Origin of the sequence: Streptomyces flaveus (genome assembly GCF_014647675.1) — a bacterium.
Lineage (GTDB): Bacteria > Actinomycetota > Actinomycetes > Streptomycetales > Streptomycetaceae > Streptomyces > Streptomyces flaveus.
Window position 1 is genome coordinate 139,484 of the sequence record NZ_BMPQ01000014.1, and the last position, 56,724, is coordinate 196,207.

Annotated in this window: 54 protein-coding genes and 2 pseudogenes; 30 read left to right on the forward strand and 26 right to left on the reverse strand. The window is 68.8% G+C overall.

Features of this window, described 5'->3' with window-relative positions:
• Positions 1–120 precede the first annotated feature (120 nt).
• The 10 genes from IEZ21_RS26095 (at position 121) to IEZ21_RS26140 (ending at position 9,933) form a co-directional block, all read left to right on the forward strand.
• Entirely contained in the window at positions 121–1,185 is a 1,065-nt protein-coding gene (locus IEZ21_RS26095) for a quinone oxidoreductase family protein (protein ID WP_189324315.1), read from the forward strand.
• 285 nt (positions 1,186–1,470) lie between these two features.
• Complete coding sequence (locus IEZ21_RS26100; RefSeq protein WP_189324316.1) at positions 1,471–2,175, forward strand: response regulator transcription factor; 705 nt, start codon at positions 1,471–1,473, stop codon at positions 2,173–2,175.
• A 22-nt stretch (positions 2,176–2,197) separates the two neighbouring features.
• Entirely contained in the window at positions 2,198–3,328 is a 1,131-nt protein-coding gene (locus tag IEZ21_RS26105; protein WP_246568159.1) for a sensor histidine kinase, read from the forward strand.
• A 291-nt stretch (positions 3,329–3,619) separates the two neighbouring features.
• On the forward strand, positions 3,620–4,558 hold the full coding sequence (locus tag IEZ21_RS26110; RefSeq protein ID WP_033318211.1) for an ATP-binding cassette domain-containing protein: 939 nt from the start codon (positions 3,620–3,622) through the stop codon (positions 4,556–4,558).
• A complete protein-coding gene (locus IEZ21_RS26115) occupies positions 4,555–5,391 on the forward strand; it encodes an ABC transporter permease (protein WP_033318210.1) in 837 nt (278 codons plus the stop codon). Before IEZ21_RS26110 ends, IEZ21_RS26115 begins: the two co-directional genes overlap by 4 nt.
• A 121-nt stretch (positions 5,392–5,512) precedes the next feature.
• A complete protein-coding gene (locus IEZ21_RS26120) occupies positions 5,513–6,769 on the forward strand; it encodes a sensor histidine kinase (protein WP_246568161.1) in 1,257 nt (418 codons plus the stop codon).
• Complete coding sequence (locus IEZ21_RS26125) at positions 6,766–7,440, forward strand: response regulator (protein WP_189324317.1); 675 nt, start codon at positions 6,766–6,768, stop codon at positions 7,438–7,440. Before IEZ21_RS26120 ends, IEZ21_RS26125 begins: the two co-directional genes overlap by 4 nt.
• 90 nt (positions 7,441–7,530) lie before the next feature.
• Positions 7,531–7,971, forward strand: coding sequence for a MarR family winged helix-turn-helix transcriptional regulator (locus IEZ21_RS26130; RefSeq protein WP_189324318.1), 441 nt, complete (start codon positions 7,531–7,533; stop codon positions 7,969–7,971).
• Between the two features lie 42 nt (positions 7,972–8,013).
• Entirely contained in the window at positions 8,014–8,805 is a 792-nt protein-coding gene (locus IEZ21_RS26135) for a methyltransferase domain-containing protein (protein WP_189324319.1), read from the forward strand.
• 180 nt (positions 8,806–8,985) lie between these two features.
• On the forward strand, positions 8,986–9,933 hold the full coding sequence (locus tag IEZ21_RS26140; RefSeq protein ID WP_189324320.1) for a nuclear transport factor 2 family protein: 948 nt from the start codon (positions 8,986–8,988) through the stop codon (positions 9,931–9,933).
• Position 9,934: 1 nt separating this feature from the next.
• Here IEZ21_RS26140 and IEZ21_RS26145 read toward each other — a convergent pair whose 3' ends face one another.
• The 12 genes and pseudogenes from IEZ21_RS26145 to IEZ21_RS26200 form a co-directional block, all read right to left on the reverse strand.
• Complete coding sequence (locus IEZ21_RS26145) at positions 9,935–11,086, reverse strand: XdhC family protein (protein WP_189324321.1); 1,152 nt, start codon at positions 11,084–11,086, stop codon at positions 9,935–9,937.
• Positions 11,087–11,245: 159 nt separating this feature from the next.
• Positions 11,246–13,432, reverse strand: coding sequence for a xanthine dehydrogenase family protein molybdopterin-binding subunit (locus IEZ21_RS26150; protein ID WP_189324322.1), 2,187 nt, complete (start codon positions 13,430–13,432; stop codon positions 11,246–11,248).
• Positions 13,429–14,409 carry an FAD binding domain-containing protein gene (locus IEZ21_RS26155; protein ID WP_189324323.1) on the reverse strand — a complete coding sequence of 327 codons (981 nt, stop codon included), beginning with the start codon at positions 14,407–14,409 and terminating at the stop codon, positions 13,429–13,431. Before IEZ21_RS26155 ends, IEZ21_RS26150 begins: the two co-directional genes overlap by 4 nt.
• A 12-nt stretch (positions 14,410–14,421) precedes the next feature.
• Positions 14,422–15,063: a (2Fe-2S)-binding protein gene (locus tag IEZ21_RS26160; protein ID WP_189324324.1), complete on the reverse strand. Its 642-nt coding sequence runs from the start codon at positions 15,061–15,063 to the stop codon at positions 14,422–14,424.
• 221 nt (positions 15,064–15,284) lie between these two features.
• Positions 15,285–15,658: pseudogene (locus IEZ21_RS26165) on the reverse strand (MmyB family transcriptional regulator); the annotation flags it as partial.
• Between the two features lie 108 nt (positions 15,659–15,766).
• On the reverse strand, positions 15,767–16,654 hold the full coding sequence (locus IEZ21_RS26170) for an SDR family oxidoreductase (RefSeq protein WP_189324325.1): 888 nt from the start codon (positions 16,652–16,654) through the stop codon (positions 15,767–15,769).
• Positions 16,655–16,699: 45 nt separating this feature from the next.
• Complete coding sequence (locus IEZ21_RS26175) at positions 16,700–17,800, reverse strand: zinc-dependent alcohol dehydrogenase (RefSeq protein ID WP_189324326.1); 1,101 nt, start codon at positions 17,798–17,800, stop codon at positions 16,700–16,702.
• Positions 17,797–18,792, reverse strand: a complete 996-nt coding sequence (locus IEZ21_RS26180; RefSeq protein WP_189324327.1) for a hypothetical protein — start codon at positions 18,790–18,792, stop codon at positions 17,797–17,799. The genes IEZ21_RS26175 and IEZ21_RS26180 overlap by 4 nt, the downstream gene beginning before the upstream one ends.
• 226 nt (positions 18,793–19,018) lie before the next feature.
• Entirely contained in the window at positions 19,019–19,762 is a 744-nt protein-coding gene (locus tag IEZ21_RS26185) for a methyltransferase domain-containing protein (protein ID WP_213089354.1), read from the reverse strand.
• Between the two features lie 108 nt (positions 19,763–19,870).
• Positions 19,871–20,710: a fumarylacetoacetate hydrolase family protein gene (locus IEZ21_RS26190; protein ID WP_189324329.1), complete on the reverse strand. Its 840-nt coding sequence runs from the start codon at positions 20,708–20,710 to the stop codon at positions 19,871–19,873.
• Positions 20,707–21,354, reverse strand: a complete 648-nt coding sequence (locus IEZ21_RS26195; RefSeq protein ID WP_189324330.1) for a VOC family protein — start codon at positions 21,352–21,354, stop codon at positions 20,707–20,709. Before IEZ21_RS26195 ends, IEZ21_RS26190 begins: the two co-directional genes overlap by 4 nt.
• Before the next feature lie 20 nt (positions 21,355–21,374).
• Entirely contained in the window at positions 21,375–21,773 is a 399-nt protein-coding gene (locus IEZ21_RS26200; protein WP_189324331.1) for a nuclear transport factor 2 family protein, read from the reverse strand.
• A gap of 202 nt (positions 21,774–21,975) precedes the next feature.
• Here IEZ21_RS26200 and IEZ21_RS26205 point away from each other — a divergent pair, with 202 nt between their 5' ends.
• On the forward strand, positions 21,976–23,676 hold the full coding sequence (locus tag IEZ21_RS26205) for an FAD-dependent monooxygenase (protein WP_281399509.1): 1,701 nt from the start codon (positions 21,976–21,978) through the stop codon (positions 23,674–23,676).
• A gap of 71 nt (positions 23,677–23,747) precedes the next feature.
• On the opposite strand, the gene IEZ21_RS26210 is transcribed toward IEZ21_RS26205, so the two are convergent.
• Positions 23,748–24,326: a TetR/AcrR family transcriptional regulator gene (locus IEZ21_RS26210; RefSeq protein ID WP_189324332.1), complete on the reverse strand. Its 579-nt coding sequence runs from the start codon at positions 24,324–24,326 to the stop codon at positions 23,748–23,750.
• Positions 24,327–24,610: 284 nt separating this feature from the next.
• On the opposite strand from IEZ21_RS26210, the gene IEZ21_RS26215 reads away from it, so the two are divergent.
• From IEZ21_RS26215 to IEZ21_RS26235, 5 genes are all read left to right on the forward strand, one after another.
• Positions 24,611–25,594, forward strand: coding sequence for an alpha/beta hydrolase (locus IEZ21_RS26215; protein WP_281399514.1), 984 nt, complete (start codon positions 24,611–24,613; stop codon positions 25,592–25,594).
• A 212-nt stretch (positions 25,595–25,806) separates the two neighbouring features.
• Positions 25,807–26,406: a flavodoxin family protein gene (locus tag IEZ21_RS26220; RefSeq protein WP_189324334.1), complete on the forward strand. Its 600-nt coding sequence runs from the start codon at positions 25,807–25,809 to the stop codon at positions 26,404–26,406.
• Positions 26,407–26,459: 53 nt separating this feature from the next.
• Positions 26,460–26,852, forward strand: a complete 393-nt coding sequence (locus tag IEZ21_RS26225; protein WP_189324335.1) for a nuclear transport factor 2 family protein — start codon at positions 26,460–26,462, stop codon at positions 26,850–26,852.
• A 25-nt stretch (positions 26,853–26,877) separates the two neighbouring features.
• A complete protein-coding gene (locus tag IEZ21_RS26230) occupies positions 26,878–27,576 on the forward strand; it encodes a type 1 glutamine amidotransferase domain-containing protein (protein ID WP_189324336.1) in 699 nt (232 codons plus the stop codon).
• Positions 27,577–27,656: 80 nt separating this feature from the next.
• Positions 27,657–28,526 carry a helix-turn-helix domain-containing protein gene (locus tag IEZ21_RS26235; protein WP_189324337.1) on the forward strand — a complete coding sequence of 290 codons (870 nt, stop codon included), beginning with the start codon at positions 27,657–27,659 and terminating at the stop codon, positions 28,524–28,526.
• 146 nt (positions 28,527–28,672) lie between these two features.
• Here the strand turns inward: IEZ21_RS26235 and IEZ21_RS26240 are convergent, their stop codons facing one another.
• The 5 genes from IEZ21_RS26240 to IEZ21_RS26260 form a co-directional block, all read right to left on the reverse strand.
• Positions 28,673–29,569, reverse strand: coding sequence for an aldolase/citrate lyase family protein (locus IEZ21_RS26240; protein WP_246568163.1), 897 nt, complete (start codon positions 29,567–29,569; stop codon positions 28,673–28,675).
• The gene (locus tag IEZ21_RS26245) at positions 29,566–30,348 is read right to left on the reverse strand and encodes a fumarylacetoacetate hydrolase family protein (RefSeq protein WP_033318190.1); all 783 of its coding nucleotides are present in this window, start codon (positions 30,346–30,348) and stop codon (positions 29,566–29,568) included. Before IEZ21_RS26245 ends, IEZ21_RS26240 begins: the two co-directional genes overlap by 4 nt.
• Positions 30,345–31,280 (reverse strand): dioxygenase family protein, encoded by a 936-nt coding sequence (locus IEZ21_RS26250; RefSeq protein ID WP_189324338.1) that lies wholly within the window; start codon positions 31,278–31,280, stop codon positions 30,345–30,347. Before IEZ21_RS26250 ends, IEZ21_RS26245 begins: the two co-directional genes overlap by 4 nt.
• 119 nt (positions 31,281–31,399) lie before the next feature.
• The gene (locus tag IEZ21_RS26255) at positions 31,400–32,179 is read right to left on the reverse strand and encodes an IclR family transcriptional regulator (RefSeq protein WP_189324339.1); all 780 of its coding nucleotides are present in this window, start codon (positions 32,177–32,179) and stop codon (positions 31,400–31,402) included.
• A gap of 176 nt (positions 32,180–32,355) precedes the next feature.
• Positions 32,356–33,225, reverse strand: coding sequence for a helix-turn-helix transcriptional regulator (locus IEZ21_RS26260; protein ID WP_189324340.1), 870 nt, complete (start codon positions 33,223–33,225; stop codon positions 32,356–32,358).
• 400 nt (positions 33,226–33,625) lie between these two features.
• Here IEZ21_RS26260 and IEZ21_RS26265 point away from each other — a divergent pair, with 400 nt between their 5' ends.
• The 5 genes from IEZ21_RS26265 to IEZ21_RS26285 all read left to right on the forward strand — a co-directional run bounded on the left by IEZ21_RS26265 (position 33,626) and on the right by IEZ21_RS26285 (position 38,837).
• A complete protein-coding gene (locus tag IEZ21_RS26265; protein WP_189324341.1) occupies positions 33,626–34,642 on the forward strand; it encodes a zinc-dependent alcohol dehydrogenase family protein in 1,017 nt (338 codons plus the stop codon).
• 110 nt (positions 34,643–34,752) lie between these two features.
• Positions 34,753–35,178, forward strand: coding sequence for a nuclear transport factor 2 family protein (locus IEZ21_RS26270; RefSeq protein WP_189324342.1), 426 nt, complete (start codon positions 34,753–34,755; stop codon positions 35,176–35,178).
• 64 nt (positions 35,179–35,242) lie between these two features.
• A complete protein-coding gene (locus tag IEZ21_RS26275) occupies positions 35,243–36,829 on the forward strand; it encodes a Na+/H+ antiporter (RefSeq protein WP_189324343.1) in 1,587 nt (528 codons plus the stop codon).
• A gap of 51 nt (positions 36,830–36,880) precedes the next feature.
• Positions 36,881–37,840, forward strand: a complete 960-nt coding sequence (locus tag IEZ21_RS26280) for an amidohydrolase family protein (protein ID WP_189324344.1) — start codon at positions 36,881–36,883, stop codon at positions 37,838–37,840.
• A 10-nt stretch (positions 37,841–37,850) separates the two neighbouring features.
• A complete protein-coding gene (locus tag IEZ21_RS26285) occupies positions 37,851–38,837 on the forward strand; it encodes an aldo/keto reductase (protein WP_189324345.1) in 987 nt (328 codons plus the stop codon).
• Positions 38,838–39,055: 218 nt separating this feature from the next.
• Here the strand turns inward: IEZ21_RS26285 and IEZ21_RS26290 are convergent, their stop codons facing one another.
• The gene (locus IEZ21_RS26290; RefSeq protein WP_189324346.1) at positions 39,056–39,325 is read right to left on the reverse strand and encodes a PNPOx family protein; all 270 of its coding nucleotides are present in this window, start codon (positions 39,323–39,325) and stop codon (positions 39,056–39,058) included.
• Positions 39,326–39,723: 398 nt separating this feature from the next.
• Between IEZ21_RS26290 and IEZ21_RS26295 the strand changes: the two genes are divergently transcribed.
• Both IEZ21_RS26295 and IEZ21_RS26300 read left to right on the forward strand, forming a co-directional pair.
• Positions 39,724–41,163 carry a DUF1996 domain-containing protein gene (locus tag IEZ21_RS26295; protein WP_189324347.1) on the forward strand — a complete coding sequence of 480 codons (1,440 nt, stop codon included), beginning with the start codon at positions 39,724–39,726 and terminating at the stop codon, positions 41,161–41,163.
• Positions 41,164–41,734: 571 nt separating this feature from the next.
• On the forward strand, positions 41,735–41,911 hold the full coding sequence (locus tag IEZ21_RS26300) for a hypothetical protein (RefSeq protein WP_189324348.1): 177 nt from the start codon (positions 41,735–41,737) through the stop codon (positions 41,909–41,911).
• Between the two features lie 41 nt (positions 41,912–41,952).
• Here IEZ21_RS26300 and IEZ21_RS26305 read toward each other — a convergent pair whose 3' ends face one another.
• Complete coding sequence (locus IEZ21_RS26305) at positions 41,953–42,495, reverse strand: hypothetical protein (protein WP_189324349.1); 543 nt, start codon at positions 42,493–42,495, stop codon at positions 41,953–41,955.
• 625 nt (positions 42,496–43,120) lie between these two features.
• On the opposite strand from IEZ21_RS26305, the gene IEZ21_RS26310 reads away from it, so the two are divergent.
• The 4 genes from IEZ21_RS26310 (at position 43,121) to IEZ21_RS26325 (ending at position 47,596) form a co-directional block, all read left to right on the forward strand.
• Positions 43,121–44,212, forward strand: a complete 1,092-nt coding sequence (locus IEZ21_RS26310; protein ID WP_189324350.1) for a sugar ABC transporter substrate-binding protein — start codon at positions 43,121–43,123, stop codon at positions 44,210–44,212.
• A gap of 111 nt (positions 44,213–44,323) precedes the next feature.
• The gene (locus tag IEZ21_RS26315) at positions 44,324–45,100 is read left to right on the forward strand and encodes an ATP-binding cassette domain-containing protein (protein ID WP_189324351.1); all 777 of its coding nucleotides are present in this window, start codon (positions 44,324–44,326) and stop codon (positions 45,098–45,100) included.
• Positions 45,097–46,377, forward strand: a complete 1,281-nt coding sequence (locus IEZ21_RS26320) for a sugar ABC transporter permease (RefSeq protein ID WP_189324352.1) — start codon at positions 45,097–45,099, stop codon at positions 46,375–46,377. Before IEZ21_RS26315 ends, IEZ21_RS26320 begins: the two co-directional genes overlap by 4 nt.
• A 13-nt stretch (positions 46,378–46,390) precedes the next feature.
• The gene (locus IEZ21_RS26325) at positions 46,391–47,596 is read left to right on the forward strand and encodes an ROK family protein (RefSeq protein ID WP_189324353.1); all 1,206 of its coding nucleotides are present in this window, start codon (positions 46,391–46,393) and stop codon (positions 47,594–47,596) included.
• A 154-nt stretch (positions 47,597–47,750) separates the two neighbouring features.
• On the opposite strand, the pseudogene IEZ21_RS26330 reads toward IEZ21_RS26325, so the two are convergent.
• Positions 47,751–47,906, reverse strand: a pseudogene (locus tag IEZ21_RS26330) (IS5 family transposase); the annotation flags it as partial.
• 761 nt (positions 47,907–48,667) lie between these two features.
• Here IEZ21_RS26330 and IEZ21_RS26335 point away from each other — a divergent pair.
• Positions 48,668–48,820 carry a hypothetical protein gene (locus tag IEZ21_RS26335; RefSeq protein ID WP_189324354.1) on the forward strand — a complete coding sequence of 51 codons (153 nt, stop codon included), beginning with the start codon at positions 48,668–48,670 and terminating at the stop codon, positions 48,818–48,820.
• 246 nt (positions 48,821–49,066) lie between these two features.
• Complete coding sequence (locus IEZ21_RS26340) at positions 49,067–50,554, forward strand: UDP-N-acetylmuramoyl-L-alanyl-D-glutamate--2,6-diaminopimelate ligase (RefSeq protein ID WP_189324355.1); 1,488 nt, start codon at positions 49,067–49,069, stop codon at positions 50,552–50,554.
• 213 nt (positions 50,555–50,767) lie between these two features.
• On the opposite strand, the gene IEZ21_RS47840 is transcribed toward IEZ21_RS26340, so the two are convergent.
• Complete coding sequence (locus IEZ21_RS47840; RefSeq protein ID WP_373302303.1) at positions 50,768–51,193, reverse strand: transposase domain-containing protein; 426 nt, start codon at positions 51,191–51,193, stop codon at positions 50,768–50,770.
• A 287-nt stretch (positions 51,194–51,480) separates the two neighbouring features.
• On the opposite strand from IEZ21_RS47840, the gene IEZ21_RS26350 reads away from it, so the two are divergent.
• Positions 51,481–52,698 carry a metallophosphoesterase gene (locus IEZ21_RS26350; protein WP_189324357.1) on the forward strand — a complete coding sequence of 406 codons (1,218 nt, stop codon included), beginning with the start codon at positions 51,481–51,483 and terminating at the stop codon, positions 52,696–52,698.
• 201 nt (positions 52,699–52,899) lie between these two features.
• On the opposite strand, the gene IEZ21_RS26355 is transcribed toward IEZ21_RS26350, so the two are convergent.
• From IEZ21_RS26355 to IEZ21_RS26370, 4 genes are all read right to left on the reverse strand, one after another.
• Positions 52,900–53,859, reverse strand: coding sequence for a helix-turn-helix domain-containing protein (locus tag IEZ21_RS26355; protein ID WP_189324358.1), 960 nt, complete (start codon positions 53,857–53,859; stop codon positions 52,900–52,902).
• A gap of 307 nt (positions 53,860–54,166) precedes the next feature.
• On the reverse strand, positions 54,167–54,901 hold the full coding sequence (locus IEZ21_RS26360) for an SDR family NAD(P)-dependent oxidoreductase (RefSeq protein WP_189324359.1): 735 nt from the start codon (positions 54,899–54,901) through the stop codon (positions 54,167–54,169).
• Positions 54,898–56,007 carry a 2,3-butanediol dehydrogenase gene (locus IEZ21_RS26365; RefSeq protein WP_189324360.1) on the reverse strand — a complete coding sequence of 370 codons (1,110 nt, stop codon included), beginning with the start codon at positions 56,005–56,007 and terminating at the stop codon, positions 54,898–54,900. The genes IEZ21_RS26360 and IEZ21_RS26365 overlap by 4 nt, the downstream gene beginning before the upstream one ends.
• Positions 56,008–56,047: 40 nt before the next feature.
• Complete coding sequence (locus IEZ21_RS26370; protein WP_189324361.1) at positions 56,048–56,581, reverse strand: 2,4'-dihydroxyacetophenone dioxygenase family protein; 534 nt, start codon at positions 56,579–56,581, stop codon at positions 56,048–56,050.
• Between the last annotated feature and the right edge of the window lie 143 nt (positions 56,582–56,724).

Below are 56,724 nucleotides of genomic sequence, written 5' to 3' on the forward strand. Positions count from 1 at the left end.
GGCGCTTGGCAAGCCGCTTGGTCGAGGTCCGCTCGCACACGGTCTCACCGGGGCGGGCGAGGCGCAGGCGGCTCCATGGAGCCCCCGATGAACCGCGTAACGATCTGAAGGAACGTGACAGTGAAACAGACCATGATGGCGGTCCGCCTGTTCGAACATGGCGGGCCCGAGGTGCTCAAGTACACAGAGGCGCCGATTCCCGAGGTCGGCCCCGACGACATCCTGATGCGCGTGCACGCCACGGCCGTCAACAGTTGGGATCTGCGGTACCGCGCGGGCAACTTGCCGCAGCCTCTCCCGGGACGGCCGCCGTGGCCTCTGCCGTTCCAGCTCGGCCGGGACGCGGCCGGTGAAATCGTCGCCACCGGCGAGAACGTCACCAGGTGGCGCCCCGGCGACAGGGCGGTGCAGCTTCCGCATCCGCCGTGCCGTAACTGCGCCCTGTGCGTACGCGGGCTCGAAAACCTGTGCGTCGACACCGCCTACCCCGGACACCAGGTCTTCGGCGGATACGCCGAGTACGTCGTGCGTCGCCAGGACGCGATCCTGCCCATCCCCGACGGCGTCGACTTCGGGACAGCCGCAGCCACCATGTGGACCTACACCACCCCGCTCAACTGTGCGCGGCAGGCACCCGTCGGTCCCGGCGACACGGTGGTCATCACCGGCGCCAGCGGCGGGATGGCGATCGCCTGCGCACAACTGGCGAAGCTGAGCGGAGCCACCGCCATCGGCACCACCACCAAGCCGGACCGCGACGAAGCACTCAGGAAGCTCGGCTACGACCACATCCTGCACTCCACCGATCCCCGACTGCCGGCACAGGTCAGGGAGCTGACGCACGGTCTGGGCGCCGACGCCGTCTGGGACTGTGTCGGCGGCAACGACTTCTTCCAGCTCTCCCTTTCCTGCATACGGCTCGGCGGCACGGTCATCGTCCTGGGCACACCGAGCGGCCAGGGATCCCGGCTCGAGCTGGACGCACTCGCGCTCATCGGCCAGCAGGTGAGGATCGCCAGTGTGCGCGGCGCGACCTGGCGGGACCAGCAGCTGTGCCTGGAGCTGCTGGCGGCCGGAAGGATCAACCCGATCATCGACCGGGCCTACCCCCTGGCAGAGGCGGCGGAGGCCCACTCGTACCTGGAAAGCCAACGGCAGATCGGCAAAGTGCTCCTCCTGCCCTGACACCCGGATCGATTGCTGACGCCCGCGGAAGGCGCGGTCAGCGCGCCACCGTCACGGCTGCCGGAAAGAGCAGCCCGCTCTGTGCCGGCCACCTCATCGAACTGCTCGACGACCCGGCGACCCGGCGCCGGATGGGCGAGGCCGGCCGGGAGATCGTCGCCGGCCACGGCGTCCGCCGTACGCTGGCCGCGTTCGAGGCCCTCTACCTCCACACCGCCGGTCACCCCGCGGCCACGACGGCCCTCCCCCTTCCCCTCCCCACCTCGGCGATGGAAAGCGAGCACGATGAGTACGCAGCGCGTTCTGGTCGTCGATGACGAACCCAAGATCCGCATGACCGTGCGCGGCTACCTGGAGGCGGACGGGTTCCACGTCATCGAAGCCGCGGACGGACCGTCCGCTCTGCAGGCGGTCACCCGTGACCGGCCGGACCTGGTGGTGCTCGATGTGATGCTCCCGGGGCTGGACGGATTCCAGGTCCTGCGCCGTGTCCGGGAGGCGAGCCAGATCCCGGTGATCATGCTCACCGCCCGGGACGAGGAGGTCGACCGGCTGATCGGCTTCACCACCGGCAGCGACGACTACGTCACCAAGCCGTTCAGCCCTCGAGAACTGGCACTGCGCGTGCGCGCGATCCTGCGGCGCGCCGACAACCGGCCCGAGGCGGCCCACGAGGACGAGGTGCTGCGCTTCGACGGCCTGAGTGTCGATCCCCAGACGCGGACCGTCCTCGTCGACGCCGACCGGACCGTGGAGCTGTCCGCCCTCGACTTCGATCTGCTGTTCGCGCTGGCCCGGGTCCCCGGGCGGGTCTTCACCCGGCGCGGCCTGCTGGCCCAGGTGTGGGGCGAGGACTTCTTCGGCGACGAGCGCGTCGTGGACGTACACATCCGTACCCTGCGGCGCGCGCTGGGCGACGACGCGAGCGCACCGCGGTTCGTGGGCACCGTCCGCACCATCGGCTACCGGTTCATCGGGCGCCCCGGCTAACGGCCAGGAAGGACACCCGCCCATGCCGCCCTCCCGCTTCCCGGCCTACCGCAAAAGTCGTGCGCGGCTGCGCCGACTCCAGGAGCGTCTGTCGCTGCGCAACCGGCTGGTGCTCTCGCACGTCATGGTGCTCCTCCTGGCACTGCTGGCCATGGCGGCGATCAGCGCGCTGATCGAAGTGTGGCTCGGGTTTGACGACATCGAAGGCGACGTGGTCCTGCAGGTCGGTCTTTTGTTCGGAGTGGCCGCGGCTTTCCCGGCGTCCATCGCCCTGTCCCGGTTTCTGCTGCGTCCGCTCGACAGGGTCCGCGCCGCCACGCACCGGCTCGCCGAGGGGCACTACGACGACATCCTCGAAATCCCCAGCGAGCCGGGCCTGGCGGCGCTGGTCGAGGACGTGAACAGGCTGGCGGCAACCCTTGCCGACACCGAACGCCGCCGCGCCCGGCTGATCTCCGAGGTCGCCCACGAGATGCGGACCCCCATCACCATCCTGCGCGGCCAGATCGAGGGCATGGCCGACGGCATCTTCGTCCCCGACGACGCGATGTTCGCCTCGCTCGCCGACGACCTGGACCGGCTGCAGCGCCTGGCGGGCGACCTCTCCAGCCTGTCCCGGTCGGAGGAGGGCGCCTTCGCTCTTCACCGCAAGCCCACCGACGTGGCCACGCTGGCACGGGCCACAGCCGAACGGCTGCGCCCCCAGTACGACGACCAGATGGTGACCCTCAGCATGGACGCGGACACACCCGCCGTCGCCCTCTGCGACCCGGACCGGATCACCCAGGTCCTGGTGAACCTGCTCGGCAACGCACTGACCGCATGCGACCCCCACGGGCATGTGGCGCTGTCCGTGCACAGCGACCCGTATCCCGGGCACCACGTGATCGTCCGCATCGTGGACGACGGCATCGGCATCTCCGCACACGACCTGGAGCGCATCTTCCACCGCTTCGAACGCCTTGAGCATCCCGGCCGGCCCGCTGCCGCCGGCGGCAGCGGCATCGGCCTGACCATCGCCCGGGGCATCGCCCGAGCCCACGGCGGAGACATCGCCGCCGAATCGCCGGGACCGGGCAAGGGGGCGATGTTCACCCTGCGCCTACCGCAGGAACCCGCCCCAGGGACCGACACGGCTGAGGTCTCCCACTGACACCCACGTGTCCGCCGACACGGAGCGACGTCCCGGTGGGCGCCCGCAGCCGGATGTACTTGTACCGCGACGCGGAGGTGGGCGGCTCGACGGATCCGCAGCTCACGGCCCTCTCGAGCCAGTGGTCAACCTCGCTCGAGCATGGCGAGCGACGACGAGCGTCACCCCACGGTCGTTGCCGTCGGCAGCGGCGTACCGCGGTCGTGGTACACGCAGTGACCGCCGTAGGGCGACGCGAAAGGCGACCGTCTTGCAAGAACCTTGAGGCCTAAAACAACCCGGAGGTGGATTGTGATCGAGGTGAACGGCCTCAGTAAGAGGTACGGGGACAAGCTCGCGGTCGACGCGCTGAGCTTCACCGTGCGTCCTGGAGTGGTGACGGGCTTCCTCGGGCCCAACGGCGCGGGCAAGTCGACCACGATGCGGATGATCATGGGCCTTGACCGGCCGTCGTCCGGCACGACGCGCATCAACGGCCGCCCGTACGAGCAGCACAAGGCCCCGCTGCAGGAGATCGGGGCCTTGCTGGAAGCGAAGTCGATCCACCCCGGTCGTTCGGCCTATCACCACCTGCTGGCTCTGGCGGCGAGCAACGGCATCGGCAAACGGCGGGTGCTGGAGGTGATCGACATGGTCGGGCTTACGGAGGTGACCCGCAAGCGTGCGGGCGGCTTCTCGCTGGGCATGGGGCAGCGGCTGGGCATCGCCTCGGCGCTGCTCGGTGATCCGCAGGTCGTCATGCTGGACGAACCGGTCAACGGCCTTGATCCCGAAGGGGTGTTGTGGATCCGCAACCTGTTGAAGGATCTCGCGGACCGGGGCCGGACGGTCTTCGTTTCCTCTCACCTGATGACCGAGATGGCGTTGATCGCCGAGGACCTGATCGTGATCGGACGGGGGCGGCTGCTGTCCGCCGGTCCGCTCGCCGAATTCATCGCCGGGTCCTCCAGCCGCAGCGTACGGGTGCGCTCACCGCAGGCCGCGGACCTGCGTGCCCTGCTGCTGGGCGACGACGTCACGGTTTCGACCAGCGAGCCCGGTGTACTGGACGTCACCGGACTGGAGGCGGCCGAGATCGGTGAACGCGCCGCGGCCGCCGGCGTGGTCCTGCATGAGCTGTTCCGTCAGGAGGCCTCGCTGGAAGAGGCGTTCATGGAGCTGACCCACGACTCCGTCGAATACCACGCCACCACCGCGGAGCCCGTCACGACGGGAAGGACGAACCGATGAGCACCACAGACCTCGCCCCGCAGGACACGAACAGGACAGAACGCCGGTCGGCGGACCGTCAGCGGGTCACCTTTCCGCGGGTCGTCCACATGGAATGGATCAAACTGCGGTCGCTGCGCTCGACGACCCTCACGCTGGCGATCACGGTCGCCCTCCTCATCGGCTTCGGCCTGCTGTTCAGCAGCGTGGTCGGCTCGGGAGAGGGCCCCGACCAGGAGGACTTCAGCGACCCGACCTCGATCACCCTGGGCGGCGTGATGCTCGCCGCGCTGGCCACCGCGGTGCTCGGAGTCCTGATGAGCGCCGGTGAGTACGCCACCGGAACCATCCGCGCCACGCTCGCCGCAGTCCCCTCACGCCTGCCGGTGCTGTGGGGCAAGGTGGTCGTCTTCGCCGCGGTGAGCTTCGTACTCATGTTCATCGCGGCCCTGGGTGCCTTCCTGCTCGGCCAGTCGGTCCTGTCCTCCCGCGACATGGACACCGCCGCGCTGTCGGATCCGGGGGTGTTCCGCGCGGTCATCGGCGCGGCGGTCTACCTGACCGGAGCCGGCCTGATCGGTCTGGCGGTCGGCGCCCTGCTGCGCAACACCGCCGGGGCGATCACCCTCGTGGTGGGCGCGCTGTTCGTGGTGCCCGGCCTGATCCAGCTGTTGCCCAGCAGCTGGAACGACGCCATCGGCCCGTACCTGCCGTCGAACGCGGCGAACGCGTTCATGGCGGTGCAGACGGAGAGCGGCTCACTGTCATCCGGGTCCGGACTGGCGGTGTTCGCCGTGTACATCGTGGTACTCCTGGCCGGCGCGGCCGTCCTGCTCAAGCGACGCGATGCCTGAGTCCGATGCCTGAGTACATCGCCGCCGGCACTCCGCCCACCCGCTCGTACCCCTCTGGCATACGGGCGGGTGGTCCCGTCCGCCGGTACAAGGGGACTCGGTACGAGGGGACGGTGCAGCCGTGACCGGCCCGGCGGCGTGGCGACGGGTGACCGGCGTCGAGCCACGCCTGCTGGACGCCGCCCTCGCCGCCGTCGTGGGCGTCGGCGGCCTGCTCTACCTGCTGATCGGACGAGGGCCCGACGGCGAAGCACCGTCAGGTGCCGACGCCGTTGCCGCCGGGGCCGCGGTCCTCCTCCTGCTGGCCCGCCGACGGGCACCGCTTCCCGTCCTGGCGCTGACGGTGCTCGGCGAGACCTCCTTCACCGTCCTCGCCTCCCGTCCATCACCCGTGCTCGCCGTCACCGCGTTCATCGCGGTCTACACCGTGGCCCGTACGGTCCGGCGTCGGACCGCGGTGATCGCCGCCGCCCTCACGGCCACCGCGCTGTACGTCGTCGTCGCCTATCCGATGGACTCGGCCTCCGACCCGGAGGGCGGCGCCGTGTTCGCCTGGGTCGGCACGTTCGCCGCTGTCGGGGGCACCGTGCGCACCTGGCGCGACTACACGGCCGCGATGGAGGAGCGGGCGCAACGTGCGGAGGCGAGCAAGGAAGTGGAGGCCCGCCGCCGGGTCGCCGAGGAGCGGCTGCGCATCGCCAGGGAACTCCACGATGTGGTCGCCCACCACATCGCCCTGATCACCATTCAGGCGGGCGTCGCCGGACACTTCCTGCGTGACCGGCCGGACCGGGCAGAGGTGGCACTCGGCCACATCCGCGAAGGCGGCCGCACGGTGCTGGACGAACTGGGCTCGCTGCTACACGTACTACGACAGTCCGGCGACGAGACGGACGAGGCGCAGCCGACGGAACCCGTGCCCGGTCTGTCCCGCCTCGGACGGCTCATCGAATCGCTGGCCGCCGCCGGGCTGAGCGTCCGCCACCGGCAGGCCGGCCGACCGCGCCCCCTGCCGACCGCCGTCGATCTGGCCGCCTACCGCGTCATCCAGGAGGCGTTGACCAACGCCCACAAGCACGGCGCCGACGCCGTGGCTGACCTGCTCGTCGACTACCGGACCGACGCGCTGCACATCGAGATCTCCAACCCGGTACGCACCGGCCCGGTCCCGGACGCCCAGGGCACCGGCCACGGGCTGACGGGCATGCGTGAGCGCGCCCACGCGGTCGGCGGCAGCTTCCACGCCGGAACGGGCGCCGACGGTCGTTTCCGCCTCGACGTGCGTCTGCCGCTGCCGGAGACCGAAACACCGGCGGATGCTCCGAGCGGATCTGCCGCAGAGACGGCTGCAACGACCGTGCAGGAGAGACCCGCATGACCATCCGTGTCCTGCTCGCCGACGACCAGGCCCTCGTCCGTGTCAGCTTCCGCATGATCATCGAGTCGGAACCGGACCTGGAGGTCGTCGGTGAGGCGGCGACGGGCGAGGAAGCGGTCAGGCTGGCCCGCAGCACTCTCGCCGACGTCGTGCTGATGGACATCCGGATGCCCGACATGGACGGCCTCGCCGCCACCGGCGCCATCACAGCCGACGACGACCTCGCAGGCGTACGGGTGCTGATCCTGACGACCTTCGAAGCGGACGAATACGTCTTCCAGGCGCTGCGTGCCGGGGCCAGCGGCTTCCTCGGCAAGGGCGTGGAGCCCACCGGCCTCCTCGACGCCATCCGTCTGGTCGCCCGGGGCGAGGCACTGCTGTCACCGAAGGCGACCAGGGCGCTCATCGCCCGCTACCTCTCCGTACCGGATCCCAAAGGCCCTTCGGTGCCGGAACTGACGAGCCTGACCGAACGCGAGCGTGAAGTGTTCGTCCTCGTGGCCGCCGGTCTCTCCAACGACGCCATCGCCGAACGTCTCCACGTCTCGCCCTGGACCGCCAAGACCCACGTGAACCGCATCATGGCCAAGCTCGGTGCCCGGGACCGCGCCCAACTCGTCGTGATCGCCTACCAGACCGGCTTCGCACGGGGCCAAGGGCCGGTACTCTGACTAAAATAGTCAGTCTCTCTGACTCTTAGAGGTTCAAACTCAGTCAGAGCACCTGACGATTCCCGAGAAAATTGAAGGAGTCGTGGCCGCATGACCGACCAGCTCGACATCGGGTCCCTGCTCTTCATCGCCTACCGGGCGATGGGCGACCGGGTCTTCGCCGCCATCACCGAGGCCGGGTACGACGACGTCACCATGGCGCAGTTCAAGCTCCTGCAGCGCATCAACGCCGACGGCACCCGCCTCAGCGAACTCGCCGAGGCCACACAGGTGACGAAACAGACCGCCGGCTACCTGGTCGACCAGTTGGAGGCCGGCGGATACGTGGAGCGCGGCCCGGATCCCACGGATGCCCGCGCCCGGCTGATCCGCCAGACTGGCAAGGCACAGGCCATACACCCCATCGCCGTTGCGGCGATCGCCGAGATCGAGGCCGAGTGGACCGCCCACCTCGGCAAACGTCGCATGGACCAGCTGCGCGACGGCCTCGCAAGGCTCCGCGAGATCACGGACCCGTACCTCGGCCGGTGAGGCCGTCCATCGCGACCGAAGCAGACGACGGGAGAGGCCGAGATGCCCGAGTACTCGTTGGCCCTCAGTGACGCGGAGATCGAGCGGTACCAGCTCATGGCCGAAGCCGCCGAGCGGAGGGAACGTGACCTGTGGGTCGCCGCAGGAGCGGCCCCCGGTGCGCGGATCGCGGATGTGGGATGCGGACCCGGCGCGATCGCGGTGCGGCTGGCGAAGACGGCCGGCCCGGACGGCGCTGTGTGGGCGGTCGACCGGGACGGCGACGCGCTGTCCGTTGCCTCCGTCCTTGCCGAGAAGGCCGGGGTGCGGGTGCACACGGCGACCGGGTCCGCCGACGCCACCGGGCTGCCCGCCGGAACCTTCGACCTGGTGATGCTCCGGCATGTCCTGGCCCACAACGGTGGCCGTGAGCAGGCGATCGTCGACCACCTCGCCACACTGGCCAGGCCGGGCGGCGGTGCCGTGTACCTCGACGACATCGACGCCGACTCCTTCCGGCTGCGCGGAGCCCCAGCGGCGTACGAGGAGATGGACGAGCGGTACCGCGAACTGCACCGCCGCCGAGGCAACGACCTCACCATCGGCACCCGGCTCGACGAACTGCTCACCTCGGCCGGCCTGGAGCTCGTCGCCTTCGAGGGGCACATCGATGTGATCACGCCGCCGGGTATGCGCGGCCCGGCCTGGGCCGCCCGCGACGCCATGATCGTCGAAGGCCTGGTCACGCCGGAGGACATCGCCCGCTGGGACGAGGCCTTCTGCAGGGCCGAACACGACGGGCGCGAGGTCAGGTTCTTCGGCGCCAACTTCGTCGCCTTCGCCCGGCGCCCCTGAGGGTCGGGATGAGGCGCTGCTCCCTGGGCGTCTGACAGCTCGGCGTCCGGTCACAGCTCCTGCGAGCTCCTTGACGATAGTCAGCCTCTCTGACTAATCTGACCGCAGATAAGTCAGAGGAGCTGACTATTTTAGTCAGCGCGTCGTACTTAATTTGCCATGACCGCCAAGGAGAGCGCCATGAACACCACTCCCGCACACGCCCGCAGGACCACCACTGCCGCACTCATGACCGCGGCTCTCGCAGTCGGCGTCGCCGTGGTGCCCGCCGCCGCGGCCACCCCCTCGATCGCCGCCCACGACGCCGGTTCCGGCTTCGGCCGCGGTGAGAAGGCTCGGCTCAGCCACCAGGAGTCCGTCGCCGTCCGTGTCACCAAGGGCGTGTTCGAGCGCGGGGACACCAAGGTCGTCGACCGGTTCGTACGGCCGGACTACATCGCGCACAACCCGAACTCCGCCAACGGTGCCGAGGCCCTGAAGAACCTCGGAGTGTTCCTTCACCAGCAGTTCCCGAACGCCAGATACAACGTCAAGCGGGTCTTCTCCGAGGGGAACCTGGTGGTGATGCACTCCAACGTCGTCATGACGCCGGGTACCCGTGGCGACGCGGTCGTCGACATCTTCCGCTTCGAGGGCGGGAAGATCGCCGAGCACTGGGACGCGTCGCAGGAGGTGCCGGAGACCACCGCCAGCGGCAACGACATGTTCTCCACGCTCAGCCGACCGCAGACCCAGGAGCCGGGATCGCGGGGGCTCACCGCGCGCAACAAGAAGCTGGTGACCGCCTACTACGACCAGGTTCTCGTCCGTAAGGACCTGTCCGGCATCGACACCTACGTGGCCGCCGATTACTACCAGCACAATCCCGATGTCGAGAACGGGCCCGAGGGAGCGAAGGCCGGGCTGGGGTGGTTCTTCCAGCAGTTCCCGCAACTGACGTACACGCCGAAGCGGGTCATCGCCGAGGGAGACCTGGTGGCCGTCCACAGCCACTTCGTCCCGGCGCCGGGCGAGCGTGGCAGCGCGGTCGTGGACATCTTCCGCGTGCGGAACGGGAAGATCGTCGAGCACTGGGACGTCATCCAGGCGGTGCCGGAGACATCGGCGAACGACAACACCATGTTCTGAGCTATGCCCCGGTCCGCGCGACCTGATCGGCCGCGCGAGCCGGCCAAGGATCGCGGTGGACGGGGCCGGTGCCGTGCGACAGGGGCCGGCCCGTGCCACGGTTGGCGTGGGCGATGATCTCCGACGTGATGGAGATCGCTGTCTCCTCGGGAGTACGAGCACCGAGGTCCAGGCCGATCGGCGAGTGCAGACGGGCCAGTTGGTCCTGGGGGACGCCGGCTTCCCGGAGCAGGTCGATGCGGTGCTCGTGGGTGCGTCGGGAGCCCATCGCGCCGATGTAGCCGACGGGGAGGGTCAGTGCCAGACGCAGCAGGGGGATGTCGAACTTGGCATCGTGGGTGAGGACGCAGACGGCGGTGCGGGCATCGGTCTCGGTGGCCGCGAGGTAGCGGTGGGGCCAGTCGGTGACGACCTCGTCGGCGTGCGGGAAGCGGGCGGTGGTGGTGAAGACCGGGCGGGCGTCGCAGACGGTGACGTGGTAGCCGAGGAAGTGTCCGGCCTGGCTGAGGGCGGCGGCGAAGTCGACGGCGCCGAAAATCAGCATGCGCGGGCGGGATGCGTGGGTGTGGACGAGGACGGTCAGCTTCCGGGGACAGGTGTCGGCGTCGCTACCGACCTCGATGCAGGCGGTGCGGCCCACGCACAGGAGCGCGCGGGCGTGCGCCACGACCTGCCGGTCGTCACTCCCGGAGCCGAGCGTGCCGTCGTGGGGCCCCTCGCCAGGGACGTGGAGCGTGCGGCCGACGAGCTCGTCGGGGCCGTCGACGACGTGGGCCACGGCCGTGGGGCGCCCCGCGAGCACGGCTTCGAGGGCGGCGGCGAGGTGGGGCTCGGCGGCGGGTTCCACGCGCTGTACCAGGACCTCGATCTCGCCGCCGCAGGTCAGGCCGACGGCGAAGGCGTCGTCGTCGGAGTAGCCGAAGCCGGCGCGGGCGGGCAGCCCGCCGTGTGCGAGGACGTGTTGGCACAGTTCGTAGACCGCCGCTTCGACACAGCCGCCGGAGATGCTGCCGACCGCGGTGCCGTCCGTGTCCACGGCCATTGCCGTGCCGACGGGCAGGGGTGCACTGCCACTGACATGGACGACGGTGGCGAGGGCGAAGGGGTGGGCCTCGCGGCACCACTGGTGCAATGCGTCCGCGATGTTCAGCATGGCGGGCTTTCCGTGAGGTGAGTGACTTGGCGGGCCGCCGCCGCGCCCTGGGAGAGGAAACCGCGGCGGCGGCCCTGGTGCCCGGCGGTGTGGCGTCATGAGCCGCCGGACGCTTGGGAGCCCGGGTGGCCGGGTGGGGCACTCCGGCCACCCGGGGGTTCAGAGGAGGGCCTCAGGCTTGATCGGCAGCTCGCGGACCCGGCGGCCGGTGGCGTTGAACACCGCGTTGGCGATGGCGGGCGCCACTCCGACGATGACGATCTCACCGAGTCCCTTGACGCCGATCGGGTCGGCTTCGTAGTCCTCCCCCTCGATGTAGATCGCCTTCATTTCGGGCATGTCGGCGTGGGTCGGCACGAGGTAGTCGGCGAGGTTGGCGTTGACGATCCGGCCGTCGCGGTGGTCGGTGACCGTGTGCTCGAGGAGGGCATGACCGATACCGCCGGTCATGGCCCCGATGGCCTGGCTGTCGGCGAGCCTCGGGTTGATGATCCGGGCGGCGTCGTACACGCCGACCATGCGCCGCACCCGTACGAGGCCGAGGTGGGCGTCGACGGCGACTTCGGCGAACGTCGCGGCGTAGGCGTAGAAGGAGAACTTCTCCGCTTCCGACGCCCCGGCGTACGAGCCCATCGCTTCGAGGTGGCTGCGGTTGTTGCGGGCCAGGAGGCGCTGGTACGTCTCCCCGCGCGTGGGGTTGTTCTTCACATACAGCCGACCGCCTCGTACGACGATGTCGGCGGCGTCGGCTCCGTACAGCGGCGAGTCCTCGTCCCCGACCGCGAGCGTGATGGCCTGCTTGCGCAGCTTGTCGCAGCCGTCCTGGACGGCGGAGCCGACGCTGGCCATGGTCTGTGAGCCGGCGTGGACGGGGGCCGGGGGCATCAGGGAGTCGCCGAGCCGGAAGGTCACCTGGCGCATGGTCAGGCCGAGGGCGTCGGCGGCGACCTGGGTCATGGAGGTGGCCGTGCCGGGACCCATGTCGCTGGTCGCGGACTGCACCAGGGCGATGCCGTCGGCATCCAGCCGGACCGAGGCCTGGGCCTCGCTGCGCTGGGTGTCGTAGACACCGGCGGCCATCCCCATGCCGATGAGCCAGTCGCCGTCACGCGTCGAGCGGGGCTTGGGGTTGCGCCGGTGCCAGCCGAACTCGCGGGCGCCCGCGCGGTAGCAGTCACGCAGGCGGCGGGTGGAGAACGGCAGATTGGTGGACTCGTCATCGGCGGGTTCGTTGCGCAGCCGCAGCTCGATCGGGTCCAGGCCCAGTTCGTGGGCGAGTTCGTCCATCGCCGTCTCGACGGGGAAGGCGCCGCTGGCGTAGCCGGGGCCGCGCATGAACCACGGGGTGCTCACGTCCAGCGGGACGTGACGGTAGGCCTGACGGACGTTGGGCGTGCTGTAGAGCATCCGGCCGGGTTCCAGAACGTGTTCGCTGTGCCTCTCGTAGCGGGAGCTCTCGGTGCGGATATCGTGCGCCGACGCGGTCAGGCGGCCCTGCCGGTTGCCGCCGAGGCGCAGTTCGTACTCGTATGCGGGCCGGAATCCCACGCCGAAGTACAGCTGCCTGCGCGTGAGAACGAGTTTGACGGGACGTTTCACTTCACGGGCGGCCAGGGCAGCGATGACGGATTGCACCCAGGTACGGGCGGCGCTGCCGAAGGCGCCGCCGACGAACGGCGAGATGACGCGGATGCTGTCCGGCGGGATCCCGAACTCGGCGGACAAGGTGAACACGGTGCCCTGCACATACTGGGTCTTCTCCCAGACGGTCAGCCGGTCACCGTCCCAGCGGGCGACGGTGCCGGCCGGTTCTATCGGGTTGTGGTGGTTGCGGGCCATCCGGTACGTCAGGTCCAGCCGGACAGGGGCGGATTCCAGGGCACCGTCGGCGTCGCCTCGCGCATAGGTCTCCGGGTCGTCGGCGGGTTCGGCGGCGCTGATGTCGGTCGAGACAGGCTCGGCGTCGTAGGAGACCTCCACCAGGCTCGCGGCGTGCTGGGCGGTCTCCAGCGTGGTCGCCACCACGACCGCGACGGGCTGGCCGAAGAACCGGATGCGGTCGTCCTGCAAGGGGCGCAGCGGCTCACCCGGCGGGAACTGCCCTTCACGGGGCGGCAGTTCGGGGGCGTTGAGGTGGCTGATCACCTTCAGGACGCCGGTCTGGGCTTCGGCGGCGCGGGCGTCGATGCCGGTGACACGGCCCCGGCCGACGCTGCTCTCGACGAGGACCGCGTGCACGACCCCGTCGGGGCTGTTGTCGGCGGCGTACTTCGCTTTCCCTGTCACTCTCAGCCGTGCGTCGACCCGGGGCGCCGCCGCACCGACCGCTGCCTGTGGCTGGCTCATTTGCTGCCTCCTACGGTGCGCAGCTGGCGTTCGACGGTGCGTTTGAGCAGCTCGGCCTTGAACCGGTTGTGCGTGAGGGGGCGGGCCCCGTCGGCCGCGTGCTCGGCGGCCTCGGTCCACAGCCGGTCGGAGGGGCGCTCGCCGACCAGGGCTTCTTCGACGGCAGGGAGCTTCCAGGGCACGGTGCCCACGCCTCCGGCGGCGACCTGCGCCTCGCGGATCACGCCGCCGCGTACATGCAGCGCGACCGCGGCCGAGGTGAGCGCGAACTCGTAGGACTGCCGGTCGCGCACTTTCAGGTAGCCGGACTTCAGTGGACGAGGATGGGCCGGGATCTCCACGGCGGTGATCAACTCGCCTGGACGGGCGGCTTGTTCGCGGTTCGGAGTGCTGCCGGGCTTCAGCAGGAAGTCCGCGAAGGGCAGGGTGCGTTCGCCGTCCGGGCCCCGCAGGTGGACGGTGGCCTCCAGGGCGGCGAGGGCGACCGCGAGATCGGAGGGGTGTGTGGCGACGCAGCTGTCGGAGGTGCCGAGGATCGCGTGGCTGCGGTTGAAGCCCTCCTGGGCGGCGCAACCGGAGCCGGGTTCGCGCTTGTTGCAGTCGGCGGTCACATCACGGAAGTACGTACAGCGAGTGCGCTGCATGATGTTGCCACCGATGGTCGCCATGTTCCGCAACTGAGCCGACGCGCTCAGCTCCAGCGCCTCGGAGATCACCGGATACAGAGCACGCACCCCCCGGTGGGCGGCGGCTTCGGTCATGCTGACCAGCGCACCGATGCGCAGGCCACCGCTCTTGGTGACGGTGATCTCGCGCAGCGGCAGCGCGCTGATGTCGACCAGCGTCTCGGGACGTTCGACGGTCTCCCGCATCAGGTCGACGAGAGTGGTGCCGCCGGCGATGTAACGCCCGCCGCCGCGACCGGCGTTGAGGGCCTCACGCGTGTCCGCGGCCTTGGTGTAGGTGAAGGGATACATGGGGATCGGTCCTCACTTCCGGCCGGCGGCCTGCTCGACCGCGCGCTCGATCTTCACGTAGCAGCCGCAGCGGCAGAGGTTGCCGCTCATCCACTCCCGGATCTCTTCCGGGGAGCCGGTGTGCCCCTCCTTGATGCAACCGACGCCGGACACGATCTGGCCCGGCGTACAGAAGCCGCACTGGAAGGCGTCCTGGTCGATGAACGCCTGCTGCAGCGGGTGGAGCCGGTCACCCTTCGCCAGGCCCTCGATCGTGGTGACCTCGGCGCCGTCCAGACGCACCGCCAGCGTCAGGCAGGAGTTGATCCGGCGTCCGTCGACCAGGACCGTACAGGCGCCACAGGCACCGGCGTTGCAGCCCTTCTTCGAACCGGTCAGATCGAGATGCTCGCGCAACAGATCCAGCAGCGAGGTGCGGTTGTCGACCGTGACGGTGCGCCGGACGCCGTTGACCGTCAAGGAGACACGGCTGCCGGGCGGCGCCTCAGCGGCCACCGCTTCCTCCGCGACGGGCGTGAGCGGACCCGCGACCAGGCCGCCGGCCACAGCGACTCCTCCGACAACGGTGGTCGTGGCGATGAAGGTGCGCCGGGTGGGCGTGGAGGGGGGCTCGACGGAGGGCGTCTCGGCTTGGACGGGATGTTCGGTGGACATGTCCACTCTCCCTCGATGGGGTGCGGGTGGTTGTCAGGACGTACCGATGCCATGCCGCTTCGCGAAGGTACGCCTTGCCCGTTGCGGCATTGCTGACCGAGGACCCGTCGATGATCAGGACCGGGTTTCGGAACGCCAGCCCAGCATTAACCTCCTGATGCTCATCAGGCAACCGTCATTGCATCAAGCACCTTTACAACATTTCCGGCGCCACCGGCCACCCGTAGTTCCGCCATCAGCGCGGCCGGTCCCGGGCCGTCGGGGCGGGCGGCCGTCACCGCGCGCAGGTTGGCCACGTGCGCACGGGCGTGCTCCGGCAGGTCTTCCGGGGGGAAAACAGGCCGTGCGCGGCCGGATCGAGGAAGAAGCGGCGGGCCAGGTTGCGGTAGCGCGGCGGGTGAGTGAGGGCGTCTCCCGCCGGCGCCCGTGCCCTCGCGTTCTGCGCCAGGACGTCGCCGCAGTCGGTCAGCACCTGGGCCGGGGTGTCGTGCAGTCGGTCGAGGACCAGCAGCAGGCCGGGGCTTACGTGCGCGCACGTCGTCCCGCGGCGCGCCGGCTCCTCGCCCGCCAGGTGGAACAGGTGGTCGCGTTCGTCGTACCCGACGGTGTGGACGGCCATGGACGGGCCATGGACGCGGGAGCCCTGTGAGCCGGACGTGGTCCGGGCCGGCAGCACGCCGCTGAGGCCGGCCTCCGCTTCGGTTCAGCCTCGGGCGGCGAACGCAGCGGCCGCTTCCTCGAAGGACGCGGGTTCACGGCCGAGCAGCATCCGCAGGACGTTGCTGTTGCCGCGCAGGCCGTGCCGGTCATAGTCCTGCCACATGGCACGCATGTCGGGGCCCCTGGACGGATCGTCGGCCACTCCTGGCGGGAGCGGCGCTTCCCCCCAGTCGACTGTCCTCGCCTCGAGCTCCACTCCTCGTGCACGCCCCGCGATACGCACGGCCTCGGCAAGCGTGACGGCGGGTCCCGCCAGCTCGTAGGTCGCCGAGTCGTGCCCCTGCTCGGCCAGAACCTTGACGCCGACTTCAGCGAGCTCGCGCAAGTCGATCATCGAGAATTCGTGGTGGACGTCGAACGGCACGTTCACCGGTCCACCCGGAGCCCTCCCCCACGTCGACAGGACGATCTGGGCGAACATCGAGGGCTGGAGGATCGTCCAGGCCAGACCCGAAGCCCGCACGGCGGCCTCGGCGTTCGCCTTGCGCAGGTGGTGACGCAGCCCGGGGGTGTGCGGGTGGAGGACGGACAGGTACACGAACCGGCACGCACCCGCGTGCTCGGCCGCCTCGATCGCCCTGATCGCGAAGACGTCCTCCTCCGGGTGGAACGCCGGAGGGATCATGAACACGAAGTCTGCGTTCTTCAGCGCCTGACGGACGGAGTCGGGCCCCGCGAGATCGGCCTCGACGATCTCGTCGGCGCCCAGGGCGGCCACCCGTTCACGGCCTGCCGGCCCGTGCACCACGGCGCGGACCCTGAACGGAGCGCGCCGCGCCGCCTCCAACAGATACGTACCGCAGAGCCCGGCCGCCCCGACCACCGCGAGCAAGGGCGGCTCTTCGCTGCGTACGGCTTCCGTTTCGGACACTTTCCGGTTCCCTCTTTCCTCAGTTTTCCTCAGTTGGATATGCGGTCAGGGATTGATCACGGGCATCCACATGGGTTCGTCGCGGCGTTGGATGGCGCTGATGGCCTCCACCGCGTCGCTGAGCGGGAATCGATGGGTGATGAGCTCGTCAGCGGTGAGGGCGCCGGTCTCCAGCAGGCGCAGTACTTCCAGCGCGTCGTTGCGGGTACAGGCGCGGGTACCGACGAAGCGCCACATGTTCATCATGAGTGCGATCGGTGACTGCGGCAGCGGCGTGTGATTGCCTCCCATGTGCACCAGCGCGCCGCCGGCCGCAAGCCCGGCCATGGCCTGGCCGGTGACCGGCCCGTCGGGGACGTAGTCGAGGACGGCATGCGCTCCGCCGGGTGCCAGTTCGCGCAGCCGGCCGACGAGTGCGCCGCTCACGGCCCAGTCGTCGGGGAGTTCGTCAAGGGCGACGATGCCCGCCGGGATGCCACCGGACAGCCCCGCGACGGCCTTGAGCCGGTCACTGTGGCGGCCGACGAGGACCAGGTCGGCGATACCGAAGTGCTTCGCGAGCTTGACCGTCGCGGTGCCCATGGCACCGGTCGCGGCGGTGACGACGACGGTGGATCCCATCGGCAGTTCGGCCCACTTGAGCGCGCGTACGGCGTTGGCGAGGGTGTGGACCTTGGCCGCGACATCGAAGCTGACGGATTCCGGCAGCGGGTCGACCAGCCAGTGCGGGAGGCGCACGTATTCCGCGAGCACGCCGTTGTGGTACTCGTCGTAGAGCGGCATCGCGGCGTCGCTGAAGGCGGCGTAGCCCATGATGGATTGCTGTGGGCACATCATGTCGCGGTCGGTGCGGCAGTAGATGCAGGTACGGCAGTTCAGGAAGGTGTGCGCCCGGACCCGGTCGCCGATGTGGACGCCGGTGACGTCGCTGCCGACGGCGGCGACGGTGCCGGCGGCCTCGAAGCCGAGGGTGGTGGGCAGATGCTTGAACGCGCCCATTTCGAGCAGGCGCATGATGCCCGGGGCCAGGCCGGCGGAGGCGACCCGCACGATGACGTCGACCGGGCCGGGCTCGGGGACGGGGATGTCCTCCAGAGCAAGGGTTGTGGCATCGCGGTGGGCGCGCAGGGCGAGCATCGTGGTCATGAGTGGACCTCCGCTTTGAGGGCCGCGAGCCGTTCGGGTGAGTAGCGGTCGGCGGCACGGGAGGTATCGGCGACCTGGGGAAGTTCGCCGCGCGAGAGCAGGCTGACGTAGGCGCCGGGCTCGGTCGTGCCGTCGGCGTGGGAGATGCCGAGCGGGATGCGTACGAAGTCGCCGGGCTCGAGGTCGACGATGCCGTGCTGGGTGATCAGGGTGCGGTGGCCGTCGGCCTGGTACTGGATCTCGTCGGCATCGAGGGTACGGCGATAGCGGCGTTCATCGCTGGGCACGGTGGTGACGAGTCCGAGGCGCACGCGGTCGGTGCCGTACAGCCAGGTGGTGTCCCGGTCAGGATCGGCGCGCAGGACCTGTATTCGGCGGTCGTCGCTGTGCACATGGTCGAGCAGCTGCTGTTCGTCGACCGGGAAGAGGACGATGTCGCGGCCGGGTGTGCCCATGTTCCAGGTGACGGCCTCGTTGGCCTCACCGGGCTGCCAGCCGGGAAACGGCGGGAACATTGCCCGGGACTCGCGGTGGGCCGATACCAGTTCGGTGACCGGCGCGGGGATGTAGAACAGCAGGTGGCTTTCGGCGCGGCTGTAGTTGTCGTGCGCCACGCCTTGGGGGATGCGGGAGAATTCGCCGGGCCAGTTGTGCTCGACCGAGCCGAGTTCGGTCATCAGGGTGCGCTTGCCGGCGATCTGATAGGAGATCTCGTCCACGTCGCAGTTGCGGTGGTAGAACGGCTGTCGGCCGTCCAGTTTCTGCCACTCGACGCGGATCTCGTCATTCTCGTAGACACCGCGCGGCGGGGCGTACGCCTCTTCCTGGAACTCCTGCGGGTAGTGCACCACGGTCAGTGCCGGCTGCTCGCCCGCAAGCTTGATGGGTACCTTGGGCGGATGCGGCGGCGACAGCAGCAGGTGTTCGTCTCGGACGGCGCTCTGCAGCGGCTGGTCCGATCCCATGACCATGAGGTCCTCGTTGACTCTCATGGCAACCTCCTTGTTCGGGGTGGCGTCGCGTAATGCGGCTCAGGTTGTCAGCCGATCCCAGTGCCGGGAGTTCGGCAGGATCGGGGGTGTCACCTGTCGTCGGCACTTCCGGCAGACAGAGAGGTGATGGGGGCTGCGCTCGAAGGGAGGGGTCGATAGCGGGCTTCGGTGCCGTGCGCGGCCTGTCCGGCATGATGGGGCTGCCGGCGCTGTATTTCTTCCGTCGTTATTTCTTTCGTCCCCAGAACATCTCGATGCCGCGCCATTCCAGCAGCTGTGGGCTGTCGACCGTGTCCCCGAATGCTTCGCGGACCTCCTCGCCGGACCAGTAGGGAATGTCTGCCACGGGGACCTGCTGAAACAGCTTGTCGAACCATTGCCGGAGATGGACGTCGGAGTTGATGCGCGCGGTGAACGTCGGCCCTTTCAGGACCGACTCGGCCAGCACGATGCGGCGGCCCGGCTTCATCACTCGCAGCAGGTCCCTGGCCGCCTCCTCCCAGTCGTCGCAGTGCTGGGTCGCCTGGAGCACTGCGACGCAGTCGTACTCCTCGTCGGCCTTCGAGTCGGCGTAATCCCAGCGCCAGCAGCCGGTCTGGCCGTTCCGTCCGGGGAGCCGGCCCAGGACGGCCTTGCGCCCGTCGTGGATGATCTCCACCTCGTCCACGGTGCCGTCCGGTCCCACGATCTTCCGCATGTCTTCCACCCACCCCGCGGGGGCAATGCCCTCGCCGATGAGCAGGACCTTGTCTCCGGCGCGGAGTTCGAGGAGGCCATAGACGATTTCGGAGATCGGCCGGGCCAGCTCCCTCCAGATGTAGGGCAGCCCGCCGGCGATCGACACGGCGGTCCCCCACTTGTGTTGCAGGGTGCTGTCGTGGACTTCCTTCCCAAAAATCTCCTCGTCCCACGGCTGGACGTGGTCCCACGGGTTTCCGCCGCCGAAACTGCTCTTGGGGTCGCTGCTCACCTGATTGACTCCTACGACTGGGCCGTCGCACATGCGATGGCCGCCAGAATTGACTTTCCTGACTTCGAGGCGCCACGGCTCCGGCATCCTCTGGATGACCTCTGCGCGTCAGGCGCAGGTGTTCACGAGGGTGCCGATGCCCTCGATCTCGATCCGGACCTCGTCACCGGTCCGCAGGAACAGGCCTTGTTTGTGCCCGACCCCGGCCGGGGTTCCGGTGGCGATCACGTCGCCTGGTTCGAGGGTCGTCTGCCGCGACAGGTAGGAGACCAGCGCGGGAACCGGGTGAATGAGCTGGGAGGTACGCGCGTCCTGGCGAAGCTCGCCGGTGACCCAGGTGCGCAGACGCAGGTCGTCGGGGTCGGCGAACTCGTCGAGCGTGGCCAGGGCGGGGCCCATGGGGGTGAAGGTGTCGAAGCTCTTGGCCGCGGTGACATTGGCGGCCCGGCCGGGAACGCGTCCCTTCTGGACGTCGCGTGCGCTGACGTCGTTGCAGATCGTGAAGCCGGCGACGAACGAGTACGCGTCCGCCTCCGGCACGTCGGTGGCGCGCCTGCCGATGACGACCGCGAGTTCGCCTTCGTAGTCGACCTCGTCCGGGGCCGCCTTCGGGAAGCGGATCCGTTCCCCCGTGCCGATCACCGAGGACGGAGCCTTCAGGAAGATGACCGGGTCCTCCGCCGTGCCGGTGTACCCCACCTCGGTGCGGTGGCCGGCGTAGGCGTAACCCACCGCCCAGATCTTGGAGGGTCTGGGGACTGGGGCGATGAGCTGTGCCTGCGCCGCGGGTACACGGTCGCGGACCGCGGCCGTGGCGATGGACGCGATGTCGAGGCCTGCTTGGAGGGCGGCACCGAGGTCCGCCGTGTAGAGGTCGAGGAGGGCGACGGTTTCGCCGTCGTCCTCGAGTCTGCCGATCCCTTTGGCCGTGCTGACGAGCCTGGTCACAGGGCCACCGCCTGGTTGTCGAGGCGCAGCAGCTCGTCCTCGGGGTCACCGGCGCGGAAGCGGGCGACGAAGCGCTCGGGGTTGAGCTCCAGGCCGGAGGGGTTCGCCGCGAAGACGGGGCCGGACATGAAGGCCACCTCCTCCTCGGTGGTGGCGAAGTTGGCGCAGGAGAACTCGACGATGTTCCTGTCCGGGTCGCGGTAGTAGAAGCTGGTGGCCTGGCCGTGGTTGGCGGCACGGTGCGGGCGCGCGCCCATGGACGCCATGTGCTCGTACTGGGCGACGAGTTCGCCCAGCGAGCCGACACCGAACTGGAAGTGATGCAGGCCCGGCCCGGAGGCATCGGTCCCGATCAGGCTGTCGATGCCGAACAGCGCGAGAACCTGGCTGCCGTGCGGGGCGTCATGGACACGGAAGAAGCCCAGTCGGACATCGACCGCTCGCTCGGGCATCCCCGCGGGACGCGGCGGGGCGTCGGGATCTGGAGTCCGCTCGTAGAACGGGCCGTGTCCCAGTACGTGCGTGTAGAAGGCGGCCATGTCGTCGTAGCGGCCGGTCTTGAGCACGAGTTCGGCTATCTGCAGCGCGACGGCTTGCGTCTCGGTGGCCGCGGGGGCGGCCGTGCTCTGGGGGGTCGTCGTCATCGTGGGGGCCTCCTTGCCCGTCAGACGGTGGGGTGCAACGGCCTCGAGATACGGTGCGTGATCCGCCACTCCCCGCCGGAGTGGCGGAACCGGTGGACGGTGCTGAGGACGCGGTCCAAGACGTAGGCACCGTCAGGCCGCCGGACATGCAGCAGAACCATCGCCTGCAACTCGACCCGCTCGTCGTCGCCTCCGGCGTCCTGACCGGTGACGACCTCGTTGGCGAGCACATGGACGGTCTGCCGTCCGGTGTTGGCCTCCCGCGCCTCGAGGAAGCCGAATATCTCGTCCCGCCCGCGGAAGACCCGGCCGTGTGCCTCGAACTCGGCGTCGTCGGCGAACGCGCCGATCCCGGCGGTGGCCCGGCCGCTGTCGATGTCGCGGTGGTAGCTGACAACCAGGGTCCGACAGTGGCCCACAGCATCGCTTCGATCGGACGGAGACACCAAGATGTTCCCCTATCTCTTGAACTCGGGTCAAGCGTAGCACTGCACCCGTCTTGTCGATAGGCGCCTGTTTCTCAGGCTCTTCCACAGATCAACCCAGGCATGCGATTCTGACTCGGGTTCAAGAGATTGGGTCGCGACTGATCCAAGCCATGCTCTGGAAGGCAGGTCCCCTGTGTCTGACCGCAACGAAAGAGCCGGATCTCGGCGTGTCCTGGTCGTTGGAGCGGGGCCCGTGGGTCTCTCGCTCGCGATCGAGCTGGGGTGGCGCGGCGTGCCGGTGACGGTGATCGATCAAGGCGACGGCCGCGTGCCCTTCCCGGCGGGCGAGGCGATCTTCTCCCGCACCATGGAACACCTTCGGCGCTGGGGCTGTGCGGAAGAGGCGCGCGCGGAGTCGGCACCGCCCACGGACTATCCGCACCGCACGGTGTTCGCCACGTCAGTGACGGGACACGTACTCGCCGAATTCGATTACGGGGTCACGAACCGGTCTCCCGGCGCGTACGGCTCGCTCACACCGGAGGGCCCCGCGTTCCTCTCCAAGTTCTCGTTCCTGCCGTTGCTCGAACGGACGGCGCGAGGCCTGCCCTCGGTCGACATCAGGTTCGCTACGCGCCTGGAGACGTTCGAGCAGGACTCCGACGGTGTCCTCGCCGTCGTACGTGACCTGGAGAACGGCGCCTCCGAGACACTGGCCGGCGCGTACCTCGTCGCCTGTGACGGTGGCCGCAGCAGCGTCCGGCGCGCACTGGGCGTCGAGTTCGAGGGCATGTTCGCGCAGGGCCAGAACTTCGCGGTGCACTTCCGTGCGCCGCAACTGCTGGACCTGCTCCGGGAGCGGTTGGGCGGCCCTGCGGTGCAGATCCACACGCTGTCGTCGGCGCGCAGGCCGTACATCACGGTGGTCAACGGCGTGGACGAGTGGAGGCTCTCGGTCTACCTGGAGGAAGAGCCCGAGCCCAAGGACGCGGTCGCCTGGGTGCATGAAGCCGTCGGGGCGCCGATCGATGTGGAGATACTCGCCGCCCAGCCCTGGAGCGGGCATTGCGTCGTGGCCCGCAGCTACCGTGCGGGACGGGTGTTCCTCGCGGGTGATGCGGCGCATCTGTTGTGGCCCAAGGGAGGCTTCGGCGCCAACACCGGGATCGGCGACGCCGTGGACCTGGGCTGGAAGCTCGCGGCGGTCCTTCAGGGCTGGGGAGGCACGGCGCTGCTCGACAGCTACGAGCTGGAGCGGCGGCCGATCGCCGTCCGCAACGTCACGGAGGCATCGAGCAACTGGAGGTCCGACTCCCAGCTCGCACCCGACGCCGCCCTCGGCCGCGCGGACGCGGAGGGCGACCGGGCCCGCGGTGAGATGGGCGAGATGATCCGCCGGTCGAGGGGCAAGGAGTTCCGCTGCACGGGCGTCCAACTCGGATACCGCTACAGCGGCTCCCCGATCTGCGTGCCGGACGGCACCCCGGAGCCGCCCGACGAGCCGGACGACTATGTCCCGTCGACCTGGCCCGGTTGCCGGGCACCGCACGTCCGGCTGCCCGACGGCAGCTCGGTGCTCGACCACTTCGGCCGCGGCTTCGTGCTCGTGGTCTCGGGGTCGGCAGACCCGTCCCCGCTGGTGAAGGCCGCGCATCATCGTGGCGTGCCGTTGACGGTGCTGCGCCTTGCCGATCCGGCCGCGGCAAGGCTCTACGAGCGGCCGCTGGTGCTGGTCCGCCCCGACGGGCACGTCGGGTGGCGGGGCGAGCAGGCTCCTGCCGACCCCGTCGCGGTGCTCGACCGGCTGCGCGGGGCGGAGGCCGGGGATCCGGCCGCGGGTTCGGTCATGGAGACACGGCCGGTGTCGGCGGGAGTCGCCACTCGCCAACTCTGACCACCCGCCAACTCTGGCCGTCGCGACTCCGACCGCCGCAACTCCGGCCCGCCGCGATCAGCGGTCAGCTGTCACGCCCTCTTGACCGGTGAACGCCCCGCCAGGACGGACTCCATCAGGAGGCGGATCATCTCGTGTGCCGGTCTGTTCCGGTCGTTGGGCACGTTCGCGCCTTCGAACACGGCGACCACGCTATCGCGGAGGAGCGCGGCATCGATGTCGGGGTCGCCGTCGAGGCCGCGCTCGGCCATGACCTCGTCGACCAGTCCGACGATCCAGTCCAGGAAGGTGTTGTGGGCGACCCGAACCGCCTCGGAATGCGGAAGCCGGTCGTGCATGGCCTGGTGCAGCGGCCGGGAATAGCGCATGTCGGACAGCCCCCGCACCAGCCGGCTCAGCGGGTCGGCGCCCGCCTGCTCCGCACTGAGGGTACGGATCTCGCGGCTGAGCATCCGGTCCATCACCGCGGCGAAGATGTCGTCCTTGGAGTCGAAGTACCAGTAGACGTTGCCCCTGGCCACACCGGCGGCGGCGCTGATGTCCGCCATCGTGGTCTTGGCGTAGCCCTTGGAGAGAAAAAGCTCGGTGGCCGCGGCCAGCAGATCACCCGCCCGCTCTTCACGGGGGATCTGTTGGCGGTTCCGCGGCATCCCGGGCTCCTCTGATGGGTTCAGCTCGTCTCAACTGAGTGTAGACAGCGGGCTCCAGTGGCCTGACGGCAGTGGACATGGCTGTCCCTGACTGTGGCAGGGACAGCCATGTCGGACTACTGGTCCATCGCCTTCTGCGCACCGAGCCCATACCCGCCACATCGGACCGACCGCGAGAACGACGGAGCCCTGGGGAGGCCCGCGCTCCCCTTTCACGGGAGAATCACTTACCCCGAGAGCGGTATACAGGGGAAAGTTTCTTCCCCCCATCATGAGTAGACATAATCTCGGCTTCGGCGAACCATGGCGTCAGGGCCGCCCGGTGGCGGACCAAGGCCGAGAAAGAGGCAGGAACCATGGTCAAAACTGTTTCCTTCAGGAACAAGGAAGTAGAAATTTCGGGACACCTTCATCTGCCGGACGACTTCAGTGAAGACAAAACGTATCCGGCTCTCGTTGGCATTCATCCGGCTGGCGGAGTAAAGGAACAGACCATCGGCCTCTACGCCAAGAGGCTCGCTGCGCATGGATTCGTCACCGTGGTATATGACTCCTCCTACCAGGGAGAGAGCGGCGGCGAACCTCGCCTCTTGGAAGACCCGACGGCCAGGGTGGAAGACGCCCGCTGCGCAGCCGACTTCCTTAGCACTCTTCCGTTCGTCGACCCCAAACGAATGGGAGTTTTTGGCATCTGCGCCGGGGGTGGCTACGCGATCAGCGTGGCACAGACCGAACGTCGCTTCAGGGCAGTGGCTACCGTCAGCGCAGCTCCCATGGGCGAAGGTTCCAGGGGCTTCCTGGGGCACATGTCCCCGGTGGCCGAGCAGATCGGAACGCTGGAAATGGTGGCCGAGCAGCGGACGGCGGAAGCGAGAGGAGAAAAGCCTCTCTACGCCCCGTTCGTCCCAGAAAAACTGGAGGAGATCGACGAAAACACACCGGATCTCCTGCGTGAGGGATACGACTACTACAGGACTCCCCGAGGCCAACACCCCAATTCCAAGGGCCGTTTCCTGCTGACCAGCATGGACAAGATGTTCGCCTTCTCGGCGTTCGACCAGATTCCAGAACTGCTGACCCAACCGATGCTCCTCATCGCCGGGAGCAAGGCGGACACAAAGGTGTTCAGCGACCAGGCCTACGAGCTTTCCAAAGGGCCGAAAGAGTTGTTCGTCGTCGAAGGTGCGACTCATATCGCCATGTACGACGTGCCTGAGTACGTAGATCAAGCGGTCACCAAGATGGTGGAGTTCTTCGCTGTCCTTTAGGACCTGGGACCACGACCACACAGTCGGGCACTGCTCTGGCGCCGTTCGACGCTGCCGAAGCAGTGCCGATGGTGGGGACCAACCCCGAAGGGGAGAATCGCTCGCCCGGAGAACGGTAGGCAGGGAAAATTTTCTTACCCCTCACAGCGCGCCCTTCCGATGCAAAGCTTGGTCACTCACTGAAACGAAAACATTCGAGGAGCCCGATCACCATGTCCCATTCCGGCCGCCCCACAATCGCCATTGCCTTCCATTCGGGCTACGGCCACACTGCCGTCGTCGCCGAAGCAGTGGCGCGTGGCGCAGCGGGAGCCGGCGCCGAGGTGGTCTCGATCTCCGTCGACACCATCACCGACGAGCAGTGGGCGCAGCTGGACGCCGCTGACGCGATCATCTTCGGTGCCGCCACGTACATGGGTACCGCCTCCGCGGCCTTCCACGCGTTCGCCGAGGCCAGCAGCAGGCGCTGGTTCTCCCATGTCTGGGTGGACAAGCTCGCCGCGGGCTTCACCAACTCCGGTGCCAAGAGCGGCGACAAGTCGTCCACCCTGGGCTATTTCGCCACCTTGGCCGCCCAGCACGGCATGCACTGGATCAGCCTGGGTCTGCTGCCTGGCTGGGATTCCACCACGGGCAGCGAGGACGACATCAACCGGCTGGGTTTCTTCATGGGTGCCGGCGCCCAGAGCCCCACCGATGTCGGTCCGGAAGCGGTCCACAAGTCGGACATCGCCACCGCGGAGTACCTGGGTGCGCGCGTCGCACGCCAGGCCGCGGTCTTCCAGGCCGGGCGGGCCACCCTCGCCGCCTGATCACAAGGCCTTCTTTCCCATAGTCCAAATCCACCCCCCGCAAGGAGCGAACCATGTCCGACTCCCCGAACCTCGCCCTCATCCGCCGGGTCTACGAATCCCGAATGGCGCCCGAGGTCACCAAGGAGGTCATGGCCCCGGACCTCGCCTGGGACATCACCCCGGGCTTCCCGAACAGCGGCGTGTACCACGGCTGGGACAGCGTGGCGAAGGACTTCTTCGGCACACCGATGCCGAACATCGAGTCCCTCGGCGCGGTGCCCGAGGAGTTCTACGCGGACGACGAAGGCCACGTCTTCGTGTTCGGGCACTACCACGCCGAGACCAAGACCGGCGACAAGGCCGACGTCCGGTTCATCCACCTGTGGACTCTCCGCGACGGCAAGGCCGTCAGCATGCGGCAGGCCGCCGACAGCCACATCATCCGAGAAGCCATCAAGGGCTGACACCGTCACCAGGAGACCAATAACCATGGCGAAGATCCTCTTCGTGATCACCGCGTCCGACCACTGGACGCTGGCAGACGGAACCCGGCAGCCGGCCGGCTTCTGGGCTGAGGAAGCCCTCGGCCCGTACCAGGTCTTCAAGGAGGCCGGATACGAGATCACGGCGGCAACACCCGGCGGTGTGCCACCCACGGCGGACGCGCTCAGCCTCAGCCCGGAGTTCAACGGCGGCGAGGAAGGCGCGCAGCGCATGCGGACCGCACTGCGCGAGGCCACCGAGCTGGCGCACCCGATGCGTATCGAGGACGTACGCATCGACGAGTACGAGGCCGTCTTCTACCCCGGCGGCTGGGGCCCGATGGAGGATCTGCCCGACGACGCCGAGTCCGGCAGGCTGCTCACCGAGTGGCTCGCCTCGGGCAAGCTGGTGTCCCTGGTGTGCCATGGCCCCGCGGCACTGCTGGCCACCATCGGTCCCGACGGGACGTCCCCATTCTCCGGCTACCGACTGACCGGCCTCTCCAACGCCGAGGAGAAGCAGAACGGTCTCGCGGACCGCGCGAAGTGGCTGCTGCAGAACCGCCTCGTCGACGAACTCGGGGCGGACTACCGCGAGGCCGATCCGTTCACCCCGCACGTCGAGATCGACCGAACTCTGTACACCGGCCAGAACCCGGGCTCGGCGGTTCCGCTGGCCCAGGCGGTGCTCAAGGCACTGGGCTGAGCCGGCCGGGCTGATCGCTCGACCAGGGGAAGGATTTCTCCCCCCTCACAACGCCGGACGTTTGTGCCACGCTGCACAGCATGAACCGCAACCCCCATCTGAACGAGCTGGGTGAGTTCCTCAAGGCCCGCCGTGCCGAGCTCAGTCCCTCCGAGGTCGGGCTCCGCGGCGGGCAACGGCGGCGTGTGCGTGGTCTGCGCCGCGAGGAAGTGGCTCTTCTCGCGGCGATCAGCACCGAGTACTACGCCCGGATCGAGCAGGGCCGTCTCCAGGCGTCGACTCCCCTTCTGAACGAGATCGCCCAGGTACTCCGTCTGAACGAGGACCAGCGCACCTACCTCTTCGAGCTCGCGGCGAAAGACAGGGTGCGCCCGGCCAGGTCAGGCGACCGCCAGCAGGTGGATACGCAGCTCCAGCGCATGCTGGACGATCTCACCGCCACTCCGGCCTTCGTCATCGGCCGACGGACCGACATCCTCGGCTGGAACCAGCTCGCCGCCGCGCTGTGGACCGATTTCGCACGTTTCCCGAAGCAGGAACGCGTGTTCGTCCGGCTGCTGTTCACCGAACCCTGGATGCGCGAGCTGTACGTGGACTGGGAAGAGGTCACCCGCCTTGCCATCGCGCAGTTGCGCATGGAGACCGCGCGCTACCCCGGCGACCAGCGTCTCGCCGCTCTGGTCGAGGAGCTCTCCGCCCGCGACGCACAGTTCCGGCAGTGGTGGACCGAACACGACGTCGCGATGCGAGGCAAGGGCACCAAGAAGCTTCGTCACCCGGCGGTGGGAGAGCTGACCCTCGACTGGGACACGCTCACATGCGGCACGGACCCCGAGCAGCACATCATCGTGTGGACCGCCGCACCCGGTTCCCCTTCCTACGACGGACTGCGTCTCCTGGCCTCCTGGGGCGCGGACCAGAAGCGGACGGCGTCCGACACCGTCGCGTAAACCTCCCCCCATTGATATAGAGGGAAAGCACATTCCCCCATACCCGCATCCCAGCCAAGAGCCTTCCCTTTTCCCGGCGCGCGAGGCGCGAATGTCGGACACCTCGACGAATGCGGCCCTCGGCGGGCGGCGCTACGGCTTCGGCGTCATCGGACCTCCAGGGACTGGCTCGCGGCGGCAGGCGCAGCCGTCGCCGCGGCGGCCTGTTGTGTGAAGGTCCGGGCGAGGGCGTCGGCGCCGCGTGCCAGCAGGCCCACGTCGACGCCGACGGCGGTGAACGTGGTCCCGAGTTCGATGCACCGCCGCGCGAACGCGGGGTTGGTCGTCAGCACGCCGGCCGGTTTGCCCGCCGCGCGCACGCGGCCGATCGCGTGCTCGACCGCCTCGGTGACGGTCGGTGCGTTCGGGTCTCCGGGATGGCCGAGGCTGGCGGCCAGGTCGCTGGGGCCGATGAAGATCCCGTCCACGCCGTCGACGGACGCGATCTGCTCGATCTGCTCAAGGGCGTGCCGCGATTCGACCTGGACGAGCACGCACAGCTCGGTGTGCGCCAGTACGGCGTAGTCCTTGACCCGACCGAAGCGGGTGGCCCTGGTCAAGGCCGCCACGCCGCGGACGCCGATGGGGGCGTAACGGGTGGCGGCGACGGCGGCGCGCGCTTCCTCGGCCGACTCGACCTGCGGAATCAGCAGCGACTGAGCGCCGACATCCAGGAGCCGCTTGATCACCACGGGATCGTTGACCGGAGGACGCACCACGGGCGAGCAGGGGTACGGGGCGACCGCCTGGAGTTGCGAGAGCACGGTCGCGATGTCGGCGTGCGAGTGTTCGGTGTCGAGAAGCAGCCAGTCGAAGCCGGCGCCGGCGACGATCTCGGCCGGGTACGGGTCGGCCAGCGAGCACCACATGCCGATCATCTGCTCGCCTCGGGCAAGCGCCGCTTTGAACGCGTTCGCCGGCAGGGGCCACTGGCCTGGTACGGGCTGTGCTGCGCCGGTCGGCGGGTTGTGCGTGGTCACTGGAACGGGGTTGTGCGTGGTCACTGGAACGCCACCCCGATCGAACCCAGCGGGCCGAAGTCGGCGTGGACGACGGTGTTCGCTTCGACCGAGACCGGTCGCGTGAACGAGCCCGACAGCAGCATCTGACCGGCTTTCAGATGCTGGCCGACCGCGGCGAGCTTGTTCCCGAGCCAGGCGATGCCTGCCGCCGGGTGTCCCATGACGGCGGCCGAGACGCCGGACTCCTCGATCACCCCGTTCTTCGCCAACGTCGCGGCCACCCACCGGACGTCGAGGTCCATCGGGCGTACGACTCGACCGCCGACCACCATCGCCGCGGCGGCGGCGTTGTCGGCGATGGTGTCGGTGATCGCGCGCGGCACCTCGGTGCGGTAGTCGATGACCTCGAGCGCGGGGACGACGTACTCCGTCGCCCGCAGGACGTCGTGGACGCGTAGGTCCGGACCGTGCAGGTCCTTGCCGAGCACGAAGGCGAGTTCGACCTCCAGTCTGGGCTTCATGTAGCGGCTCGCGTCGAGGCGGGCGCCGTCGCCCACGACCATGTCGTCGGTGAGAAAGCCGTAGTCGGGTTCCGTCATCTTCGAGGCCATCTGCATGGCGCGAGACGTCAGTCCGATCTTGTGCCCGACGAGCCGAGCGCCGGCCGCCACGCGCTCCGCCGCCCAGAGCTGCTGGATGGCGTAGGCGTCGACGATCTCCAGATCGGGATAGGTGCGGCTGAGTTGGGTGATCGGTTTACGGTCACGGTCGGCCTGCATCAGGGCAGCTGCGGCTGCGCGACGTTCTGCTTCGCTGATCACTGGGTTCCTCTCGGGAGTACGTCCAGCTCGGTGGCGCGCTTGGCCGACACGGGCGGGGTCGGCAGCCAGGCCTCACCCGGCTCGACGACGAAGGTGAACTCGAGGCTGTACCAGGGCTCGGTCACGTCCGGGTCCGGCGCCGGCTCGTTCTCGTGGAGTACGTACGTGCCGACGAGGCTCTGTACGACGCCGAACTGGGCGTCGGTCTCCAGGATGGGGTCGTCGTGGCTGTAGAGCTGGGACGCGATCGTCTTGTATCCGGGTTTGTGGATCAGCGCGTGGACATGGGCCGGCCGGAAGGGATGGCGCTTGAGCGCGGTCAGGAGCTCGCCCACGGGCCCGCCCATCGGTATCGGGTAACCGGAAGGCTTGATACTGCGGAAGGCGAACACTCCTTCCTCATCGCTGAAGAACTTGCCACGGAGATTCCACTCGGCCTGCTCGGGGTCCTGGTTCTCATAGAGGCCGGCGGGTGACGCGTGCCAGATGTCAACTTCCGCGTCGGCGACCGCGTTCGTGTCGGTGTCGACGATCCGGCCGGTGAAGAACAGCGGCGGTCCCTCGGTGGGCGAGCGGACGATCGACTCACCGTTGTTCATCCTCGGGCTGCCCTGGCGCCAGAACGGACCGAGCAGGTTCGCCGAGGTCGGCTTGTCTTCGGTGCCGTTGTTCATCAGGGCGACCAGCGTTGACAGGCCCAGCGAACCCGCCATCAGCCTGACCTCGTTGTGGCTGGGCGTGGTGAGCCGACCGAGCCTGGTCACGATGTCGAGGGCAGTGTCGAACTCCTTCTCGGTCAGCCGCACTTCGCGGGCAAGATCGTGCAAGTGGCGCACCAGCGCCTGGATGATCTCCTTGACCCGCGGGTCACCGGCCCGCTCCGTCTCGGCAAGTACCGCCGCGGTGAGCTGGAGTTCGTCCTGGATGATCACGTCGGCGTCTCCTCGTAACGGTCGGCTGCCGGCCCGCGGTGAGCACTGCCCCGCGAGTATCCGAAGGCCGTCCGGCCCGCACAACGCCACCGTCCATCCAATGGACCACGAGAAAGTGATCAGCTGTGGCGGACCTTGACGCCAGGGCTCCAGCCAAGGAGGCGGGAGATGCCGAGACCGCTTGCGATCACAGACGGAAGCACCGCCGGGTGCTTCACCGAGTCAGTGCGCACGACCACGGACAGCGCCGCTACGACACGGCCTTCGCCGTTCACGATGCGCGTGGCCACCGAATCGGTGCCGGGGGTCAACTCTCCTCGCACCGTGGCCGTCCCGGTGCGACGGCAGCCGGCGATCTCCTTGCGCAGCACCTCCGGTGCCACGATGCTTCGCGACGAGTACTCCCGGAGCTCGCCCGACAGCACGCTCTCGATCAGCTCCGTACCGCCGTGGCTGAGCAGCACCTTGCCCACACCCGTGCAGTGCAGTGGCAGCCGCCCACCGACCTGGGAGACGAGTTCGGGTGCCTCCGACGCGGACAGTCTCTCGATGATCACCGCTTCCTGGCCTTCCAGGACCGCCAGTTGCACATGCTGGTGAAGTGCGGTGTAGAGATCCTCGAGGAACGGCTGGGCCAGCGTGCGCAGTGATTCGGTGAGCGGGGCCAGGGTTCCGAGTTGCCACAGCCGCAGTCCCACCGTGAATCTGCCGTCCGGCCGACGGTCCAGCGCGCCGAAGTCGGCGAGTTCCACGGCCAGTCTCCGCACGGTGGCGTGAGGCATGCCCGTCGTGCGCACCAGGTCGGCGAGGCTGAGCGCACTGTTCCCGGGCTGGAACGCGAACAGCACTTCCAGCAGGCGGGAGCCCACTGTCCTGCCGGGTTCGCTGGTGCGGGGCATACGGTACGGCCTCCTCGCTGTGCGGTACCGCTCGTCCTGCCGACTCAGGACCGTACGCACGGCAGAACCGTACGCATGGCAGATCCGGACTCAGCGGCCCATCGTGACACCCGACCCGGCGATCCAGGACTCGTCTCCCCCAAGCCGCCTTTCACCGTGAACCCGGCTCTCGTTCGTCAGGCAGCCTCATCCCGCGCCCGCTGATACGGGTCGGCAGTCCACGACGCGAGGAAGCGCAGTCCGTCATGGGACGGGGTCCCGGGCTCGGCGGTCCAGATCACCAACTGCTGTGCGGGGGCGGCTGTGCAGGTCAGACTGTCCCAGTCGAGAGTGAGGTCGCCGGCAACCGGGTGGCGCAGCCTCTGGGTGCCCACCCGCAAGCCGGCCACCTGACGCCCGGCCCACCACTGCCGGAAGTCGGCGTCGACCACCGACAGCTCACCGACGAGCGCGGCCAGTTCGGGGTCGCCCGGGTGCTGGGCGGCCTCCAGGCGCAGTTCGGCGACGCAGTTCCGGGCGATCGTCCTCCAGTTGAGGTGAAGCCCGCGGAAGCAGGAGTTGGTGAAGCACAGCCGGGCGTAGTTGCGCTTCTTCTCCGGAACCTGGCCGAAGTCCGTGAGCAGAGCGGCCGCCAGAGGGTTCCAGGCCAGGATGTCCATGCGACGGCCCAGGACGAGCGCGGGGGTCGCGGTCAACTCGTCCAGGAGACGCCTGAGTTGCTGCTGGACCTGCTGCGCCGGCCGGCGGCGCGGCACGTACTCGTCTCTCGCGGCCAGCTCGAACAGGTGGTCACGCTGGTCGTCGTCGAGGTGCAGGACACGGACGAGCGTGGCGAGCACCGACATCGGAGCACGGGCACGCCCCTGCTCCAACCGCGTGTAGTAGTCCGTACTGATGGCAGCGAGCACGGCGACCTCCTCCCGGCGCAGGCCGGCCACCCGCCGGGGGCCACCGGTGTCGGGCAGGCCTACGGTGCGCGGGCTCAACTCGGCCCGCCGCGCCTTGAGGAATTCTCCCAGCTCGTTCAGATGCGCGTCGCTGGTCATACGGCCAGTCTCGCACCGCTCAGCCTTCGCCAGGGGGGTAAGGATTCCTCCCCTGGATAAGTAATTCCTGGGATGGAATTCTCCCCTTTGCGGGCTCACGCAATGGTGGCAGGCTCGATGAGGTGGCCGCCGACCAGGACCGGCCCATGGAGAACATTCACCGTACAGGCGGGACCGCCGACCCCGGGACCGGGATCGTTTTCGAATGCCACCGATATCCCGTATTCCATATTCCATGCGGCTGAGGAGGAGGCGAGAAAGGACGGTGAGGACGGATGTCACGTTCCTCGGCAATGACCTGACGCCGCCCGGTCACCTCCACACTCCTGGCAGCGTGCCGGTCGCCCGCTGCCCGCGATCGTCCACCCGCGGGGCGACCTGACGAGCCTGAGAGAGCATCATGCGAGCAACCATCATTCACGCGCCCGGTGACATCCGGGTGGAGAACGCCCCAGAGCCGAAGATCGTGGCGCCGACGGACGCGGTCATCCGGACCGCCGCCGCCTGCGTGTGCGGCTCCGATCTGTGGAGCTACCGGGGTGTCCTGCCGGTCACCGAGCCGCAGCCGATCGGCCACGAATACGTGGGCATCGTCGAGGAGGTCGGCAGCGACGTAACGAGCGTCGAGCCGGGCCAGTTCGTCATCGGTTCCTTCGTCGCCTCCGACAACACCTGCCCGATCTGCCAGGCCGGCTACCACACCTCCTGCCGGCACGCGCAGTGGGTCACCGGCTGCCAGGCCGAGTACGTCCGTGTCCCCCTCGCCGACGGCACCCTGGTCGCCACCCCGGAACAGCCTACCGAGGAGCTGATCCCGGACCTGCTGGCCCTGTCCGACGTCATGGGCACCGGCTGGTACGCCGCCAGGGCGGCCGAGGTGAAGCCCGGTTCGACGGCCGTGGTGGTCGGTGACGGCGCGGTGGGCCTGTCCGGTGTCATCGCCGCGAAGGAACTGGGAGCCGCCCGCATCATCACCATGAGCCGCCACGAGTCCCGGCAGAAGCTGGCCCTGGAGTTCGGCGCCACCGACATCGTCACCGAGCGCGGCGAGGAAGGCATCGCCCGCGTCAAGGAACTGACGAACGGCATCGGCGCCGACTCCGTACTCGAGTGCGTCGGCACCCAGCAGTCGATGCAACAGGCCCTGCAGTCCACCCGACCGGGCGGCAACGTCGGCTTCGTCGGCATGCCTCACGACGTGCAGATCGACGGCCTGCAGCTCTTCTTCTCCCACGTCGGTCTGCGCGGTGGCCCCGCCCCCGTGCGCGCCTACCTTCCCGACCTGATCGACCGCGTCTTCAGCGGCCGTATCAACCCGGGCAAGGTCTTCGACCTCACCCTGCCCCTGGACGAGGTCGCCGAAGGTTACAAGGCCATGGACGAGCGCCGCGCCATCAAGACGCTGCTGCGTCCCTGACCCGAACCCTGGCGGTGGGGGGCGCGGGATCAGCCGCGCCCACCACCGCCGGCACCAACGAGCGGCAACCTCGCCCGCCCACCGCAGCCCAGCAGAACGGACCGACCGCCATGACCAGCGAGGCGATCCTCACCGTCGAGGCGTACTTCGAAGCCCTCGGCGCCCGCGACATGGAGCGGATCCTCTCCCGCTTCGCTCCCGACGCGACCTGGACGATCCCGGGCGATCCGGCACTGACGCCCTGGGCCGGTCACCGCACCGGGCCGAAGGACATCGAGCAGTCCCTCACCGCGTTCTTCGCAGCCGTCGAGCCGCTCGTGTTCGAGCTGCAGACCATGGTGGAGGCCGACGGACGGGTACTGGTACCGGGCCGGTACGCCTCCCGGTTCCGTCCCTCGGGGCAGGTGCTCGAAAGCGAGATGATCCTGCGTTTCACCGTCGTCGACGGCCTGATCACCGACTACCGCGTGTTCGAGGACTCGCTCGGTATCACGCGTACCTGCCTCGGTGAGCCGCTCACCACCGCTCCCGCCTGACCGCAGGTCTGCCCACACCCGTTCGTCCCCAGTCCGCAGTCCGCCCCACACGGGAGCAACAGTCATGCTCGGTCTCGAACTCGTCGTGCTCCTGGGCGTGGCTCTGCTGCTGGGCCAGGTCATCGCCCAGCGCTTCCGCGTCGCACCACCCGTCGTGCTGCTGGTCGTGGGTGCTCTTCTGGGACTCGTCCCGGCCGCGCGTCAGACTCAACTGCCGCCAGAAGTGGTGCTGTTGCTCTTCCTTCCGGTGTTGCTGTACTGGGAGAGCCTCACCACGTCCATCCGGGAGATCCGTTCCAACCTGCGCGGCATCGTCCTGCTCAGCACGGTCCTGGTGATCCTCACCGCGGGGACCGTGGCCGTCGCCGGGCACGCGCTCGGACTGCCGTGGGGACCGGCCTGGGCGCTGGGCGCGGCGGTGGCTCCCACCGACGCGACAGCGGTCGGCGTCCTGGCCCGCTCCCTGCCGCGCCGTCAGGTCACCGTGCTGCGTGCCGAAAGCCTCGTCAACGACGGCACCGCACTGGTCATCTTCGGCCTGGCGGTCGGTATCACCGTCGGCGAGGAACACCTCACCGTTCCGCACGTGGGCGCGCTGTTCCTCCTGGCCTACGGCGGCGGGGCAGCGGTCGGCGTGCTGGTCGCCTGGATCAACATGAACCTGCGGCGCCGCCTGGACGATCCCCTGCTCGGCAATCTCGTCATGATCCTGGCGCCGTTCACGGCGTTTCTGCTCGCCGAGCTGATCCACGCCTCGGGTGTCCTCGCGGTCGTCGTGAGCGGGCTGATCATGGCCCAGGTGGCTCCCAGCCTCATCCGCGCCGAGCATCGCCGCCAGGCACTGGCCTTCTGGCCACTGCTCACCTTCATCATCAACGGCGCATTGTTCGTCCTGGTCGGAGTGGAACTCCAGTACGCACTCCGCCACTTGGACCGCTCCGACCTCCAGGACGCCCTGATCGCGATCGGCATGGTCAGCGTGGTGCTGGTCATGGTCCGGTTCGCGTTCCTGTTCTCCTCCGCCTACCTGGTCCGCGTACTCGACCGGCGTCCCGAGCAACGACTGCGCAGAATCAGTCACCGGGCCCGCACCGTCAGCGGGTTCGCGGGCTTCCGGGGCGCGGTGTCGCTCGCCGTGGCGCTCTCGGTGCCGGAGACCCTCGACTCGGGTGAGCCGTTCCCCGACCGTGCCTTCATCGTCTTCGTCACCTCCGGCGTCATCGTGGTCACTCTCGTGGTGCAGGGACTGCTGCTGCCGGGCGTGGTGCGCTGGGCCCGGCTGCCGCGCGACACGTCCGTCGACGAGGAGCAGGTCCTCGCCGAGACAAAGGCGACCGAGGAAGCCATCACAGCACTGCCGCAACTCGCTGCCGAACTGGGCACCACCCCGAAAGTCATGGAGTGGCTGAGCCAGGAGTACGAGGCCCACCTGGCGACCGTACGGGCCAAGGACGCGGGCACCGACGACGATCCCGCCCTGCTCCACAACCGCCACTACACCGACCTCCGCCTCGCCCTCATCGCCCACAGACGCGCAACCGTCGTCCGCCTGCGCGACGAGGGACAGATCGACGACACCGTGCTGCGCCGGCTCCAGGCCGCGCTGGACAACGAAGAGGTGCGGCTGGCCGGACGCGAGCAGGTGGAGTGAGCCGAGCCCGACACCCGCCTTCACACAAGCCCCCCGGAAGGGATCCCTGTCATGTCCTCCGGCCTGATCGACGTCCACGCCCACCTCCTGCCCGACTTCTACGTCCAGCAGGCGACAACGGCGGGCCACGCTCACCCCGATGGCATGGGCGGCTGGCCGTCGTGGTCCGTGGAAGCCCACCTGGACCTGATGGACCGCAACGGCATCGAGACCGCGATGCTGTCCATGTCCTCCCCCGGCGTACACTTCGGCGACGACAAGGCGGCCCGCCTCCTCGCCCGGCGCGTCAACGAGTACGCCGCCGAACTGACCCGCGAACACCCCTGCCGCTTCGGCAACTTCGCGTCGCTTCCCCTGCCGGACGTGGACGGCTCGTTGGAGGAGATCGCATTCGCCTTCGACGAACTCGGCACCGACGGCGTGGCCTTGCTTACGCACACGCACGGTGTGTACCTGGGTGACCAGCGCCTCGACCCGGTCTTCGCGGAACTCGACCGGCGGCGGGCCGTGGTCTTCCTGCACCCCACCTCACCGGTGTGCTGGGAACAGTCCGCACTCGGCAGACCGCGGCCGATGGTCGAGTACATCTTCGACACGGCCCGTACCGTCACGGACCTGGTGATGGCGGGTGTCCTGACGCGACATCAGAACATGCAGGTGATCGTTCCGCACTGCGGTGGCGCGGTTCCCGTCCTGGCCGACCGCATCAACGAGTTCATGAGGCTGTTCCTGCCTTCGGAGAATTCGGCCTCCCTCGATGCCGTGCAGCAACTACGGGGCCTGTACTACGACATGGCGGGCACGGCGTTCCCACGTCAGGTCCCCGCGCTGCTGAAGCTCGTCGATCCGGACCGCGTACTGTTCGGCAGCGACTACTGCTGGACGCCTCCCCCGCTGGCCGACGCCCACATCGCGGCGATCGACGCGGCCGAGTCACCGGCAGAGGGGACCACGTGGCGTTCCCTGACGACGGCAAACGCCCAGCGCCTGTTCCCGCGGACGGCGCGGTGAAGGAGGAAGAATGCACACGCGAACACTCGGGCGAAACCTCCGAGTCTCCGCCATCGGTCTCGGCGCAATGGGAATGTCCCAGAGCTACGGCCCGAACCCCGGTGATCGAAGCGACATGATCGCCGTGCTCCGTGGGGCCGTGGACCGCGGGGTCACGTTTTTCGACACCGCGGAGGTGTACGGCCCCTATGTCAACGAGGAACTCGTCGGAGAGGCCCTTGCTCCGGTACGTGACCAAGTGGTGATCGCCACGAAGTTCGGATTCCGCATCGAGAACGGTGCGTCAGTCGGACTCAACAGCCGGCCCGAGCAGATCCGTGCCGTCGCCACGGCCTCCCTCGAACGGCTCGGGGTCGAGACGATCGACCTGTTCTATCAGCACCGCGTTGATCCACAGGTGCCGATCGAAGACGTCGCCGGCGCGGTGGGCGAGCTTGTGCAGGAGGGCAAGGTCCGCTGCTTCGGGCTCTCGGAGGCCAGTGCGGAGACCATCCGCCGTGCTCACTCGGTCCATCCGGTCACGGCAGTGCAGAGCGAGTACTCGCTGTGGACCCGAGATCCCGAGTCACAGGTCCTGCCGACGTGCGCGGCGCTCGGAATCGGATTCGTGCCCTTCAGCCCGCTCGGCAAGGGGTTCCTGACCGGGGCGGTGGACGCTTCGACGTCGTTCGCGGCCGGCGACGTCCGAACAACCATTCCACGGTTCACGGCCGAGAATCGAGCGGCCAACCAGGCTCTCGTCGAGCACATTGCAACGCTCGCGCAGGCCAAGGACGCCACACCGGGGCAGGTCGCCCTTGCCTGGCTGCTTGCACAGCATCCGTCGATCGTTCCGATTCCCGGAACGCGGCGCATCGCGCGTATCGAGGAGAACACCGGCGCCGCCCAACTGCCGCTCTCCGCCGACGAACTGTCGGACCTCAATGAACTCGCCGGCCGGGTCGGAGTACAGGGAGACCGCTACAACGAGCACCACATGTCGCTGCTCGACAAGTAGCCAGACGAACGGAAGCAAGCTGCGGGCGGGCACACCGGTTTCGGTGACAGCACCCGTTCGCAGCCATTTCCGCCGGTAGCGAGCCGCACACCAATGAAAGTCGTGATCGGGCCCATCGCGGATGGGATGGCTTCCACCTCACGGAAGCCGTCCCACGCGTACGGGCACGGTACCCCCGAGTACACGCTGCCGACGCCACCCAACCCTGCGGACCAGGCTCAGTCCTTGTCAGAAACGGCGGGCGGGTATGCGGGGGCGTCAATGCCCCAGGACGTGACCCAGTCGGGTACTACCTCGACCCACTTCGGACCGAACCCCGGCCCCAGCACCTCGCCACCCTCCGTGTGCAGGACCGCCGTCCCCTTGATGAGGATCCCGCGCGGCTGCCACGTCTGCTCATCCGCCACGTCGTCGACCACGAGTGCCGCCTGCGGGTTGACCTCGAGGTGACGGACGTACAGCCGCTCCTGGCCACGCCCTTCGAGCAAGCGCCCCCGATCTTGATCACCTCGTGCTCGGGATCGGTGTGGTACCCGATGGGCACCACATGCGGCTTACCGGACCTACCCGCCAGCAACTCCTTCAAGGACTGGTCACAGGCATCTCGCTGGCGGCTTACCCAACCGCACGTCCGGTTCTGAGGGGCCGGGACATAGTCGGCCGGCGCGTCGAACTCACCGTAACTGTCCTGGGCGACCTGTTGCCCGTCACAACAACTACTGGAAGCTGACCTGGCAATGATTGTGACCTTATGCACTGTTTGCGGATGGAGGAACCTACGAACTTGAGAATTCGCTGAGTATTCGGCGCGCACATTCGTATCTGAGGATGCGCTTCCCCCATGCCGGAAGTCCTGCCGGCTCCGGAGATGTCCTTGAGAGGCCTGATGAGACGCAACACGCGAAGAAGATCGAAGACTGCCCGCCGGGCAGTAGGTGCGGCGGCCGCACTGGCCATAGGGGCCGGTGGACTGGTGGCGGTCAACCTCTACGCCTCGGCCGACGAAACCAGCGCGTCGAAGGGCTCTGCCCAGAACCAGGCGCTCGCGGCCGGCACCTCCACCATCGACTGCCCCGACGTCGGCCAGCAGTTGAAATCAGTGCCCGCCAAGGCGAAGGCCCAGGTCGACAAGGAGCTGGCACTCCTCGACAAGCAGATATCCGAGGCATACCAGCGCCTTTCCACCTCCCAGAAGGCGATTCAGCAGGACCCCAACTTCGCCCAGAACGCGATCGTGGGTCCGCTGAAGGACAAGCGGAAGGCGACGATCGACCGGATCGCCATCGCCATCGGCCGTGTGGCAGCCAAGCCGCAGGGCCTCGACGCATTGGCGGCCTGCACGCTGCGCGCCACCGGCAACCAGCCCGCCGCCGGTCAGGGTGGCAACAACACCAACGCCGGAGGGAGCGGCAACGGCCCCGTCGCCGCCGACTTCGTGGACATCACCAAGGTGAAGTCCAACGTGCGCACGCCGGCCAAGTCGGCGAAGGCTTCAAAAGGCGTCTTCGTCAGCAAGTGCGGAGTGAACGCCAACAAGCTGTACAACAGCGACAACGTCATCGTCGCGCCCGGTGTCACCAACGGCGCACACCACCTGCACGATTACATCGGCAACCAGGACAACGACGCTTTCTCGAGCGACCAGGACTTCGCCAAGGCCGGGACCAGCTGCCAGAACAGGGGCGACAAGTCGTCCTACTACTGGCCGGTGCTGCGCCTGCAGGACGGCACCAAGGAGTTCGACGCCGACAAGCAGGGCGGCGGTGCCGAGGGCAACACGGGCCGGATTCTGACGGCCAAGAAGGCCACCTTGAACTTCGTGGGCAGCCCCCGCGGCAAGGTGGTGGCGATGCCCAAGTTCCTGCGCATCATCACCGGTGACGCCAAGGCGTTCGTCAACGGCACGGCCAACGCCAACGCCTCCTGGAGCTGCACCGGCTTCGAGAACAAGGTGCAGTTGAAGGACAAGTACCCCCTCTGCCCGTCAGGCAGCGACGTGGTGCGCACCTTCAAGTTCCAGAGCTGCTGGGACGGCACGAACATCGACAGCGCCAACCACCGTACGCACGTGGCCTTCGCTGACGCGGGCGGCAACTGCCCGACCGGCTTCAAAGCCATTCCCCAGTTGGTGCAGCGTCTGGTGTACGACGTGGACGCGCCCAGCGTCAAGGACAACGGCAAGACCCGTCCGTTCTTCTCGTTGGACAGCTTCCCCGAGCAGGCGCACAAGCCGGTCACCGACCACGGTGACTTCATCAACGTCTTCGACCCGAAGCTGATGAACAAGGCCGTCCAGTGCATCAACACCGGACGTAAGTGCAGCTGAGTCCGAGTACCGGGCGGTGGGCGTCGCGCTGACGACGCCCACCGCCATGAACGGAATGCTGGTGGGACCGCCACGTCCGAGGCGTCAAGCGGGCAGCGCACCATCGACATGTTGCGTTCCTCAGTCGCACCGAAGGACAACCACCACCTCCAGCGTGGCATCGGCCAAGCTCGTCTCGATGGCGTTGCGGCCCTCGATCACCCCTCCGAGGGCGACCGTCACCGCAGAGGCCCTGGGTGGCCGCCCTTGGGGCCCGAGTCAGGGGAAACGCGCTGGTCGCGGCAGGCATGACGGACGTGGTGGTCGCACGGGTCGCACGGGACTGGAGGTGTCGGCCCTTCCTCCGTCTCCGGGAGGCGATCCTCATGCGTACCACCGCCGACCGCGGCCGCGCCCGCCGATGGTGCGGCTGCCGAAACGCCCACCGCCGCCAGCTCGGAGCACACTGCCTCTCCTGCTCACCGACGGTCACCACGGGGCGTGGACCTTCGCCGTCGACATCCCGCCCCGGCCCCTACGCCTCTCTTGGGCGCGGCACCCTCGAGTGGGCCCACGGCGCCAGACTCCCACCGTGGCCCCCGTCGTTGCGGATGCCGGTGGCGAACTCCTGCAGCACCTGCTGCCGGTGAGTTGGGCAGGCGCCGGGGAGTTCCGAGGCGGTGGTACGAGCGCCGGGTCAGGGCCTCAGCCCGGCGCGGACTCCTCACGCGCCCGGCCTCACCCCCAGGGCCGCGCCATCGACGGCTGAAGCCGACGCTCAGACCAGGGATACCGCCTCTGCCACCGCGCTCAGTGCCCAGTGATCACTTTCACCATCACCACGCCCGAGCCGATCGCCGCGTCCGTCAGCCCCGCCACGCACGAAGGCAGTACTCCGCCGCCCATCCGCCGCCCGCCCGCGAAGCCCCAGACCGCCATCGAGGCGACGTCCACGCCGACCGCGATCCACAGCGCGGTGGACAAATCGAGGGCGCCGGCCGCCGACAGGGCAATCATCAGAAGTGGGCCCACGGCGCAGCTGAGCAACGGACTGCTGACGAACAGCAGGCGCCCTACCTCGCGGCGGTTGGCCAACCGTTGGTGAACGACGCGGTGGGCCTGCATGTCGGCCACCAACGTCGCCAGCCACAAGCCCACCGCGGTGCCCATGACGTACAGCGCCGCCGTGCTGTGCCGGGTATGCGCGTTCTGTGCCAGGCCGACCATCACGGCGAGCATGGTGATCACCGCGTAGATCCGTTCCTTGAGCCGCTCGCCCAGGGCTTCGAGTTTCTGGGGAGAAGGTTCCGAGGAGCCGGAGGACGACGGTTGTTCATCGCCGAGATCGGACATGCCGGAACCGTACCGGAAGGACATTGCGGCCGCGCGGGTGGTGCCCAGGCGGTGGGGTCAGGCACATGAGACAGCTGAACTGGACGTAGCAGTCGGCTTCGTGTGCGGCGGACGGATATCGCCGATCGCGGAGGGGAGGCTCTGGCAGTTGAACCACACGACCCATTCCGCAGTGGCGAGTTCGACGTGACGTCAGGAATCCAGGGGGAGGCCCCCCAACTCCGGCCCGGTCGTGATGCACACGGGCACACCAACGCGCGCGGGCACGGACGCGGTCACGGCCGTGAAAGCGCCATCAGCGCGGACACTCCGGGCCACGCCCCGCCCTATGGGCCACTGCACGGTCGGCCATCGCACGGCCTCATGCCCTGGGTCCGTGGCGCACAGGAGGCAGCGAGGTCACCGCGTTGCGACAGCGTCACCTAATTGTTATGGCGGATAACAAATAGCGCCTCCCGCACTCTGGCGCACGGGTTCCGGAGCGCCGTAAGTTCCCGCTCACAACATTCAGCCGGGCGGATCACCCGACACCCGGCAATTCGTCCGAGAGCGCGCTTCTCGCCTTCCTTCTCACCACCCTCGTACGTCCGGTCGTCCGGCCGTAACACCAGAAAGGACCCTGCCCATGCGCAAGGGACTCCTCCTCACCGCCGCCTCGGTGGCACTGGTCAGCTCGCTCACCGCCTGTGGCGACGACTCGTCGAGCGGCAGTGACACCGGCTCCGACGCCAAGCCGAAGATCGGTGTGATCCTCCCGGACAGCAAGTCCTCGGCCCGCTGGGAGACCGCGGACCGCAAGTACCTCTCCGAGGCGTTCAAGGCGGCGGGCGTCGAGTACGACATCCAGAACGCGCAGGGCGACAAGCAGGAGTTCCAGACCATCGCGGACCAGATGATCACCAGCGGCGTGAACGTCCTGGTGATCGTGAACCTGGACAGCGGCACGGGCAAGGCGGTTCTGGACAAGGCCAAGGCGCAGGGCGTCGCCACGATCGACTACGACCGGCTCACCCTCGGCGGCTCCGCCCAGTACTACGTGAGCTTCGACAACACCGCGGTCGGCAAGCTGCAGGGCGAGGGCCTCAGCAAGTGCCTGAGCGACATGAAAGCCAAGAAGCCCATCGTCGCCACGCTCAACGGCTCCCCGACGGACAACAACGCCACTCTCTTCGCCGAGGGCTACAACGGCGTCCTCGACCCGAAGTACAAGTCGGGCGACTACGTGAAGGGCCCGGACCAGTCCGTCCCGGACTGGGACAACGCCCAGGCCGGCACCATCTTCGAGCAGATGCTCACCAGCGAGCCCAAGGTTGGCGGCGTGCTCGCCGCCAACGACGGTCTCGGCAACGCGGCCATCGCCGTCCTGCGCAAGCAGAACCGCAACGGCGAGGTCCCGGTCACCGGCCAGGACGCCACCGTGCAGGGCCTGCAGAACATCCTCGCGGGCGACCAGTGCATGACCGTCTACAAGGCGGTCAAGAAGGAGGCCGACGCCACGGCCAAGCTCGCCATCTCCCTCGCCAAGGGCGAGAAGGGCGAGACGAACGCGACCGTCGAGGACCCCGAGGGCAAGCGCAAGGTCCCGTCCGTGCTGGAGACGCCGGTGGCCATCTACAAGGACAACGTCAAGGACGTCGTGGACGACGGCTTCGTCACCAAGGAAGAGCTGTGCACGGGCAAGTACGCCGCCCTGTGCACCAAGGCCGGCATCCAGTAACCCTGACCGGCCGGCCGGACCGTCACACCTGGTCCGGCCGGCCCGACCGCGGGCCCCGGGGCTCCCACCCCCCGGGGCCCGCGACCTCACGACCGTAAGGAGCCGTCTCACATGACAGCGACCCCGATCCTTCGACTGCGCGGGATCGACAAGAGCTTCGGCGCCGTGCAAGTACTGCACGACGTGTCCTTCGACGTCCACCCGGGGGAGGTGACCGCCCTCGTCGGAGACAACGGCGCAGGCAAGTCCACCCTGGTCAAGTGCATCGGCGGGATCCACCCGTTCGACGGCGGTGAGTACTGGTTCGAAAATGAGCAGGTCCAGGTGCACAGCCCGCGTGACGCGGCGGCGATGGGCGTCGAGATCGTGTACCAGGACCTGGCGCTCTGCGACAACCTCGACATCGTGCAGAACATGTTCCTCGGCCGCGAGAAGCGCCGGGGACTCGTCCTGGACGACGCGACGATGGAGGAGATGGCCGCCCAGACTCTCGAAGGGCTGTCGGTCCGCACCGTCAAGTCCATCCGCCAGCAGGTCTCCAGTCTCTCCGGCGGCCAGCGGCAGACCGTGGCCATCGCCAAGGCCGTGCTGTGGAACAGCAAGGTCGTCATCCTGGACGAGCCGACCGCCGCGCTCGGTGTCGCCCAGACGGCGCAGGTCCTCGAACTGGTCCGGCGGCTGGCCGACAACGGTCTCGCCGTGGTCCTGATCTCGCACAACATGAACGACGTCTTCGCGGTGTCCGACCGGATCGCCGCCCTCTACCTGGGCCGGATGGCCGCACAGGTCAGCACGTCGGACGTGACGCACTCCCAGATCGTCGAACTCATCACCTCAGGCCGCAGCGGGGACCTCGGCCTCGCCCACAGCAACGGAGCCACCGCATGACCGCCGCAGTCGCCCCCGAGAAGCCGGAGCTGCCACGCGGCCCCGGTACGTCGAAGAAGAACGGAGCGGCCGGGACCGCGAGTATGCGCTCGGTCGCCCGGAACTACGTCGACCGGGTACGGGGCGGCGAGTTGGGCGCCCTCCCCGCCGTACTCGGCCTGATCGTCCTGTGCGTGTTCTTCGCCGCCCTGCGCCCGGTCTTCCTGTCCGAGCTGAACTTCGCCAACCTGCTGACCCAGGGCGCGGGCAGCATCGCCATCGCCATGGGCCTGGTCTTCGTCCTCCTCCTCGGCGAGATCGACCTGTCCGCGGGGTACGCCAGCGGGGTCTGTGCCGCCGTCCTGGCCATCCTGCTCACCGACCACGGATGGCCCTGGTACGGCGCGGCCGGCGCGGCGATCCTCACCGGCACGGTCATCGGCCTGCTGCTCGGCGTGCTGGTGGCGAAGATCGGCATCCCCTCCTTCGTGGTCACCCTGGCCGCCTTCCTCGGGTTCCAGGGCATCGTGCTGATGCTGCTGAAGGAAGGCACCAACATCTCCATCCGGGACCAGACGATCCTGGCCGTCGCCAACAACAACCTCTCCCCCGCGCTGGGTTGGGTACTGCTCGCCGTCAGTGTCGGGGCGTACGCGGCGATCCAGCTCCGGCAGAACCGCAACCGCCGGCGGCGCGGGCTCGCCACCGCTCCCTTCACCCTGCTCGCAGTCAGGATCGGCGGCCTGGCGGTGCTCGGTGCGATCGCCGTCCACCTGCTCAACCAGGAGCGCAGCCGCAACGTCATCGTCGACTCGCTCAAGGGCGTGCCGATCGTGGTGCCGGTCATCGCCGTCCTGCTCGTCGCCGGTACGTTCCTGCTCCAGCGCACCTCGTTCGGCCTGCACATCTACGCGGTGGGCGGTAACGCCGAGGCGGCTCGCCGGGCCGGCATCAACGTGGCGGCCATCCGGATCTCCGCGTTCGTCATCTGCTCGTCCCTGGCCGCGGTCGGCGGCATCATCGCCGCGTCCCGTGGCAACTCGGTCGACCCCAACACCGGTGGCAGCAACGTGCTGCTGCTGGCGGTCGGCGCCGCCGTGATCGGCGGGACGAGCCTGTTCGGCGGGCGCGGCAGGGTCGTTGACGCCGTGCTCGGCGGCATGGTGGTCGCGGTCATCCAGAACGGGATGGGCCTCATGGGGTACAGCTCAGGGGTCAAGTACGCTGTCACGGGTTCGGTTCTGCTGGTGGCCGCAGGCGTGGATGCGCTGTCCCGTCGCCGGGCCGTACAACGATGAGGTCTGGGGCTCCATGAAAGCCGGTCCCTCGCAGGAGGAGATCCGCCGGCACAACCTCGGCACCCTGCTCCGGCACGTGCACATCGGCGGGTCCATGTCGCGGGCCGTCCTGGCCGAGCGCATGGGACTCAACCGCAGCACCATCCTGGGGCTGGTGAGCGAGCTGGGCTCGGCCGGCCTGGTCCGTGAGGAACTGCCCCGTGAGACCGGCAGGGCCGGCCGGCCGTCCCTGGTCGTACGGCCCGAGTCCGACCGCGTGTACGTCCTCGCCTTCGACGTGGGCGTGGACCGGCTGGCCGCCGCGCGCATCGGCCTGGGCGGGGTCTTCCTCGACCACCGGGAGATCCCCGTGCTTCCCGGCCGTGGCGACGCCGGCAAGGTGGCCGAGGTCCTCGCCGGGGCCGCGCTGGAAATGGTGGGCACGGCACGGCACGGCACCTACTGCGTCGGCGTGGCCGCCGCCGTCCGCGGGATGGTGCGCCGACCCGACGGCCTCGTCCGCGCCGCCCCCTATCTCGGCTGGGAGGACGAGGAGTTCGGCGAGGACCTCATGCGCCGGCTGGGCCTCGGCCTTCCCGTCTCGGTGGGTAACGAAGCCAGTCTCGGTGCGCTCGCGGAACACCTGCGCGGTGCCGGGACCGGCTGCCAGGACCTCGTGTACCTGCATGGCGACATCGGCATCGGCGGCGGTGTCATCACCGGTGGCCAACTGCTGGGCGGCGACAGCGGATACGGCGGCGAGATCGGGCACATGGTCGTCAACCCGCGAAATGGCAGGACCTGTGGCTGCGGAGCGCGCGGCTGCCTCGAAGCCGAGGCGGGGGAGCGCGCCCTGCTGGAGACCGCGCGGCGCGACCCGTCGGCCACCGGCCGGGAAGCCGTACGCGCCGTCGTCGAAGCGGCCGACCGCGGCGACATCACCGCCCGCGCCGCCCTCCACGACGTCGGCGACTGGCTCGGCATCGGCGTCGCCAACCTGGTCAATGTGCTCAACCCGCGCACGGTCATCTTCGGCGGGACGCTCCGCGAGGTGTTCCTCGGCTCGGCCGCCCAGATCCGCAGCCGTATCAACCGCCTTGCCCTCAAGGCCTCCCGCGAGAACCTGCGGCTGCGAGTGGGGGAACTCGGCGACGACGCGGTGCTCATCGGAGCCGCCGAACTCGCCTTCTCCGAGATCCTGGTCGGCCCTCTGGAGACGCTGGCCCGCGCCGGTGCATAGCCAGTACTGCGACGCGAACGGCACGAAGGCCGGACCGCGGCGCTCACCCCGGATCGCGTCCATGACATTCACCACCGCCGGCGAGGCGATCCAGCGCCCGGCGGCCTGGTGACCTGGCGACCCGCTCGACGGCCAGGTGCAGCTTGGTGGTCAGATGCAGCTTGGTGGTCAGGCCGCTGCGGCAGCGACCGAGTCCGTGGTCATCCGCCTCGACGGTGATCCCGCCGGGCGGCTCCGCTTGCAGATCCTTCCTTTCCCTCGCTCCGGTGGCGTGCTGGTGGGCCCGGCAGACCGTGGAATCGATGTTGAGGTTGCCGCCTGAGGCGGTCGCCGCGCCCGGTATTCACCCTGGTCGCGGCGGACGAAACCCGGTCCTGCTTGCCCGATTCACGCCGCCTCGCCCGCGTGACAGGATCCCCGGCCACCGTTTCCGGCTCGACCGGTTGATGTCCGCGGCCTACGTGAGCGCCCCGGCAGATGCTGTCCCGGTCAGGAGTGACTCGGATGCGCCGACTGTTGTAGAAGCCGTCGCAGTACTCGAGCGTTGCGAGACTCGCCCCCGGCCCAGGTGGTGAAGGTGCGGCCGCAGATGCACGCACGCCTGTCAACTGCGGGCACCGGGCACGTCGATGAACGGTGCTCGATCAAGCACCGTCGGGGCCTGCCGGCGCTCGCTATTCGGCTCCGGCCTCAAATCGAGCGGCCCGGGCAGGGCGGGCGTGGTGGTCGCATGTGGTCGCACGAGACTTGAGGTGTCGGCCCTTCCTCCGCCTCTGGGAGGCGATTCTCATGCGTACCACCGCCGGCCGCGGCCGCGTCTACCGCAGGTGCGGCTGCCGAGACACCCACCGCCGCCGGCTCGGAGCGCACTCCCCCAGAATGCGCTCGGCACTACGTCGAAGACCTGAACAACCACACTGCGCCGTACGGCGCAGTCAAAGCTGTATGCCGCCCGCTGCACCACTGCCGGGGCCACCAAGGGAGCCGGATGCGGAGGTACCCGCCTCGTGCGCGCTCGGTGGCGCGCCGAGCATGGCCTTCGGGCCGCTCGGGCGGACGTACACTCGGCACATGAGTCGCACACGTGCCGTGAGGGACAGCCTGCAGCAGGCTGCCTGTCGGCTGTGCCCGGCTGCCGTGGGATCGGCTGCCGTGGGCCCGGCGACCGCAGCTGACAATGAGGCGCCCGAGAGTGGCCGTATCGCGCTGCACGGCCACGGCTAGCGATTCTCCGCGCCCTCACCGGGGCGGGGCCCTGGCCTCGCTCGGCTCGCTGTTCTTGTAAACACACCGCAGGCAACACCGCAGGACTGCTGCTGCCGGCCTGAGCCGCCGCATCCGGTTCTGATCGGACGCGTCCGCGACACCTGCACACCCGCTCAACGGCACCACCGCAGCTTCCGGCGCACCGCCGGGCTGCCGCCTGGCGACGGCCCGACGACGGCCCGAGCCACCTTCGAAGGGATCACTGTGAAGCTGAGCGAGTTGCTGGCCGGGCAGGAGCACCACGTTCTGCAGGGCGACCCGGCGAGGACGTGGATCACCGCGGGAACCACCTTCGACGCCGACCGGGTGATGCCGGGTTCGCTGTTCATCGCCGTGCCCGGCCACCGTGAAGGCGGCCCCGACTCGGTGGCACCTGCCCTCGCATGCGGCGCGGCGGCGGTACTCGTCGGCGCCGCGACGCCGGCGCTTGCGGCGTCGGTGTGGGCGTCGGCACCGGAGGTGTGCGTCGTACGGGTGCCGGACACCCGGACAGCGGCCGCGGTCGTCGCCTCCCGCTATTTCGGTGAGCCGGGGCGGCAGATGGACATGGTGGCGATCACCGGTACCAACGGCAAGACGTCGGTGTCGTACATGGTCGAGTCGGTCCTGCGGATCTCCGAGGGCGCGAAGGTGGGGGTCATCGGGACCGCCGGCAGCCGGATCGGCGACGAGCTGATCCCGATGCCGAGGTCGGTGCTGACCACGCCGGAGTCGCCGGACCTGCAGTACCTGCTGGGGTGCATGCGAGACCGCGGAGTCGGCAGCGCGGTACTGGAAGCCACGTCCATGGCGCTGCTGACACACCGGGTGGACCGTACGTTCATCGACGTCGGCGTGTTCACCAACCTGACACAGGATCACCTGGACGATCACGGAACGATGGCGAACTACCGGGACGCCAAGCTGCGTCTGTTCCAGGGCTTGTGCAGGCGCGCTGTGGTCAACGCCGACGACCCGGTGGGCGCCGGGATCCAGGCGATGATGCCGGGCGCGGTGACCACGTACGCCCTGGACGCCGAGGCGGACTACCGGGCCACCGACCTCTCCGTGGACGCCTCCGGCACGCGTTTCATCCTGCACCACGACGGCCGCAAGTATCCGGCGGCGATCCCCGTCCCGGGCCGCTTTTCGGTGGCCAACGCGCTGGCCACCGTGGCGGCCTGCCACCTTCTGGGCCACGATCTGGGCAGGCTGGTCGCCGCCCTCGACCGGATGCCTGCGATCCCGGGTCGGTTCGAGCGCTTCCAGACGCCGCGCGGCACGTCGGTGATCGTGGACTACGCCCACTCACCGGACTCCCTGGACAAGGTCCTCACCACCATCCGCGACTTCGCACGCGGCCAGGTCATCACCGTCTTCGGCTGCGGCGGGGACCGGGACACCACCAAGCGGACGGACATGGGCAGGATCGCCGGAACCCACTCCGACCTGTGCGTCCTCACCTCGGACAACCCCCGCAACGAAGACCCGCAGGCCATCCTGGACCAGATCGCCCCCGGCATCGCGGCGACCGGCACACCGTTCGAACGGTTCACCGACCGCCGCCAGGCCGTCGCCTTCGCTCTCTCCGCCGCGGGCCAGGACGACATCGTCCTGATCGCCGGCAAGGGCAGCGAGCCCCATCAGATCATCGGCGACAAACTGCTCCCCTTCAGCGACATGGCAACCGTGCTCGAACTCACCCGGGCATAGCGGGCCCTGCCGCCTCAAACGCGGACCGCCCGCGCCGCACTCGGCCCGAAAGCGCACTCGCCGGTCCCTACTGCCCTTACCGCGGAAGTGCACCGATTCGGTGGTCAGATCGCTGTCCTCCAGCATCAGCTTGCCGAAGACAGGCGCGCCCCTGAAATGCGGTACAGCCGGATGATCGCCTGCGTCCCACCTGGTACTACTCCCTCTGGAACCTCACGTCCCAGTCTCCAGGTGTCCACGATCAAGGGGAAGCTTCACGACGAACGATCGTAGGTCGCTCCGCCGACCACTCCCATCCATTTTCCGTTGCATCCTGGTGGCCACAGAGCTCAACCGAGGCAGCCCTCTGGGCGCTCCCACACTTCGGCGCATGCCGCTCGCGCTGGATGACCATGGCGCTTCCGTCCGACAGCCATCCGACCGCATCTGCCCCTTGATCGTCGGCCCCGCCCGCCCGCCTGACGTCAGTCCATCCGTCCTGCGGCACAAGCAGGCCACGACGTCTTCGAACCCGTCACCGAAGAACAGGCACATGGCCAGGACGAAGTACACCACCGCCCAGGCCGGGAGCAGGCGCACACGTTTCTCACGGCGCCCGGCCCTGTCCACGACCTCGTCGACCAGTCCTCTGGGGACCAGTTCGTGAACACCTCGATCGCCACGTGATCAGTCAACCTGCCATCAGCTACGGCTCGTTGACGCTGCGAACCCCACCCGCCATATCCAACAGCCCAGTCCGCCCGGCCCCGCCGACTGAGCGGCATTGCCATCAGACCCGGAGCACTTCAAGGTGTCCAGGGCGGAGTCCTGCCATCCCGCAGAGAACCCTTCGCCCCACGGGGCCGCACCCATGAACGCCCGTCCGGCCGGCCCGAGGACGACCGGATACAGTGCGCGAGACGGCAGCCTGCTCAGGGAGCGAAAGCGTGACCGACACCAGCGACACCCGACCCGCCGACAGCGAGGTGCAAGCTCCGCGACAGAGCCGACTGCACCGCCTGATGCGCTACATCCCCCTGATCGCCCCCGTCCTGCTGTGGGCCGTGCCCTGCTGGGTGCTCCTGCACGCCGGCCAGCACTGGCCGCTGCCCGTCACGCTGGTCGGCACCGCCCTGTTCGCCCTCGGCCTCGTTGGTATGCCGCTCGCGATGGCGCGCGGCCGTCGGCGCCAGCAGAACCGGGCGGCGATCGTCGGTGACACCCTGCTGGGCGCCAGCTGGGTTCTGTTCACCTGGTCCGTTCTGCTCGGCGTCCTCTTGCGGTTCGCCCTGACCGTGGTCGGCGTCGGCGAGAGTCAGGACCGGGCCCGAATCGTCACTTGGGCCGTCCTCGGAATCACCGCCGTACTGCTCGCCTGGGGGTACGCCGAGGCCCGCCGCGTGCCACGCGTGCGCCGCCTCGACGTACAACTCCCGCGGCTGGGCGCCGGGTTGGACGGAATCCGCGTCGTCCTCATCACCGACACCCACTACGGCCCGCTCGATCGCGCTCGCTGGTCGGCACGAGTGTGCGAGACGGTGAACACGCTGGAAGCCGACCTGGTCTGCCACACCGGCGACATCGCGGACGGCACGGCCGAACGCCGCCGCGCCCAGGCCGCCCCACTCGCTACCGTGCAGGCCACCCGGGCCCGGGTCTACGTCACCGGCAACCACGAGTACTACAGCGAGGCCCAGGGCTGGGTCGACCTGATGGACGAACTGGGCTGGGAGCCTCTGCGCAACCGCCATCTGCTGCTCGAACGCGATGGCGACACCCTCGTGGTCGCCGGCGTGGATGACGTCACCGCCGAGTCCTCCGGCCTGGCAGGCCACGGCGCCCACCTCGCCGGAGCCTTGAACGGCGCCGACCCCGACCACCCTGTCCTGCTCCTGGCACACCAGCCCAAGTTCGTCGACCTGGCGGCAGCCGGCGGCGTCGACCTCCAACTCTCCGGCCACACCCACGGTGGCCAGATCTGGCCCTTCCACCACCTGGTCCGCATCGACCAGCCCGCCCTCGCCGGCCTCAGTCACCACGGCACCCGCACCCTCCTCTACACCAGCCGCGGCACCGGCTTCTGGGGCCCGCCGTTCCGCGTCTTCGCCCCCAGCGAGATCACCCTGCTCGTGCTCCGCTCCCCGCACCTGCCCACCTCGCCGTAGCAGCAGGAGTTCATCCGCAACCACCAGGTCCGCTACCGTGACCGGCTCATACTCACCGCCTGATCGACAGCACCCTCGTCAGATCTGCACCCAAGTGAGACAACTCGGGCTACTGGCACCTACAGGGTCACCGGCATTCGACTCGCTGACCACCAGATCCGAGTCCGGCGGTCCGGCCGGACGGCGCCGCGGCTACCACCTTCACATGAGGAACGGGCGCGTCTTGCCAGGAGTCCCGCCGAAACGGCTCCGAAAGACCCGGGTGAAGTGAGCCTGGCTGGCGAAGCCCCAGCGATGGGCGACATCGGCGATCGTCAGATGGCGTGAGCCGGGATCGGCGAGCGCCTGCCGGGCCTTGTCCAGCCGCTGTTCGAGAATGTGGCGGGAGGGGCTCACCCCGGTCGGCTGGAAGATACGGCTGAGGTGCCGGGCCGACACTCCGATCGCCTCGGCGACCCGCCCTGCGCTCAGTCCGGGGTCGGCCAGGTGCCGGTCTATGTAGTCCTTGGCCACGGCCAGCTGGGAGAGTGCGGCAGGCGGCGCGGAACCACCATCCAGCCTCGGTGCGGCCAGCGTACGGACGAGGTCCAGCACAGTGTCCTGGGTGCTGATCGAGTCATCGCTCTCCTGCCCCGTGACCCAGCCGGCCAGTACCGCCTGCAGCGCAGAAGCCAGCGCACCCTCGACCGCCGACCCCCTGCCGAGCAGCATCGGCGCCGACACGTCGCCGGAGGCGCACCGCGTGGCGAACACCTCGCGGGGGATGTCCACCAACAGCTGGCGCATGGGAGAGGGGAACCCGAACAGGTACGACCGGCGCGTCTCGTAGAGGATCAAGTCGCCCGTCTGCAGGGTGAGGCAGCCGCCCTCGTGGAAGAACACCCCGTGGCCCGCTGTCATCAACGAGACGAAGACCGAGTCCTTCGGCAGCGCCTGACACGTCCGCGGGGTCCGTTCGATGACGTGTTGGTTGCCGGAGATCTCGGCCAGTCGCAGATCACCCAGCTCGATGTTCGTCTCCGTGGCCAGCAGACCCTGCTCCGAGTAGGAAGAACAGGTCAAGCCCACCAGGGCCCGTCGGTTGTGTTCCTCCCAGAAGTCGATGCGGTCCGCAGGATCGACCGACTGCGTGGACACACGGGAGACGATGGGTACGGTCACCTGAGTCTCCTTTCCGACCCCTACATCCGACAACGGTGTGGTTTGGGGGCCGGTATACCGGGGCGACAACAAGTCGAGGCCGCGCCTTGGTGAGTACAGCCACCGGCAGGAGAGTGAGCGAACTGGGCCGTGCCGCCTGCTCTGACGTGAGGGCCGTCGGCGGCGCCTGCCTCTCTCGCCGGCCTTGAGCGTACTCCGGTGCCTCACTCGCGTCACGGGTCGCAGCCAGAAGCCCGGCCTTCGAACCAGTGCGGCCGGGCGAAAGCGGTCCAGAGAGGGCGCGCCGTACTCCGGCGAACCGGATGATTCAGACGGTCAGGTAGCCGCCGTCGACCGGGAGCACCGCGCCGTTGACGTAGGAGGCGGCGGGCGAGCACAGGAAGGCGATCACTGACGCGATCTCCCGCGGCCGGCCCAACCGTCCGAGCGGGACTCGCGCGAGCACCGCTTGCGCGGCGTCAGGGTCGTCGAGCAGACCGCGGGCAAGCGGAGTGGTGACGAAGCCCGGTGCCACCGCGTTCACACGGATGCCGTCCGCGGCGTACTCGGCAGCCAGGGACCGGGTCAGCTGGGAGACGCCGCCCTTGCTGGCGCTGTAGGCCGGCCTGTCTCGGCTGCCGAAGAAACCGAACATCGACGAGACGGTGACGATGCTGCCGCCCCGGCGGGCGAGCAGCGGGCGTGCCGCCTGGCACGCGACCATGGCCGAGGTGAGGTTGACCTCCAGCACCTGGTCCCACCATCCGAGGTCGTATTCGTCGCGGTCCCGGCTGACGCCGGCGCAGGCGACGAGGTGGTCGATGCGGTCGTAAGCCTCGATCCGGCCGACGAGGCCGTCCCGGTCCGTGACGTCCTGCTCCACGATGTCGACTCGCTTGTGGCGGGGCAGCTCGTCGGCGTCGGCCGGCGGCAGTCCGAGGGCGTGCACCTCGGCTCCGAGTTCGGCGAGCAGGTCGGCGGTGGCCGCGCCGATGCCGGAGGTGCCTCCGGTCACCAGGACGCACTGGCCGGCGAAGGGGTCGGGGGTGAGTCCGGTGGTCATCTCTGTCTTTCCGTTCGGTCGGCGGGTGGGTGGGGGACTGCTGCCCCGGTACGGTGTGCCGTTGGGTCGACGAGGATCTTGACCTGGTTTCCCGGGCCGCCCAGCAGCGCCTCGAATCCATGGGAGACGAGGTCGTCGAGGACGATGGTCGAGGTGACGACCGGTGTCAGGTCCAGGTGCTGTTCCGCGACGAGCCGGATGAGTTCCGGATATGTGTCGCGGTAGCCGACGCTGGCGACGATCGACTGTTCGTTGTTGACCAGTGCGAAGGCGTCCAGGGATACCTCCTGGGCCAGGCCGACGAGAACGATCCGACCGCCGCGCCGGGTCGCGGCCAGGCAGGTGCGCAGGGCGATCTCGGATCCGACCACCTCGAACGCGGCATCGACGCCCTCACCGCCGGTCAGCTCATGGATCCGCTCCCCGGCGTCTTCTCGGCCGGCGTCGATCAGGTCGGTGGCGCCGAGGCCGGCCGCGAGTTCCAGGCGGCCCGGGGACACATCGACGGCGAGGATCCGCCGCACCCCGCGTTCCCCGGCGAGCAGGACGGTGAGCAGGCCGACCGCTCCCAGGCCGACGACGGCCACTGTCTCCGGTGTGGTTCCGGCGCGCCGCAGTGCGTGCAGGGCGACCGAGGCCGGTTCGAAGAGCGCGGCCTGCTCCAGCGACACGGTCTCGGGGAGGCGGTGCGCCATGTAGGCGGGGATGGCGGCGTACTCGGCCATGCCGCCGTTCCCCATCAGCCCGGCGAACCCGAAGTGCCGGCAGATGTTGTACTCGCCGGCCCGGCACCGTGGGCATGCCCCGCACCGGTAGTTCGGCTCGACCGCCACTCGGTCGCCGATGGCCAGGCCGGTCACCGACGGCCCGAGGGCCGCCACCGTCCCGCAGAACTCGTGACCGAGGACGAGCGGAGCTGTGGCACCGGAGGCCGGATGCGGCTCGGCGACCGGGATCGCGTGCGGCCCGTCGGCGTACTCGTGCAGGTCGCTGCCGCATATGCCGCAGTAGGCCACCTCGACGAGCACCTCGCCGCGCAGGGGTGCTGGAACGCCGACCTCGGCAATGCGGACGTCCCTGGCTCCGTACCAGACAGCGGCCTTCATACGGTGCCCCGTATCGGACTGCGCTCTCATTGGACCGGGGTCACCGGAAGAGCGAGTTGACGTAGTCGGCGCCGATGCCGACCTTCTCGTAGTGGCTGCGGCACAGCTCGATGTAGTCGTGGACGTCGAAGTAGCCGACGGTTTCGCCGTTCTCGTCCAGCCAGATCAACGGACCCTTGACGATGAAGAACGCCTTCATCGGCTCGTCGCTCTCGTAGGCCACCAATGTGTGTCCCTCGCCCGGCGCCTCGTAGATGAAGTCACCGGCTTGCGCCGTCCAGGGCCGCTCCAGGTAACCCCACTTGCCGGAGATCGTGTAGGCGAACACCTCGTGCGGGTGGTAGTGCCGGTTGACGAGTCCGGCCTCCTTGGCGTACAGGATGTCTGCCCAGGAGTTGTCCTTGACGTTGATCCACAGCGGGCGCGATCCGACGGTCTCGCTGAGCGGTGCGTAATACCGGTCGTCGTCGGTGGCCACCTGGGACAGATAGACCTCCGGCTGCGCGTCAGGCTTGACCGAATTCGTGATCGGCTTGAGGCCCTTCCAGAATTCGGACCTGGCTTCCTCGGACACGTTTCGGCTCCATTTCGTCGGGGTGGCCGACAGTGAACCCCGAGAGCCGAGGACAGGTCTTTCCCTTGGGAGACATCGTGGATTGCCTGTTTGGGACATGCCCGCGCCGCACGCGTAGCCCTGTCGCCGATCCGGCTGGGGCT

Coding starts and splice junctions, on each gene's coding strand:
- IEZ21_RS26140 (WP_189324320.1), top strand. CDS start 8,986: ATGAACACCACTCCCGCACACGCCCGCAGGACCACCACTGCCGCACTC.
- IEZ21_RS26360 (WP_189324359.1), bottom strand. CDS start 54,901: ATGACCACCGGACTCACCCCCGACCCCTTCGCCGGCCAGTGCGTCCTG.
- IEZ21_RS26210 (WP_189324332.1), bottom strand. CDS start 24,326: ATGCCGCGGAACCGCCAACAGATCCCCCGTGAAGAGCGGGCGGGTGAT.
- IEZ21_RS26260 (WP_189324340.1), bottom strand. CDS start 33,225: ATGACCAGCGACGCGCATCTGAACGAGCTGGGAGAATTCCTCAAGGCG.
- IEZ21_RS26295 (WP_189324347.1), top strand. CDS start 39,724: ATGAGACGCAACACGCGAAGAAGATCGAAGACTGCCCGCCGGGCAGTA.
- IEZ21_RS26195 (WP_189324330.1), bottom strand. CDS start 21,354: ATGACGACGACCCCCCAGAGCACGGCCGCCCCCGCGGCCACCGAGACG.
- IEZ21_RS26235 (WP_189324337.1), top strand. CDS start 27,657: ATGAACCGCAACCCCCATCTGAACGAGCTGGGTGAGTTCCTCAAGGCC.
- IEZ21_RS26160 (WP_189324324.1), bottom strand. CDS start 15,063: ATGTCCACCGAACATCCCGTCCAAGCCGAGACGCCCTCCGTCGAGCCC.
- IEZ21_RS26145 (WP_189324321.1), bottom strand. CDS start 11,086: ATGCTGAACATCGCGGACGCATTGCACCAGTGGTGCCGCGAGGCCCAC.
- IEZ21_RS26225 (WP_189324335.1), top strand. CDS start 26,460: ATGTCCGACTCCCCGAACCTCGCCCTCATCCGCCGGGTCTACGAATCC.
- IEZ21_RS26175 (WP_189324326.1), bottom strand. CDS start 17,800: ATGACCACGATGCTCGCCCTGCGCGCCCACCGCGATGCCACAACCCTT.
- IEZ21_RS26150 (WP_189324322.1), bottom strand. CDS start 13,432: ATGAGCCAGCCACAGGCAGCGGTCGGTGCGGCGGCGCCCCGGGTCGAC.
- IEZ21_RS26365 (WP_189324360.1), bottom strand. CDS start 56,007: ATGAAGGCCGCTGTCTGGTACGGAGCCAGGGACGTCCGCATTGCCGAG.
- IEZ21_RS26130 (WP_189324318.1), top strand. CDS start 7,531: ATGACCGACCAGCTCGACATCGGGTCCCTGCTCTTCATCGCCTACCGG.
- IEZ21_RS26155 (WP_189324323.1), bottom strand. CDS start 14,409: ATGTATCCCTTCACCTACACCAAGGCCGCGGACACGCGTGAGGCCCTC.
- IEZ21_RS26230 (WP_189324336.1), top strand. CDS start 26,878: ATGGCGAAGATCCTCTTCGTGATCACCGCGTCCGACCACTGGACGCTG.
- IEZ21_RS26280 (WP_189324344.1), top strand. CDS start 36,881: ATGTCCTCCGGCCTGATCGACGTCCACGCCCACCTCCTGCCCGACTTC.
- IEZ21_RS26115 (WP_033318210.1), top strand. CDS start 4,555: ATGAGCACCACAGACCTCGCCCCGCAGGACACGAACAGGACAGAACGC.
- IEZ21_RS26305 (WP_189324349.1), bottom strand. CDS start 42,495: ATGTCCGATCTCGGCGATGAACAACCGTCGTCCTCCGGCTCCTCGGAA.
- IEZ21_RS26270 (WP_189324342.1), top strand. CDS start 34,753: ATGACCAGCGAGGCGATCCTCACCGTCGAGGCGTACTTCGAAGCCCTC.
- IEZ21_RS26255 (WP_189324339.1), bottom strand. CDS start 32,179: ATGCCCCGCACCAGCGAACCCGGCAGGACAGTGGGCTCCCGCCTGCTG.
- IEZ21_RS26135 (WP_189324319.1), top strand. CDS start 8,014: ATGCCCGAGTACTCGTTGGCCCTCAGTGACGCGGAGATCGAGCGGTAC.
- IEZ21_RS26180 (WP_189324327.1), bottom strand. CDS start 18,792: ATGAGAGTCAACGAGGACCTCATGGTCATGGGATCGGACCAGCCGCTG.
- IEZ21_RS26325 (WP_189324353.1), top strand. CDS start 46,391: ATGAAAGCCGGTCCCTCGCAGGAGGAGATCCGCCGGCACAACCTCGGC.
- IEZ21_RS26320 (WP_189324352.1), top strand. CDS start 45,097: ATGACCGCCGCAGTCGCCCCCGAGAAGCCGGAGCTGCCACGCGGCCCC.
- IEZ21_RS26265 (WP_189324341.1), top strand. CDS start 33,626: ATGCGAGCAACCATCATTCACGCGCCCGGTGACATCCGGGTGGAGAAC.
- IEZ21_RS26125 (WP_189324317.1), top strand. CDS start 6,766: ATGACCATCCGTGTCCTGCTCGCCGACGACCAGGCCCTCGTCCGTGTC.
- IEZ21_RS26315 (WP_189324351.1), top strand. CDS start 44,324: ATGACAGCGACCCCGATCCTTCGACTGCGCGGGATCGACAAGAGCTTC.
- IEZ21_RS26285 (WP_189324345.1), top strand. CDS start 37,851: ATGCACACGCGAACACTCGGGCGAAACCTCCGAGTCTCCGCCATCGGT.
- IEZ21_RS26335 (WP_189324354.1), top strand. CDS start 48,668: ATGAGTCGCACACGTGCCGTGAGGGACAGCCTGCAGCAGGCTGCCTGT.
- IEZ21_RS26100 (WP_189324316.1), top strand. CDS start 1,471: ATGAGTACGCAGCGCGTTCTGGTCGTCGATGACGAACCCAAGATCCGC.
- IEZ21_RS26220 (WP_189324334.1), top strand. CDS start 25,807: ATGTCCCATTCCGGCCGCCCCACAATCGCCATTGCCTTCCATTCGGGC.
- IEZ21_RS26310 (WP_189324350.1), top strand. CDS start 43,121: ATGCGCAAGGGACTCCTCCTCACCGCCGCCTCGGTGGCACTGGTCAGC.
- IEZ21_RS26105 (WP_246568159.1), top strand. CDS start 2,198: ATGCCGCCCTCCCGCTTCCCGGCCTACCGCAAAAGTCGTGCGCGGCTG.
- IEZ21_RS26275 (WP_189324343.1), top strand. CDS start 35,243: ATGCTCGGTCTCGAACTCGTCGTGCTCCTGGGCGTGGCTCTGCTGCTG.